This window comes from Halomonas sp. AOP25-F1-15, assembly GCF_052378675.1.
GTDB lineage: Bacteria > Pseudomonadota > Gammaproteobacteria > Pseudomonadales > Halomonadaceae > Vreelandella > Vreelandella casei.
Genome location: NZ_JBQSXV010000003.1, coordinates 403,217 through 460,887, shown reverse-complemented (window position 1 = coordinate 460,887; position 57,671 = coordinate 403,217). Strand labels below are relative to the sequence as shown.

General features: G+C 55.2%; 52 protein-coding genes (1 of these 52 cut by a window edge). 24 read left to right on the top strand and 28 right to left on the bottom strand.

Annotation, left to right across the window (positions count from 1 at the left end; translation table 11 throughout):
• Positions 1-63 precede the first annotated feature (63 nt).
• From araD1 to ACT3TF_RS08020, 3 genes are all read right to left on the bottom strand, one after another.
• Positions 64-1,059 carry an AraD1 family protein gene (gene araD1 / locus ACT3TF_RS08030; RefSeq protein WP_444671979.1) on the bottom strand — a complete coding sequence of 332 codons (996 nt, stop codon included), beginning with the start codon at positions 1,057-1,059 and terminating at the stop codon, positions 64-66.
• Between the two features lie 94 nt (positions 1,060-1,153).
• A complete protein-coding gene (locus tag ACT3TF_RS08025) occupies positions 1,154-2,911 on the bottom strand; it encodes an IlvD/Edd family dehydratase (RefSeq protein WP_096277841.1) in 1,758 nt (585 codons plus the stop codon).
• A gap of 96 nt (positions 2,912-3,007) precedes the next feature.
• Positions 3,008-4,405 (bottom strand): GntP family permease, encoded by a 1,398-nt coding sequence (locus ACT3TF_RS08020; RefSeq protein ID WP_441685407.1) that lies wholly within the window; start codon positions 4,403-4,405, stop codon positions 3,008-3,010.
• 157 nt (positions 4,406-4,562) lie between these two features.
• Between ACT3TF_RS08020 and ACT3TF_RS08015 the strand changes: the two genes are divergently transcribed.
• On the top strand, positions 4,563-5,549 hold the full coding sequence (locus tag ACT3TF_RS08015; protein ID WP_444671978.1) for a LysR substrate-binding domain-containing protein: 987 nt from the start codon (positions 4,563-4,565) through the stop codon (positions 5,547-5,549).
• Here the strand turns inward: ACT3TF_RS08015 and ACT3TF_RS08010 are convergent.
• From ACT3TF_RS08010 to ACT3TF_RS07995, 4 genes are all read right to left on the bottom strand, one after another.
• Positions 5,544-7,049 (bottom strand): tripartite tricarboxylate transporter permease, encoded by a 1,506-nt coding sequence (locus ACT3TF_RS08010; RefSeq protein ID WP_444671977.1) that lies wholly within the window; start codon positions 7,047-7,049, stop codon positions 5,544-5,546. The two genes, ACT3TF_RS08015 and ACT3TF_RS08010, sit on opposite strands and share 6 nt — an antisense overlap.
• Complete coding sequence (locus ACT3TF_RS08005) at positions 7,037-7,636, bottom strand: tripartite tricarboxylate transporter TctB family protein (RefSeq protein ID WP_444671976.1); 600 nt, start codon at positions 7,634-7,636, stop codon at positions 7,037-7,039. Before ACT3TF_RS08005 ends, ACT3TF_RS08010 begins: the two co-directional genes overlap by 13 nt.
• A gap of 9 nt (positions 7,637-7,645) precedes the next feature.
• The gene (locus ACT3TF_RS08000) at positions 7,646-8,632 is read right to left on the bottom strand and encodes a tripartite tricarboxylate transporter substrate binding protein (RefSeq protein WP_096277832.1); all 987 of its coding nucleotides are present in this window, start codon (positions 8,630-8,632) and stop codon (positions 7,646-7,648) included.
• Positions 8,633-8,764: 132 nt separating this feature from the next.
• A complete protein-coding gene (locus tag ACT3TF_RS07995; RefSeq protein WP_444671975.1) occupies positions 8,765-9,898 on the bottom strand; it encodes an iron-containing alcohol dehydrogenase in 1,134 nt (377 codons plus the stop codon).
• Positions 9,899-10,252: 354 nt separating this feature from the next.
• On the opposite strand from ACT3TF_RS07995, the gene ACT3TF_RS07990 reads away from it, so the two are divergent.
• From ACT3TF_RS07990 to ACT3TF_RS07970, 5 genes are all read left to right on the top strand, one after another.
• Entirely contained in the window at positions 10,253-11,782 is a 1,530-nt protein-coding gene (locus ACT3TF_RS07990; RefSeq protein WP_444671974.1) for a UxaA family hydrolase, read from the top strand.
• 28 nt (positions 11,783-11,810) lie between these two features.
• On the top strand, positions 11,811-12,779 hold the full coding sequence (locus tag ACT3TF_RS07985; protein WP_444671973.1) for a GntR family transcriptional regulator: 969 nt from the start codon (positions 11,811-11,813) through the stop codon (positions 12,777-12,779).
• 24 nt (positions 12,780-12,803) lie between these two features.
• Complete coding sequence (locus ACT3TF_RS07980) at positions 12,804-13,682, top strand: NAD(P)-dependent oxidoreductase (protein WP_444671972.1); 879 nt, start codon at positions 12,804-12,806, stop codon at positions 13,680-13,682.
• 127 nt (positions 13,683-13,809) lie between these two features.
• Positions 13,810-14,862: an Ldh family oxidoreductase gene (locus ACT3TF_RS07975; RefSeq protein ID WP_444671971.1), complete on the top strand. Its 1,053-nt coding sequence runs from the start codon at positions 13,810-13,812 to the stop codon at positions 14,860-14,862.
• A 111-nt stretch (positions 14,863-14,973) separates the two neighbouring features.
• Positions 14,974-15,873, top strand: coding sequence for an NAD(P)-dependent oxidoreductase (locus ACT3TF_RS07970; RefSeq protein WP_444671970.1), 900 nt, complete (start codon positions 14,974-14,976; stop codon positions 15,871-15,873).
• 8 nt (positions 15,874-15,881) lie between these two features.
• On the opposite strand, the gene ACT3TF_RS07965 is transcribed toward ACT3TF_RS07970, so the two are convergent.
• The 4 genes from ACT3TF_RS07965 to ACT3TF_RS07950 form a co-directional block, all read right to left on the bottom strand.
• Entirely contained in the window at positions 15,882-16,808 is a 927-nt protein-coding gene (locus ACT3TF_RS07965; protein ID WP_444671969.1) for a Gfo/Idh/MocA family protein, read from the bottom strand.
• A 55-nt stretch (positions 16,809-16,863) separates the two neighbouring features.
• Positions 16,864-17,634 carry a FadR/GntR family transcriptional regulator gene (locus tag ACT3TF_RS07960; RefSeq protein WP_096277815.1) on the bottom strand — a complete coding sequence of 257 codons (771 nt, stop codon included), beginning with the start codon at positions 17,632-17,634 and terminating at the stop codon, positions 16,864-16,866.
• 31 nt (positions 17,635-17,665) lie between these two features.
• The gene (locus tag ACT3TF_RS07955) at positions 17,666-18,610 is read right to left on the bottom strand and encodes a DMT family transporter (RefSeq protein WP_444671968.1); all 945 of its coding nucleotides are present in this window, start codon (positions 18,608-18,610) and stop codon (positions 17,666-17,668) included.
• A gap of 77 nt (positions 18,611-18,687) precedes the next feature.
• Positions 18,688-20,490, bottom strand: coding sequence for an IlvD/Edd family dehydratase (locus tag ACT3TF_RS07950; RefSeq protein WP_444671967.1), 1,803 nt, complete (start codon positions 20,488-20,490; stop codon positions 18,688-18,690).
• A gap of 335 nt (positions 20,491-20,825) precedes the next feature.
• Here ACT3TF_RS07950 and ACT3TF_RS07945 point away from each other — a divergent pair, with 335 nt between their 5' ends.
• The 4 genes from ACT3TF_RS07945 to ACT3TF_RS07930 all read left to right on the top strand — a co-directional run bounded on the left by ACT3TF_RS07945 (position 20,826) and on the right by ACT3TF_RS07930 (position 25,630).
• A complete protein-coding gene (locus tag ACT3TF_RS07945) occupies positions 20,826-21,917 on the top strand; it encodes a TRAP transporter substrate-binding protein (protein ID WP_096277809.1) in 1,092 nt (363 codons plus the stop codon).
• A 136-nt stretch (positions 21,918-22,053) separates the two neighbouring features.
• The gene (locus ACT3TF_RS07940; RefSeq protein ID WP_096277806.1) at positions 22,054-22,647 is read left to right on the top strand and encodes a TRAP transporter small permease; all 594 of its coding nucleotides are present in this window, start codon (positions 22,054-22,056) and stop codon (positions 22,645-22,647) included.
• Positions 22,648-22,649: 2 nt separating this feature from the next.
• Entirely contained in the window at positions 22,650-23,933 is a 1,284-nt protein-coding gene (locus tag ACT3TF_RS07935) for a TRAP transporter large permease (protein ID WP_441685425.1), read from the top strand.
• 119 nt (positions 23,934-24,052) lie between these two features.
• Positions 24,053-25,630 (top strand): aldehyde dehydrogenase (NADP(+)), encoded by a 1,578-nt coding sequence (locus tag ACT3TF_RS07930; protein WP_444671966.1) that lies wholly within the window; start codon positions 24,053-24,055, stop codon positions 25,628-25,630.
• On the opposite strand, the gene nanR is transcribed toward ACT3TF_RS07930, so the two are convergent.
• From nanR to ACT3TF_RS07890, 8 genes are all read right to left on the bottom strand, one after another.
• A complete protein-coding gene (gene nanR, locus ACT3TF_RS07925) occupies positions 25,627-26,349 on the bottom strand; it encodes a transcriptional regulator NanR (protein WP_096277800.1) in 723 nt (240 codons plus the stop codon). The genes ACT3TF_RS07930 and nanR overlap by 4 nt on opposite strands.
• A gap of 76 nt (positions 26,350-26,425) precedes the next feature.
• Positions 26,426-27,502 carry an Ldh family oxidoreductase gene (locus ACT3TF_RS07920; RefSeq protein ID WP_096277797.1) on the bottom strand — a complete coding sequence of 359 codons (1,077 nt, stop codon included), beginning with the start codon at positions 27,500-27,502 and terminating at the stop codon, positions 26,426-26,428.
• Between the two features lie 58 nt (positions 27,503-27,560).
• A complete protein-coding gene (locus ACT3TF_RS07915; protein WP_444671965.1) occupies positions 27,561-28,940 on the bottom strand; it encodes a TRAP transporter large permease in 1,380 nt (459 codons plus the stop codon).
• Between the two features lie 49 nt (positions 28,941-28,989).
• The gene (locus ACT3TF_RS07910; protein ID WP_444625025.1) at positions 28,990-29,526 is read right to left on the bottom strand and encodes a TRAP transporter small permease; all 537 of its coding nucleotides are present in this window, start codon (positions 29,524-29,526) and stop codon (positions 28,990-28,992) included.
• Positions 29,527-29,583: 57 nt separating this feature from the next.
• Complete coding sequence (locus ACT3TF_RS07905; protein WP_096277791.1) at positions 29,584-30,585, bottom strand: sialic acid TRAP transporter substrate-binding protein SiaP; 1,002 nt, start codon at positions 30,583-30,585, stop codon at positions 29,584-29,586.
• 172 nt (positions 30,586-30,757) lie between these two features.
• A complete protein-coding gene (locus tag ACT3TF_RS07900; RefSeq protein WP_444671964.1) occupies positions 30,758-31,945 on the bottom strand; it encodes a four-carbon acid sugar kinase family protein in 1,188 nt (395 codons plus the stop codon).
• Positions 31,942-32,961, bottom strand: coding sequence for a 4-hydroxythreonine-4-phosphate dehydrogenase PdxA (gene pdxA, locus ACT3TF_RS07895; protein ID WP_444671963.1), 1,020 nt, complete (start codon positions 32,959-32,961; stop codon positions 31,942-31,944). The genes ACT3TF_RS07900 and pdxA overlap by 4 nt, the downstream gene beginning before the upstream one ends.
• Entirely contained in the window at positions 32,958-33,722 is a 765-nt protein-coding gene (locus ACT3TF_RS07890) for an SDR family NAD(P)-dependent oxidoreductase (RefSeq protein ID WP_444671962.1), read from the bottom strand. Before ACT3TF_RS07890 ends, pdxA begins: the two co-directional genes overlap by 4 nt.
• Positions 33,723-33,953: 231 nt before the next feature.
• Between ACT3TF_RS07890 and ACT3TF_RS07885 the strand changes: the two genes are divergently transcribed.
• The 3 genes from ACT3TF_RS07885 to ACT3TF_RS07875 are packed head-to-tail and all read left to right on the top strand — an operon-like array spanning position 33,954 to position 37,880.
• Entirely contained in the window at positions 33,954-35,117 is a 1,164-nt protein-coding gene (locus ACT3TF_RS07885; protein WP_096277783.1) for a fumarylacetoacetate hydrolase family protein, read from the top strand.
• A gap of 37 nt (positions 35,118-35,154) precedes the next feature.
• Entirely contained in the window at positions 35,155-36,456 is a 1,302-nt protein-coding gene (locus ACT3TF_RS07880) for an L-fuconate dehydratase (protein WP_096277781.1), read from the top strand.
• Positions 36,456-37,880 (top strand): FAD-binding oxidoreductase, encoded by a 1,425-nt coding sequence (locus ACT3TF_RS07875; RefSeq protein ID WP_444671961.1) that lies wholly within the window; start codon positions 36,456-36,458, stop codon positions 37,878-37,880. The genes ACT3TF_RS07880 and ACT3TF_RS07875 overlap by 1 nt, the downstream gene beginning before the upstream one ends.
• A gap of 78 nt (positions 37,881-37,958) precedes the next feature.
• On the opposite strand, the gene hpaI is transcribed toward ACT3TF_RS07875, so the two are convergent.
• The 5 genes from hpaI to ACT3TF_RS07850 all read right to left on the bottom strand — a co-directional run bounded on the left by hpaI (position 37,959) and on the right by ACT3TF_RS07850 (position 42,914).
• Positions 37,959-38,726, bottom strand: a complete 768-nt coding sequence (gene hpaI, locus ACT3TF_RS07870) for a 4-hydroxy-2-oxoheptanedioate aldolase (RefSeq protein ID WP_096277777.1) — start codon at positions 38,724-38,726, stop codon at positions 37,959-37,961.
• Between the two features lie 49 nt (positions 38,727-38,775).
• Positions 38,776-40,071 (bottom strand): TRAP transporter large permease, encoded by a 1,296-nt coding sequence (locus ACT3TF_RS07865; RefSeq protein WP_096277775.1) that lies wholly within the window; start codon positions 40,069-40,071, stop codon positions 38,776-38,778.
• A complete protein-coding gene (locus tag ACT3TF_RS07860) occupies positions 40,068-40,622 on the bottom strand; it encodes a TRAP transporter small permease (protein ID WP_255249088.1) in 555 nt (184 codons plus the stop codon). Before ACT3TF_RS07860 ends, ACT3TF_RS07865 begins: the two co-directional genes overlap by 4 nt.
• A gap of 81 nt (positions 40,623-40,703) precedes the next feature.
• Entirely contained in the window at positions 40,704-41,684 is a 981-nt protein-coding gene (locus tag ACT3TF_RS07855) for a TRAP transporter substrate-binding protein (protein ID WP_096277771.1), read from the bottom strand.
• Between the two features lie 315 nt (positions 41,685-41,999).
• Positions 42,000-42,914, bottom strand: coding sequence for a LysR family transcriptional regulator (locus ACT3TF_RS07850; protein WP_096277768.1), 915 nt, complete (start codon positions 42,912-42,914; stop codon positions 42,000-42,002).
• Between the two features lie 147 nt (positions 42,915-43,061).
• Here ACT3TF_RS07850 and ACT3TF_RS07845 point away from each other — a divergent pair, with 147 nt between their 5' ends.
• The 7 genes from ACT3TF_RS07845 to recQ all read left to right on the top strand — a co-directional run bounded on the left by ACT3TF_RS07845 (position 43,062) and on the right by recQ (position 51,588).
• Complete coding sequence (locus tag ACT3TF_RS07845; protein ID WP_444671960.1) at positions 43,062-44,267, top strand: CaiB/BaiF CoA transferase family protein; 1,206 nt, start codon at positions 43,062-43,064, stop codon at positions 44,265-44,267.
• 37 nt (positions 44,268-44,304) lie between these two features.
• Positions 44,305-45,246: a hydroxymethylglutaryl-CoA lyase gene (locus tag ACT3TF_RS07840; RefSeq protein ID WP_444672027.1), complete on the top strand. Its 942-nt coding sequence runs from the start codon at positions 44,305-44,307 to the stop codon at positions 45,244-45,246.
• A gap of 212 nt (positions 45,247-45,458) precedes the next feature.
• Positions 45,459-46,565 carry an ABC transporter ATP-binding protein gene (locus ACT3TF_RS07835; RefSeq protein ID WP_444671959.1) on the top strand — a complete coding sequence of 369 codons (1,107 nt, stop codon included), beginning with the start codon at positions 45,459-45,461 and terminating at the stop codon, positions 46,563-46,565.
• A gap of 64 nt (positions 46,566-46,629) precedes the next feature.
• Positions 46,630-47,913, top strand: a complete 1,284-nt coding sequence (locus ACT3TF_RS07830; RefSeq protein WP_444671958.1) for an ABC transporter substrate-binding protein — start codon at positions 46,630-46,632, stop codon at positions 47,911-47,913.
• Between the two features lie 66 nt (positions 47,914-47,979).
• Positions 47,980-48,864: a carbohydrate ABC transporter permease gene (locus ACT3TF_RS07825; RefSeq protein WP_444671957.1), complete on the top strand. Its 885-nt coding sequence runs from the start codon at positions 47,980-47,982 to the stop codon at positions 48,862-48,864.
• The gene (locus ACT3TF_RS07820; RefSeq protein WP_444671956.1) at positions 48,861-49,715 is read left to right on the top strand and encodes a carbohydrate ABC transporter permease; all 855 of its coding nucleotides are present in this window, start codon (positions 48,861-48,863) and stop codon (positions 49,713-49,715) included. The genes ACT3TF_RS07825 and ACT3TF_RS07820 overlap by 4 nt, the downstream gene beginning before the upstream one ends.
• A 58-nt stretch (positions 49,716-49,773) precedes the next feature.
• Positions 49,774-51,588 (top strand): DNA helicase RecQ, encoded by a 1,815-nt coding sequence (gene recQ / locus ACT3TF_RS07815; protein WP_444671955.1) that lies wholly within the window; start codon positions 49,774-49,776, stop codon positions 51,586-51,588.
• A 19-nt stretch (positions 51,589-51,607) separates the two neighbouring features.
• Here the strand turns inward: recQ and mtnA are convergent, their stop codons facing one another.
• Entirely contained in the window at positions 51,608-52,624 is a 1,017-nt protein-coding gene (gene mtnA / locus ACT3TF_RS07810; protein WP_444671954.1) for an S-methyl-5-thioribose-1-phosphate isomerase, read from the bottom strand.
• 141 nt (positions 52,625-52,765) lie between these two features.
• On the opposite strand from mtnA, the gene mtnB reads away from it, so the two are divergent.
• From mtnB to ACT3TF_RS07795, 3 genes are read left to right on the top strand one after another with little or no spacing between them, the layout of a single operon-like run.
• Positions 52,766-53,353: a methylthioribulose 1-phosphate dehydratase gene (mtnB, locus tag ACT3TF_RS07805; RefSeq protein WP_444671953.1), complete on the top strand. Its 588-nt coding sequence runs from the start codon at positions 52,766-52,768 to the stop codon at positions 53,351-53,353.
• Positions 53,350-54,069 carry an acireductone synthase gene (gene mtnC, locus ACT3TF_RS07800; protein WP_444671952.1) on the top strand — a complete coding sequence of 240 codons (720 nt, stop codon included), beginning with the start codon at positions 53,350-53,352 and terminating at the stop codon, positions 54,067-54,069. Before mtnB ends, mtnC begins: the two co-directional genes overlap by 4 nt.
• Positions 54,070-54,104: 35 nt before the next feature.
• Entirely contained in the window at positions 54,105-54,653 is a 549-nt protein-coding gene (locus ACT3TF_RS07795) for a 1,2-dihydroxy-3-keto-5-methylthiopentene dioxygenase (protein WP_444671951.1), read from the top strand.
• Positions 54,654-54,754: 101 nt separating this feature from the next.
• Here the strand turns inward: ACT3TF_RS07795 and mtnK are convergent, their stop codons facing one another.
• From mtnK to ACT3TF_RS07780, 3 genes are all read right to left on the bottom strand, one after another.
• The gene (gene mtnK / locus ACT3TF_RS07790) at positions 54,755-56,017 is read right to left on the bottom strand and encodes an S-methyl-5-thioribose kinase (RefSeq protein ID WP_444671950.1); all 1,263 of its coding nucleotides are present in this window, start codon (positions 56,015-56,017) and stop codon (positions 54,755-54,757) included.
• 221 nt (positions 56,018-56,238) lie between these two features.
• Entirely contained in the window at positions 56,239-56,505 is a 267-nt protein-coding gene (locus tag ACT3TF_RS07785) for a DksA/TraR family C4-type zinc finger protein (RefSeq protein WP_444625010.1), read from the bottom strand.
• Positions 56,506-56,566: 61 nt separating this feature from the next.
• Positions 56,567-57,319 carry a DeoR/GlpR family DNA-binding transcription regulator gene (locus ACT3TF_RS07780; protein ID WP_444625009.1) on the bottom strand — a complete coding sequence of 251 codons (753 nt, stop codon included), beginning with the start codon at positions 57,317-57,319 and terminating at the stop codon, positions 56,567-56,569.
• A 135-nt stretch (positions 57,320-57,454) separates the two neighbouring features.
• Between ACT3TF_RS07780 and ACT3TF_RS07775 the strand changes: the two genes are divergently transcribed.
• Positions 57,455-57,671 carry the 5' portion of an ABC transporter substrate-binding protein gene (locus ACT3TF_RS07775; RefSeq protein WP_444671949.1) on the top strand. It continues 788 nt past the right edge of the window, so the window shows 217 of its 1,005 coding nt (coding positions 1-217); its start codon is at positions 57,455-57,457; the stop codon falls past the right edge of the window.

The window sequence follows — 57,671 nt, the reverse complement described above, 5'->3', positions numbered from 1 at the left end:
CTGGCGATAGTACTGGCGACAGTACTGGCGAGAGCACTGGCGGCCTCTCACATGACCAGAAATTTAGAGTGAACGCACCGTGACAATCGCTTCATCATCACTGCTAAAGCGCAGTGTGTTACGCAGCGGACGGCCAAACTCGGGCAGGTCGATCTCGAAACGGTCGCCTTGCTGGGTTTTCACGCTGTCGGCAAAGCTAAGCGTGGCCGTACCAAAGTAATGCACGTGCACATCGCCCGCTCTGCGGAAGTTAGCGTACTTGAAGTGGTGATGTTCAAGATTGGCCAGAGAATGCGCCATGTTCGCCTCGCCGGTCAGAAACGGCTTTTCCCACAGCGTTTTACCATCGCGCACAATACGGCTGGTGCCTTCAAGGTGCGCAGGCAGTTCGCCAACCAGCAGCTCAGGGCCAAAGCTGCAGGCACGCAGCTTTGAATGCGCCAGCCACAGATAATTAAAGCGCTCGGTCACGTGATCCGAAAACTCATTGCCGATCGCATAGCCAACCCGCCGGGGCTGCCCATCGCCATCAATTAAGTACAGCCCGGCCAGCTCTGGCTCTTCGCCTGCGTCTTGCGCAAACGCTGGCACCGGAAATTCGCCTTCTGGATTAACAATAATGCTGCCATCGCCTTTATAGAACCACTCTGGCTGCGCGCCGCACGCACCGCTCTCGGGCTTGCCGCCTTCCACGCCGAGCTTGAACATGCGCATCGAGTCAGTCAGCTCACTTTCTTTGGCCTGCGCCTTAGCATGCATGGCCGAGCGGGTATCGGCACTGCCCAGGTGAGTCAGCCCCGTTCCCGTCACAAGGCAGTTCGCTGGGCTTGAGTGAGTCAATGGTGGGAGTAGCTGCTTTGCTTCTATCAGCGCGGCATAATCTAGGCGTTCTTCGGTCAATGCCGCCTCAACAACCTCCGTTAACGGGCGCGACTCGGCGATAGCCTGCTGGGCCAAGCCATATACTCCTTGGCTACCGCTGATAAGCCGAACCTGTTGAGGGCTTTCGACCATGGCGGCTCTCAATTGGCCTTCGTGTAAACACTGAATCAGACGCATACCGTTCTCCTGTTTTTATAACCGGGTGTTATGACTTTGTTGTTAATACTGATGGTTACTGTTGACGGTTAATATTGATGATTAATGTTGACGGTTAATGCGAGTGACGCGGTACATCAGAGCCTCGGCAGCCGACCAAAAAGTCAAAATCACAGCCTTCGTCCGCTTGCAGCACATGTTCGATATAAAGCTGGCGATAGCCGCCCTGGCTGGCGATGACCGTTGACGCTGCGGTGGGGTCGCTCTCGGCCAGGCGCGAGGCAAGCTCGGCATCGCTAATATCCAGGTGCAGCCGCCCACCGTTGCAATCAAGCTCAATCATATCGCCGTTACGCACGGCCGCCAGCGGGCCACCTGCGGCCGCTTCTGGTGCCACATGTAACACCACGGTGCCATACGCCGTACCGCTCATACGCGCATCGGAAATACGTACCATGTCGGTAATACCCTGAGCCAGAATCTTCGGCGGCAGGCCCATGTTGCCCACTTCCGCCATGCCGTGATAGCCGCGTGGGCCGCAGTGTTTCATGACCAAAATATCGTCGGCTTCAACGTCCAGATCCGGGTCGTTGATGCGCGCTTTGTAATCGTCGTAATCCTCAAACACCACCGCACGACCGCGATGCTGCATCAGTTCTGCCGTTGCTGCCGAAGGCTTTAGCACCGCACCATTGGGAGATAGGTTGCCGCGCAGCACGCAGATGCCGCCGTCTACCGTCAAAGGATTATCCAGCGGGCGAATCACTTCGTCGTTATAAAGCGGGGCGTCCTGGACGTTTTCCCAGAGAGTTTTGCCGTTAACGGTTAATGCATCTTTGAAGGGCAGCCGGTCGGCTTCGCCCAGGCGTTTGAGTACCGCTGGCAAGCCACCCGCGTAGTAGAACTCTTCCATCAGGAAACGGCCCGACGGCTGCAGGTCAACCACCGTGGGCGTGCCGCGCCCTACCCGGCTCCAGTCGTCTAGCGTGAGATCCACACCGATCCGCCCGGCGATCGCTTTTAGGTGAATCACTGCGTTGGTGGAGCCTCCAATCGCCGCGTTGGTACGAATGGCGTTATCGAAGGCTTCCTTGGTGAGAATTTTGGAGAGACGCAGATCTTCATGGACCATCTCAACAATTCTGTTACCGGAAAGATGTGCCAGCACATAGCGGCGGGAATCTACCGCGGGAATTGCCGCATTATGGGGTAGCGAGGTACCTAATGCCTCCGCCATACAGGCCATTGTGGAAGCAGTGCCCATGGTGTTGCAGGTACCGGCCGAGCGTGACATACCGGCCTCGGCGGCCATAAAGTCGTGCAGCGATATTTCGCCCGCTTTAACCTGTTCAGAGAGTTTCCACACCACGGTGCCAGAACCAATATCCTTACCTTTGTGCTTGCCGTTGAGCATCGGCCCACCGCTGACCACGATAGTGGGAATATCGCAGCTCGCTGCGCCCATCAGCAGCGCCGGGGTGGTTTTATCACAGCCCACCAGCAGCACCACGGCATCCATCGGGTTGCCGCGAATGGCTTCTTCGACATCCATGCTGGCTAAATTACGCGTAAACATCGCGGTCGGGCGCAGGTTGGACTCGCCGTTAGAAAACACCGGAAACTCGACCGGGTAGCCGCCCGCTTCTAAAATGCCCTTCTTAACGTGCTCTGCCAATTTTCGAAAATGCGCGTTGCAAGGCGTCAGCTCTGACCAGGTATTGCAGATACCGATAATCGGTTTGCCCTGAAACTCATGGTCGGGGATGCCCTGATTTTTCATCCAACTGCGGTACATGAAACCGTTCTTATCAGCGGTACCAAACCACTCGGCAGAGCGCAGTTTTGGCTTATTAACATTTGATGAATCACTCATATTCTTCTCCTCGGTCTCGAACTGCCTGCAGCTCAATGTTTTTATTAGTGGTCAATCCATACAGGTTTGGTGACGCTATTAGTCACAACATCTTAGTTACACCAGTGAGAACACCAGCCACGCTAAACCAAACGCCATCAATGAAATTCCGATTGAAATGACGGTCCAGGTCTTCAGCATGGTTTTGGTATCCACACCTAAAAAACGACCTACCAGCCAGAATCCAGAGTCATTGACATGAGAATAACCAATGGCACCCGCGACGATGGCCACGGCAATGCAGGCTGCGGGCAAGCCTGAAAGCGATGGGTCTGCCAATACAACGGGCGCCATAATTCCGGCGGCCGTAGTGCCAGCAACCGTTGCCGAGCCTTGCGCAATACGGATCACTGAAGCGATCACGTAGCCTGCCAGGATGATCGGCAAGCCATAGCTTTGCAGGCTATCGGCCAACGCGTCACCGATACCACTGGCGGTCAGTACGCCGCCAAACATGCCGCCTGCGCCGGTGATTAAGATGATGCTACAAACAGGCGATAACGCTTGTTCAACCGTCTCATTAATAGAACCAATCGCTTCACGCTGTGGCGAACGAAGCACCAGTAGCCACATAGCAATACAGGTACTGATAAGCATCGCGATGGGCGTTTCACCGATCAAGATCAACCCTTGAATCAGCGGATTGTCTGCATCCACCATGCCGCTATGAGAAAGTGTCGAAAGGCCCGTATTGAGGAAAATAAGTACCAGCGGCAATAGCAGCACCAGTAGTACGGTACGAAACGCGGGGCGCTTGTCTGCCGGCACTTCTGCATTGCTTCCGCCCATAAGATTGGGCACCGCTTGAAACGGCATACGATTGGCCAGTATCAGTGACAGCCGGTACCCCATCAGATACCACGTCGGTAATCCAACAAGCAGGGCGATAAACAGCACTTGCCCAATATCCGCTTGAAGAAAAACGGCGGCGGCAACCGGCCCAGGATGCGGCGGCACCAGCGCATGCATCACCAAGAAGGCGCCTGCAGCCGGTAACCCATAGAGTAATAAAGACGCTTTTAGCTCTCTTGCCACGGAATAAATGACCGGAAGCATGACAACGAATGCGGCATCAAGAAAAATGGGAAAGCCAAATAACAGGCAGGCAATGGAAAGCCCTAACGGCGCCCGGCTATGGCCAAATAGCTTGATCAACGTATCGGCCAGCACCTGAGCGCCGCCGGATACAGCGACAATCCGCCCTAGTACCGCACCAAAGCCAATTAATAGCGCAACGTTGCCTAGCGTCTTACCAAACCCTCCTAAAAGCGTCGGCACCAAGTCTGCGCCGGAAATACCTGTCGCCAATGCAGTGCCAATACTGACGATAACAAGCGCAAAAAATGGATGAAGGCGTACTCTGATAATTAACAACAGCAAAATGATAATGGCAGCAGCTGCGATCAGCATAAGCGCTAACGTTGAAGCCCCTGCTGCTTGCGTCGTTTCTAGCATGGCGTTTTTTCCTAAAATTTTGTTGTTATTGGTGTTGCCGTTACTGGCAATCACCAAAGCAAGCCCACTATAGGCAGCCACGCAATAACCAACCAATGCCAAAAACTGCCAATATCGATATACTTTTAGTTATCACGCACACAACAAGGCTTATTCCATGGGCGTACTCGATGAAAACTGGTTTCTCCACGTGAGACTAAAGTTGCGTCACTTTCAGTTATTTTTGGCGCTTGATGAGCAGCGTAATCTGCATAGGGCAGCGGCTCAGCTCAACATGAGCCAGCCCGCGGCCTCAAAGCTACTCAGCGACCTAGAAACAAATCTGGGGATTCGTTTATTTGATCGACACGCCCGCGGGTTAACACCTAACTGGTACGGCGAAATAATGATTCGCCACGCCCACAGCATACTGTCGGCATTACGCCACACCGGCGAAGAGCTAAATGCATTACGTGACGGCAATGCCGGAACGGTTGCCGTCGGTACCGTGATGGCACCAGCGGTCACGCTGCTCACCAGCGCTATCGAGCGCGTGCATAGAGAACGGCCAGGGTTAAAAATTCGCGTTGATGTCGATGTCAGTAAAACACTCGTGCCGCGCCTGCTTGAGGGCGAGCTAGATTTTGCGATTACACGGATCCCGGCAGGCTTTGATATAGAGCGCTTCGTCTTTGAAGAAATTGGCGAAGAAGAACTCTGCTTTGTATGTCGTCAAGGCCACCCACTAACCGACAAAACGTCACTGAGCTTGACCGATATGGCGGACTACCCATGGACGCTACAGCCTGCTGGCGCCCTCATGCGCCAGCGTGTAGACAGCCTCTTTTTGCATCATCAGGTAGCGCCCCCTAGCCAGATAGTAGACACCGCCGATGTGCTGCTCTCGCTCGCGCTGGTTGATAAATCAGACACGATCACCGTCACCACCCGGGAAACCGCCAATCTGCTATGTGCACCGCAGCGCTTTCACCTATTGCCGTTTAGCGAGGCGCTCAGCGTTCAGCCATACGGGCTGGTAAGCTTACGCAATCAGCGCCTCTCACCCGGTGCCGCCGCGTTAATGAGCACACTGCGTGACATTATCGCGTTAGGATCCTCTCCTGCGGCACCACATCATGGCTGTGATGATGATCGTGCGTTATGAAGAGGCTCTCGCTGATCTAGATTTTTGGTAGCGATACGCCTTAACCAGAAGAGGCGAACACCACAACACAATCACAGCAATACCCAGCCCCGCGCTGATGGGGCGCGCGAAAAAGCTAGTTAAGTCGCCACCGGTGCGCAGCATTGCGCTCATAAAATTATTTTCGACCGTTGAGCCTAGCACTAGCCCCAGAATGGCTGGCGCCATTGGGAATCCATTGACGGCAAGCACATAAGCCACCAGCCCAATCACCAGCATTATCCAAACATCGACAATGCTGTTATTGATCGCAAACGCACCAACGATACAAAAGCATAAGATAATCGGCATTAAGACGCGGCTGGGGGTCAGGATAAAGAACTTCGATAACCTAATCGCCATATAGCCAATGGGAAGCATCATTAAGTTAGCGATGATAAACACGATAAATAAGGCGTAGATCAGTCCTGAGCCATCCATAAAAATGGTGGGACCAGGATTCATGCCTTTCATGTACAGCACGCCAATCACGATAGCAGTAATGGAATCACCCGGAATACCGAACACCAATGCCGGCACCCACGCCCCGCTCAGGCCGGAGTTATTCGCAGAGCTTGCATCAACAATGCCCTCTATATGCCCGGTGCCATACTTCGCTTTGTCTTTCGACCGGCTTTTGCCCACGGCATAGGCAATCCAGGCAGCAATGTCGGCCCCTGCGCCGGGCAACGCGCCAATCAATGTACCGATTGAGCTGCCGCGTAGCATATTCCGCCAATAGCGCTTCGTATGTCTCGGCACGTTATGAAACACGCTGTCCGTGGCAACAATATTGATGGTCTTTTTCTCAGACTTTGAGCTGTAGTAGTTCATCAGCTCATTCAGAGCAAACATACCAATCATCACCGGTATAAAGTTGACCCCCGCCATTAGGTCAGGCACGCCAAAGGTAAAGCGCGGAGCACCACTCATCATATCGAGACCGACGGTCGAAAGCAGAATACCAAAGAGCAATGAGAGAAAGGCTTTCGTTTTAGAGCCAATCGAAATAAATATCGAACAGCTTAAACCCAATACCGCAAGCCAAAAGTATTCAAACGCACTGAACTTTAACGCCACTTCCGCTAAAGACTGAGCCACCACAATTAAGATGACAGTACCAAAAATGCCGCCGAATACTGAGCAGATTAAGTTGATACCTAATACTTCTCGTGCCCTGCCTTTTTTCGCCAGCGAATACGACTCTGTCACGTAAGCCGCCGATGCCGGCGTTCCCGGTATATTTAAATAAGTACCTGGAATATCACCCGCAAAAATAGCCATTGCTGATGTCGATACAATAGCGGCGATAGCCGGCGTCGTATCCATATAGAAGGTCACCGGGACTAGCAGCGCCACGGCCATGGTCGCCGTTAGGCCAGGCACGGCGCCGACGAAGATGCCAAATAGCGAAGCCGCTATGATGACTAACATAGTGTCTAGCGTTAAAACTAACGCAAAGCCATTAATCAAAGCGTCCATGGCAAGCTACCCCCTAATAAAACGCCTTGAGGTAACGGCACTAAAAGATAGTGTGAAAAAATAAAATAAATAGCCAGTGAGACACCGACGGAGGCCGCCACGGCGACGTATAAGGCCGTTTTTCTTAGCATCATGAGTGAAAACATAATGATCATCATGGCAAACAGCGCGCCGATGTAAGGGCTTGCCAAGACGTAAAAAACAATCATTAGCGGCGGCAATACCATTACCCAGCTTTTTTTGCCTGTTGGGGGCTCAGCACCTTCTAACTCAGAGGCGTTTAGTGCTGATGTTTCAAAAGCGTTGTTTTCAAAAGCGCTAGTTTCAAAAGCGTTGGTTTCTAATTCTGTGGTTGCTAGTTCAGCGCCTTGTAATTCACCTTGCATCATTTGATCAGCCCCCCTGTGCCTTTGCCACATTCCGCTCAACATGAGAACGACGCCGCCGATACAAAATCCCCCTCCAACGATGGAGGGGAAAAGTGAGGGCCCGAACTGGAGACTAGGTAGGGTGGGAAACTGCTGAGCGATGAAAATGGTCACCACCCCAGCAATAACAAACCCTATTCCGATGAGGACATCCCGCATTTTCTTTCCTTAGTTAGCTAGGCCAACTTGCTCAACGATCTCGCCGAAAACGGTATCCATGTCTGCCATCAGCTGGCCAAAGTCTTCAGCATTGCGCCATTCAGTACCGAAGCCTTGCTGATGCATAAAGTCTTGATACGTATCGCTGTTGTAGGCGGATTCCAGCGCGGCCTCAAGCGTGGCGACAACCTCTGGGTCCATCCCTTTGGGGCCTGCAATGCCGCGCCACTCACCTACTTGATAGTTACTGTCAAGCAGTTCTTGGGTGGTAGGAATATCGGGAAAGCTATCAATACGCTCAGGGGACATAACGGCGAAACTTTTGACGCGCCCAGCTTCCATCATTGAGCGCGCTTCTGGCACTGAGCTGGGCACAATATCAATGCCGCCGGACACTAGCTCAATCATCGCTGGCGCAGCACCCTCACTCGGGATCCAGATCACTTGATCTGCAGGGACACCTTGATCCATCAAGAAGCCCGCAAAGGCCAAGTGCCAGACGCCGCCTTGACCCGTACCAGACGCGGTGAAGGTGCCTTTGGGCTCGTTCTTAATAGCATCAATCAGATCTTGAAGACTTTCATAGGGGGAATCGGCGGCGACCTGTATGCCCGGAAAGTCATAGTTGACCTGAGCAATCGGTGTAAAATCTTCATAGGTAAGGTCGGTTAAACCCTGCCAGTGCATCATATTGACTTCGCCTGTTGCTAAGCCAATCGTATAGCCATCTGGTGCGGCGTTAATCATCGCGGTATGGCCCACCACGCCACTGCCACCGGTGCGGTTTACCACGTTAACTTTTTGCCCGATTTCATCTTCAAGCGCGCGCGCAATCGTGCGCGCTGTCGCATCGGTACCGCCGCCGGCCGCCCAAGGTACAATCAGCGTGATAGGACGTTCAGGGTAATCGGCCAGAGCCGCACCTGATGCCACCATCACCGCCGCGGCAACACCTGAAACAAGCATAGATTTAAGAGAATTATTTATAGTTGTCATATTCACTTTCCTTTGGTCATTGGTTGCTTAGCGTCAATTATCTTTTTTGGAAACGTCACGGGTTAATGCTTTAGGGCTTTCTTTTCTAACAACGTCTGCTTTCTCAGTGAAATAGGTGGGGAGACCTATCGCTTAGAAAGCGTCTTTAAGCATGTTGTAAAAATCTTCTTTCGATGGCGCTCGGGGATTGGTCGCCGTGGAGTGATCTTCTAATGCCCACTGAGCCAGTTGATCCAGGTGCTCTTCCGTAACCCCCATTTCGCTTAAACTAGCGGGCATTCCCAATGTCACATTGAGCCTTTCAAACGCTTTTACTAAATCGTCATCAGGATTGAGGCCCATAGCGTCTTTGAGGCGAGCAAATTTCTCCTCACAGCCGGGCTGATTAAACTTAAGAACAGTAGGCATCAACACGGCATTTAGCGTGCCATGGTGAAGCTTTAACTCATGCAGACCTCCTAACGCATGAGACAAGGAGTGCACCGCACCCAGCCCCTTCTGAAAGGCCATCGCCCCCTCCAGGGCTGCCATCATCATTTCGTTTCGAGCGGTTAGGTTTTCGCCGTTTTCAACGGCTTCTACCAGATATTGGCTGGCACGCGTCAGCCCATCCAAAGCAATCGCTTCAGCGGGAGGATTTATCTTGGGACTTAAAAAGGTTTCCACGCAGTGAGCGATGGCGTCCATACCCGTAGCAGCGGTCAAGAAAGGCGGCAAACCGAGTGTTAGCCGAGGATCGCAGATAGCCACCGCAGGAATCAGATACGGGGAAAGAAAGCCGAGCTTACGATTATCTTTCATCGTAATTAAGGAGGCTCTGCCTACCTCACTGCCGGTGCCGGCCGTTGTCGGCACCGCTATTAAGGGCAGCACGTCTGCATTAATTTTTGCAACGCCGCCTTCAATCGCAGCGTATTGGCGCAGTGGCGCGGGATGATTAAAAAGTAACGCGACCGCTTTAGCCAAATCGATGCTGGAGCCCCCACCAACGGCCACAATGCCATCGCAGTCATTTTCCTTTAAAAACACCAAGGCGCTTTCTACGGCTATTTCCGTTGGGTTTGAAGGAGTGCCATCGAAAACACAGGCATCTGCTTCAAGGCATGCAGCCTCAATGACTTGCGCAAGAACGGGGGTAGCGCTGAGGCCTTTATCCGTCACAAACAGCGGCCTTTTCACCTTCAACAGGTGCAGCTCGTTGGCTAGCTCCGCAATGGCATGCTCACCAAATTGAATTTTAGTCAGGTAGTTGATGATATAAGGCATTGTAATTTCTCATTATTATTGGGTGCAAAACAAAACACCAATGCAGACTCAAAAGGTGTCATACAGTATGACTGCACAACAACAGTCTAGTAACGTATTTTGTGCCTGCCAAGCCCTTTACGAAAAAATACTCTTTACCAATAAGGCCCATGGCTAAAGCAGCTAATACCTGCCTTGCACTTAGTCGCTGAGAGCAATCTAGAACAAATGAACATTGCATTCAATGACCATTACATAGGACGATAGTCTAATCGACGTACGCGGCCTGCTTGGTAGAGTGCTCCCACAATGATCGCTTTTGAGCCTGTGCCTAGTCATCGCATCAAAAGCCCAACAATCAGTTTGAGGTAAACGATGGAACTCATTAATTCCCCGTCCGTTATTATTCATCTAAACCCAAGAGATAACGTAGGCGTTGCCTCAACAGCGGTACCGGTAGGTGTTCCCATTGATAAAAATGGCACCTTAGCCACAGAGAATATCGATGCGGGTCATAAAGTTGCGTTAACTAATATCAAAAAAGGTGAGGCCGTTTATAAGTATGGCCAACTGATAGGTCTAGCGTCGCAGGATGTACAGCCCGGCGAGCACGTGCATACTCACAATCTCGCTATGATCGAGCTAAATTCTTCATTAAAAGATTTCAAGCCCCACTCGAAAACCGAAACAGCGCCTTCTTCTCGCACGTTTCAAGGCTTTCAGCGTGCTGATGGCAGCGTAGGTACACGCAACTACATTGGTATTCTTTCCACCGTTAACTGCTCTGCTACGGTGGCTAAAGCCGCCGCCGATATCCTTAATCAATCAGATGACTTAAGCCAAATGGGCTTCGACGGCGTCGTGGCGATTACCCATGGTTCGGGTTGTGCTATGAACACTGACTCCGAGGGTTTTACCTTCCTTGAACGCGTGATCGCGGGCTACGCACAGCATGCTAATTTTGCCTTCGTGCTTATTATTGGCCTGGGCTGCGAGACAAATCAGGTTAAAACGCTCGTTAAGCGCCAAGGCTTAGAAGACTCCTCAAGACTTGCCTACTTCAATATTCAAGACGCGGGCGGCACGCGCACTAGTATCAAAACAGCCTGCGATCACGTCATGCAGATGGCGGCTCAGCACGGCAAAATACAGCGCACGCCGGCTTCCATAGAGCACCTGGTGGTGGCGTTACAATGCGGGGGCTCGGATGGATATTCAGGTATTACCGCTAATCCAGCGCTTGGCCATGCCGCCGATCTCATCGTGCAACAAGGCGGCAGCGTCATCCTAGCTGAAACCCCTGAGATTTATGGCGCGGAAAACCTGCTGATTGACCGTTCTATCGATGAAAGCGTCGCGCAAAAACTACTGGATCGGATTACTTGGTGGAAGCATTACACTGAGATTAACGGTGCCGAGTTAAACAATAACCCTTCGCCTGGCAATAAAGCGGGGGGGCTTTCAACGATTCTAGAAAAATCGCTGGGCGCCGTCGCAAAAGGCGGCAGTTCAAGCCTTAACGATGTACTGCAATATGCAGAAAAAATCACTGCGCGCGGCTTTAACTTTATGGATAGCCCAGGCTACGACCCAATTTCCGTGACCGGCCAAATTGCGTCCGGGTCAACGGTGGTGTGCTTTACCACCGGGCGGGGGTCGGTGTCAGGTTTCAAACCAGCGCCCTGCCTTAAGCTCGCCACCAATACGCCCATGTATGAGAAAATGCATGAAGATATGGATATCAACTGCGGTGTAATCGTCGATGGTACCGGCAGTGTAGAAAGCGTTGGGGAAGAAATTTTTGAACGCATTATCGCGATTGCTTCAGGTGACATGAGCGCAAGCGAATCATTGGGTTACGGTAATAATGAGTTCGTTCCTTGGCTGATAGGTGCCGTCACCTAAGCGTTGTTTCAAGAGCAATGGGCTAATCATGACACAAACGCTGCGCGACCAACTTTATACGGCTCTTAAGCAGAGCATTGTTGGCAATCGCCTTGAATCGGGCCTGGTACTGCTTGAGGGCAACATAGCGGCGCTATTTAGCATTAGCCGCTCCCCCGTTCGTCAAACCTTAAGCCGGTTACACGAAGAACAGTACATCTGCCGCTTCGAAGGGCGCGGTTATTTGGTGGGTGCATCACCTGGCGAGATCGTCCGGCGCCCTCTTAGCGAGCGGGATTTCAAGCAGCTGGGCTATGCCCCGAAAGTAGATCGTACCGTTTCCTGGCAGGCGCATATCGACGGCGTGGAACATGACATCGTTCTATGTTCGATTAAGGGCGCATTTGAGCTCAACGAGCTGCAGCTTTCAAAATCACTCAACGTCAGTCGCACGGTCACTCATCAGATTCTGCACCATTTACGGTCCATCGGGCTGGTCGAAAAGATTAAATACAATAGCTGGAGCGTTGTGCCTCTCGACAATGGGAGGCTACACAATCTTTATGAAGCACGCCGCCAACTAGAGCCTTATATGATTGTCCGCGCGGCGCGCCATATGCATGAAAGCACGCTCAACGGCTATATTGCCAAGCTTAAAGATGCCGCCGATAACTACCCTAATATTAAAGGTGAGCTACTCGATGCGTTAGAAAACGACCTCCACCATAGCGCCGTTAGCTTAGGCGGCAATCAGGAGGTAATGGATATGCTTAGGCGCACTCACCCTATTTTACTCATCAGTAAACACCTGCTTGGGCGCGTACTTAAACTCCCCGACCAAGATCCTTTTTTCGATGAGCATTTATGTATCTTCGAAAATATACGCCAACAGCGGCCAGAGCAGGCGGGTAAAGCACTGGTAACGCATTTAGAGCGCTCGGAATCTAAAGTGCTTGATCGTCTTATTCACTTTAGAGAATCGGGAGATATCGATATACCGCCTTATCTGCGGCAATAATTAAAATGGACAGAGGAACCAACAATGACAATGTCACAGACTATCGGCTTTATTGGCACAGGCATTATGGGCGCGCCTATGGCGGCACGCTTGGCTAAAGCGGGGCACAGAGTGCGTGTTTGGAATCGCACGAAAAACAAAGCCGAAAGCTTAGAATCAACGGGCGCCAGCATCGTCGAAACGCCTATAGACGCCGTGAGCGGCAGCGATGTGGTGATCGTCATGCTCAGCTCAGGGCCTGTTTGCGATGACATTTTGTTAGGTACCAATGGCCTGCTTCAATCCATGCGGCCGGGTGCGACCTTAATCGTCATGAGCTCCATTCCCGTCGATACTGCGCGTCGCCAAGCGGCAGAAGCCGCCACCTATCAGGTCCACTATTTAGACGCACCGGTGTCCGGGGGTGAGCAAGGCGCCATCGACGGCAGCCTGGCGATTATGGCAGGAGGTGACGCCGCCGCCTTTAAAGCTGTCGAACACATCCTCTTATCGCTCGGCCGGCCGGTACACGTGGGCCCCGCTGGCAGCGGTGAGCTGGTTAAGCTGGCGAATCAGATGATTGTGGCCAATACCATCGCTACGGTGGCAGAAGCCATATTACTTGCCGAACGCGGCGGCGCTGACCCGGCGCAAATGCTGGTGGCGCTCGAAGGCGGCTTTGCCGACTCAACGATTCTCAAGATCCACGGCAAGCGCATGGTACAAGAAAATTTTGCCCCGGGAGGCCCATCAAAGTGGCAGCTGAAAGATACCCAAACGGCCATGGCATTAGCCGAAGAGCTGCGACTTAAGCTGCCGGTATCGTCATTGGTCAATGGGCTTTATGAAGAGCTCGTCGCTCAAGGCGATGGCGAGCTGGATCATAGCGCCTTGATACGTCAACTCAGACGACACAATGAGTAACTGAACCTGCCAATAACAATTTTTTGAAGAGCCATCTTGTGAAGGACAATCTCGTGAAGAGCCATCTTGCGAAGAACTACATGTGAAGAACCTCATGTGAAGAACAATCGTATGGAGAACAATGACAATGAGTAAACAGTACGACGTACAGGCAATCATACAGTTCAGCACCCAGCTACTGACAGCCGCGGGCCTTGATGATGACAAAGCGCAGGCGGTAGCCGACATACTCGTGGAAGGCGACCTGATGGGCCATACCACCCATGGCCTGCAGCTGCTTTCACCTTACCTCGGCGAGATTCAGTCAAGCCGGATGCCGGTCTCCGGCGATTACGAGGTAATTTCCCAGCGTGCCGCCGTAGAGACCTGGGACGGGCGCTATTTGCCTGGCCCCTGGCTGATCATCAAGGCCATGGAAACCGCCGAAGCGATGGCTCGCTCATGCGGCACGGGAACGGTTGTGATTCGACGCTCAAACCATATCGCTTGTTTGGCGGCGTATCTCAAGCGCGCTACCGATCGAGACCTGGTGGTCGTCATCGAATCCTCCGACCCGGCGACAAAATCCGTGGCCCCTTATGGCGGTTTAGCCGCCACCCATACGCCCAACCCGATCGCCGTGGGCTACCCCACCGACTCAGGCCCCGTTTTGCTGGATGTCAGCACGTCTATTACCACCAACGGCATGGTGGGCCGTCTTCACAAGCAGAGCAGTCAGTTGCCTTATCCGTGGTTGAAAGACCACCAGGGGAACGCGACGGATCAGCCCGGCGTGCTGTTTGATGAACCCAAAGGCAGCATCATGCCTATCGGTGGGCTTGACCATGGCCACAAGGGATATGCCCTAGGCCTCATGGTAGAAGCCTTAACGTCTGGTTTAGCCGGGTTTGGGCGTGTGCAGGCGCCTACGCAATGGGGCGCCTCTGTCATGGTGCAAGTGCTGGACCCAGAAGCCTTTGCTGGATTAGCAGCCTTCAAGCGCGAAACAGGAGCGCTGGCCGATGCTTGTCGCAGCAACCCCGTTGCCGAGGGCAGCCCTCCGGTACGCATCCCCGGAGAACGCGGGCTCGCCCTGCATAAACGCTATTCACAAGAAGGCGTGCCATTACCAGAAGGCGTATTCGAAGCGCTGTCTGAATGGTCGGAGCGACTGGGTGTCGCTTTTCCTGACGCACAGTAATGGCTACCACCGATCTAACTCAAACGTACTGATTTAGCTCAAACGTACTGATCTAGTTCTGGTGCACTGACCTTATTACAGGCACGTTGAAGCAACTGCTTAGAGGCGATTATGAAACAGGAACGCATAGGTTTTATTGGGCTCGGCTTAATGGGCAAGGAAATGGCCGGAAACATCGTACGTAACGGCTACCCGCTGGGCGTTATGGCTAACCGCAACCGCGCCCCCTTAGAGGCACTCTGTGCTGAAGGCGCGGTAGACGTCAGCAGTGCTTCGGAGATGGCCAAAAACAGTGACATTGTGTTTATCTGCGTCAAAACATCCGAACAGGTGAACGAGATCGTGACCGGCCCCGATGGACTACTCGCGGGTAGTCATGAAGGATTAATTATTGTCGACTGCTCTACCGCACACCCTGAGTCGACGGAACGCCTTGCCGAAAAAGTCGCGCAGCAAGGGGTCATGTTAGTGGATGCGCCGCTCGCGCGAACGCCTCGCGAGGCGCGTGAAGGCCGGCTCAATGTCATGCTGGGGGGCGACGATGCCACGGTGGCGCGCCTCACTCCGGTGATTAAAAGCTTTGCCGAAAATATCTTCCACGTTGGCAAGGTGGGCTCTGCGCACAAGCTAAAGTTAATCAATAATTTCCTGTCGCTAGGTGCAGCGGCGCTGGTGAGCGAAGCCGCCACCATGGCCGCCGCCATGGATGTTCCCCAGCAAAAAATATTGGAAATCTGTTCTCAAGGCGGTGCTAACAGCGCCATGCTGGCGCCCGTAATGGAATGGGTACTGCAAAGAGAATGTACCAAACTGCAGTTCAGCCTCGGTAACGCTGATAAAGACATGCGCTATCTGGCTGAAACATTAACGTCTTATCAGCTAACGTCGAGTATGCTGCCGCCGCTTTGCGAGTTTCTTTCACAGGCGAAAAGCGACGTGGGGGAAGAAAGCTTCGTTCCTCAGGCTTACGACAGCTGCCTGCAGCGCAATGGCATCGCTGCAGGCAGCTGACGCTACACTCACTCAATAAATGCGTCGGTCGTCGCGCGATGGCCGTATAAAAAAGCATCAGCGACTTGGCGCAGCGGGGCTACATCCACCTCGCTACGCCCGTTTGCTACAAGATCTACAAAGTGCGCGTAAAGCCCGGGGTACTCACGTTCCTCGGCCTCAATAATCAGCTCATCATCAATTTCTAAACGACAGCCCCCCTGAGTGAGGCTCAAACGGCTGCCGTCGCTGTCGATATGAATATCCCAGATTTGCGGACCGGTTTGGCGAAAATCAAAATTCGCCTCAATTACCGCGCCGCGCGGGTCGGTGAAGGCTAACTCTGCAGCAATCGGAGTTTGAGCGTTACTGGGCACTAGCAGCTGCGCTTGGCGCAAGAAGAACGGCTGGGGCAGTAGTTCAGTGGCTATTGAAAGCGCGTTAATACCGGGGTCAAACACGCCCATCCCACCCGGCTGCCAGATCCACGCCTGGCCTGGGTGCCACACCCGCACATCCTCTTTCCATTCGATCATAACGCGTTGAACCTGGCGCTCTGCCAGCCACTGTTTAGCCTGCGCCACGCCGGGCGCAAACCGCGAGTGCCAGGCCGCAAAGAGACTAACGCCCTGTTCGCCAGCGAATGTAATCAAGTGCTCCACTTCACTTAGCGTCGCCCCTGGCGGTTTCTCAAGCAGCACGTGTTTACCGCGCAGCAGCGCCGCACGTGCCTGGGAGTAACGCAGATGGGCCGGCGTGCAGATCGCCACGGCAGAAATCTCAGGGTGCGCGTCCAGCATGGCATCCAGGTTCGCATAGGACGGTACATCGTCTAGCGCTGCATGGGGGTCAGCCACGGCCGCGAGCCGACAGTTTGGCGTCGCAGCAATGGCCGGCAGATGCTGATCACGGGCAATTTTACCCACGCCAACCAAGCCGATGGTAACGTCAGACATATGCAGGCCTTATTTTGATGACAGAAGCTTAATTGAAAAAAACGGGTAAAAGAGCTCAAGGAGCCGTATGAGGTAGCTCAACGCTGCGCCCTAAGGAGCTAGCGCTATGCTCAAGCCCAAGCGCCTCTGCGGTGCCTGCCAATACGGCCTGTGCTGCTAGAAAAGCGTCGCGCGGGCGGCGCAGGCGAATACTTTCCATCAGTTGGCGGTGACGTTCAAGACTGTCTTCAGGGTCAGAGGCGCTCTGGTTAGACATCGACACCAGCAGATAGATGGAGGGCCGTAAAATATGTGACAGCTGTGCCCAGACGATATTGTGTGTGGCTTTAAAGATAGCCTCATGAAACGCGATATCACACTCGCTGTGCAGCCGACGTTCTTCTTCGCAGGTCGCGTTGCGCAAATTCTGCCCAAGCCCCTCAAAGGCTTCTTCAATGGCAACAAGGTCGCGGGCGGTGGCACGTTTGGCGGCGGTCATAGCCACGTAGGGCTCTACATCAAGACGAAAAGCGAGAATCTCACGCTGAATATCAGGGTTGGGCGCCGCGTATCGGGTTAACCAGTCGGTTACCTGGGCATCAAGAATATGCCACTCTGAGTACTCACGCACTTTAGAGCCATGGCCAGAAATACGTTCGATAATTCCCGCATCCACCAGTTGGCGCAAGTCGCTACGCACCGCTGAGCGGTTGATAGCAAAACGTTCGCATAGATCTAGTTCACGCGGAACAAAGTCGCCAGGATGATAGTTACCGCCAAATATCTCTTCGGCGAGGTATTCAGCGATACTAGGGCGAGTCAGTGGCTTGCTAAGAGATAACGTCACTGCGATAGGTCCCTATTTCAATGGCTGCCAATCATAGCGTACTTGACCGGTCTGCCGTTATGGGCGAATCCAGCTGCAACGCCGCCCGCTGCCTCAGCTCTAACCGCCTTTCGTAAAGCCCCTTGGCCAGTAAAGTGCCGAGTACCAGGCCTCCCCCCAATAGCGCCACGGGGGCGGGCTGTTCTTTCAGAATCCACCAGGCCAACAGCGTGCCCAGCACCACTTCCAGCAACAGCAGCAGGCCCACTTCGGCCGAAGGAAGATACAGCGGCCCGCGCTGAAGCAGCGTTACACCGCAGGGCAAAATGACCAGGCACAGTAGAACCACCACCGAGAGCTGATTGACCGTGGGCAGCGTCGTTTCACTGCCCGCCAGCCAAAACAGCCCGGCAACGCTGCCGACAATAATACCGTTAAAGACCAGCATCGGACTCATGTCGACCCCTGGGCGCGTACGGCACAGGGTAAAGTTAATCGCCAGCGTCGACGCCGCCATTAGGGCAAACGCGTTGCCCACCCAGGAGCCAGCCCCCACGTCATCAAGCGCGATCATGGCAATACCGACCATGCACAGTGAAATGGCCAGCCATGTTCGTCCGGGCAAACGCTCTTTGAGGATGATCCAGGAGAGAACGGCGGCAATTAACGGCGCGCTGGCCAGTATCATCAATACGTTACCCGCCTTGGTATATTGATTGCCCAGCACGAAACCACAGCTCGTCAGACTAAACAGTAGCGCCACGGCAATACCGGTCCAGCCACAGCGCCGATAGGCCGCCAGCGTGCCGCGGCCGTAGCGCATTAACGCGATAAGCAGAAAGCCCAACGCCGAAAGAAAGCCGCGCCACATTAGGATCTCGGCATCGGGAAGATCAGCCACCTTAATCAGCAAAGCATCGGGCGCCATGATGATCGCACCGCCACCGGTCAACAGCAGACCCTGCTGACGATGCGATAAGTTATTAAACCGGCTCATCGAATACCTGTCCTTTTAGTGGCTCATCCTTTTAGTGGCTAATCCTTTAGTAGCTAGCCCTTAAAAACATCGCGCTTTTAATGATTGTCTCTAGGCGGATGCAGACGGGCAACATCGCGGTACTTGGTTGCGGGTTCCAGCGTCATGCCGCGGTCCAGCGGCTCAATCATGCTGCGCTGAATCTCTTGCCAAGGCGTTTGATGGCCTGGGTAGCGATAACCGCCCTGCTGGGCTAAACGCTCACGGCGTGCGTCCAGCTCAGCGGGCTCAATCAGCAGCTGCACCTCGCCACGTTTGAGATCAACCCGCATCCGGTCGCCACTTTCAAGCAGCGCTAAACCACCGCCGGTCGCGGCTTCAGGCGAGGCATTAAGAATGGAAGGTGAACCCGACGTGCCCGACTGGCGACCATCGCCCAAACACGGTAGTGATTCGATACCTTGTTTGATTAGCGCCTCCGGTGGCTGCATGTTGACCACTTCGGCACCGCCAGGATGGCCCACCGGGCCTGCGCCGCGCATGACCAGGATAGTACGGGCGTCGATGCCTAATGCCGGGTCATCAATGCGGGCGTGATAATCCTCAGAGCCATCAAACACCGCCACCTTCCCTTCAAAGGCTTCAGGGTCGTTGGGGTCGTTTAGGAAACGCTCGCGAAAGTCACGGGAGATTACGCTGGTTTTCATCAGCGCCGAGTCAAACAGATTGCCCTTAAGATTAAGGAACCCGGCATGCTCGACCAGCGGGTCGGCGTAGCGGCAGATCACGTTAAGATCCTGCGTTTCTCGACCTTGAAGATTCTCACCAATAGAGCGGCCATTCACTGTCAGCGCCCCGCCGTGCAGCTTGCCGGCCACATTAAGCTCGTGCAGAACGGCGGGCACCCCGCCTGCGCGATAAAATTCTTCGCAGAGAAATACGCCAGCGGGCATGACGTTCGCCAGCAGCGGAATTTCATACCCCAAACGCTGCCAGTCGTCATTATCTAGTTCAATGCCTGCATGGCGGGCAATGGCGTTAATGTGTACCGGCGCGTTGGACGAGCCGCCCAGTGCAGAACAGGCAACGATGGCGTTTTCGAACGCTTCGCGGGTCAGGATATCCAGTGGGCGCACGTCCTCCCAGACCATATCGACAATGCGCGTGCCGGTATCGTAGGACACCATTGCGCGCTCTTTATACGGCGCGGGAATTACCGCCGAGCCGGGCAGACTCATGCCCAGCACCTCAGCCATAGAGTTCATGGTGGACGCAGTGCCCATCGTATTGCAGTGGCCAATCGAAGGCGCTGAATCACTGGCGCGGGAAAGAAATTCCGCGTAGTCGATATCGCCTGCCGCCAGGCGTTTGCGCAGCTCCCAAATAATCGTTCCCGAGCCTACGCGCTCAGCCCCGCGCCAACCGTTAAGCATTGGCCCACCGGAAAGCACAATCGCGGGGATATTCACCGTCGCTGCCGCCATGAGCGCCGCGGGAGTCGTTTTATCGCAGCCGGTGGTTAATACCACACCGTCTAACGGGTAGCCGTGCAGAATCTCGACTAATCCCAGATAGGCAAGGTTGCGGTCTAGCGCGGCAGTAGGCCTGCGTACGTTTTCGTGAATGGGATGCATGGGGAATTCAAAAGGCACCCCGCCTGCCGCACGAATACCGTCTTTAACGCGCTTCACCAAATCAATGTGATGACGGTTGCAGGGGGTTAAATCAGAGCCCGATTGGCTGATGCCAATAATCGGCTTACCGCTGGTTAACTCATCCAGCGTGATGCCGTAATTAAGATAGCGTTCAATACAGAGCGCTGTGGTGCCCGGATGATCGGGATTATCAAACCAGTAGCGTGAACGCAACTGTTCAGACGTAATACGATGAGAACTGGCCATGGTGTCACTCCACGCCTAAAGTGAAGAAATAAGAAAATAATGCCGTGACGTTACGCGTTCTCACCTCCAGCGTCGATACATACAAAAGTCTATGTTGAACATATGTGAAAAAAGTTCCACATTAACCTCCAGTGTTTGCGGTAGCGATGCGCTCTTAAGGGCTATTTATTTAGGGCTATTTCTTTTAGGGCTAGGCTCTAGGTGACGGCATTCTGGAGAATATGTCTGCCTGACGCGTATGGCCGCTTACGTAAAACAACAACAGTTATCGCTTTGCCGGTTTCTTGAAATACGCCGCGCACAGCCATCAGCACCTCGCCAGGAGAACTAATACAATGCAACATTTCTGGAAGCGCACCCTGTTAGTGACCGGTGCCACCCTGCTCAGCTCAAGTATCGCTTACGCCCAAACGCCTGATTTGTCAGATCCGCCTGAAATTGAAGGCGCGGTGGTGGGTGACCACGGCAAGGTGACGATACGCATGGGGCTGGGGCTGGCAGAGACCTCGCCTCAATACATTTCTAGCCGTTATTTTGCAGACATTCTCGACCAGCGCAGCGAAGGGCGCATCAGCGTTAACCTGTTCCCTAACAGCCAGCTCGGCGATGACGTGCAGATGATGGAAATGCTGCAAACCGGCACGCTGGACATGACGTATCCTTCGTCTTCCCCCGCGACCGGCTACGTAGCAGAACTGGCCGTTTTCGATTTGCCTTTCTTGCTTCCGACGCGCGAAGCGGCCGTTGAAGCCATGCGCAGCGATGCTGCTCAAGAGATGCTCGATGCGTTTGATGGCACTGGCATTAAAGCCCTGGCCTTCGCTGAAAACGGCTTCCGTCAGCTCTCTAACAGCGCGCGGGAAGTCTCCTCGCCTGAAGACGTCGCTGGCTTAGACGTACGTGGTCTGTCGGTGCGTACCATGGAAAATCCGGTGCACCTGGCCATTTGGCAAGCGCTGGGCGCCAACCCTACCCCCATGGCTTTCGGTGAGCTTTTCTCTGCGATGGAACAGGGCGTCGTTGATGGCCAAGAAAACCCATGGAGCACCATTCTGACCTCCAACTTCTATGAGGTGCAGGATTACGGCTCGGAAACTCGTCACGTCTACACGCCGTTCATCCAGATGATGTCTCAGCGTACCTGGGATCGGCTCGACCCCGAGTATCAAGAGCTAGTACAGGAAGCCGCACTGCAGGCAGCCGATTATGAAATTCTGCTTTCTAGCGAATACGACGACTGGGCGCGCGACCAGCTTGAAGAGCGCGGCATGCAAGTCACGCGTCTTGATGACGAGCAGATTGCTGCTTTCCAAGAAGCCGTACAGCCGGTCTACGCCGAATGGGCACCGCGCATTGGTGAAGATTTAGTGGCTGAGTTCCAGCGTCTTGCTGAATCCTCTATGGCCGAATCGTCTACAGAAAAGTAAGCGTCCTTGACGGTAAGACCGACGTTAATGTTCGGTCTGCTATTGCAGGACCTCCTCTCAATAGACGTTCTATTGAGAGGTTAGGCAAGAGGCATAGGCCTCTTGCCTTTTCGTTACTCGCCACTTCGGAAAGCTCATGGACACACCCAATACTCCAATTCCTGATACCGCGGCATATTTTGATGATCCCCAACGCCAACCGCTGGAAATTGAACCCGAGCAGCGTCGCGGCCCGGCGATATTTCGCTGGCTGACTCAGGCGATGGAACATGTGATTGCCACCTTGCTGGTCGCCTTGATCATTTCCGTATCAGCGAATGTCGTCGGCCGCGCGGTGTTCAACCGATCGCTGCCCTGGGCCGATGAGCTGGCGCGAATGCTGTTTATCTGGCTGATATTTATCGGTGCCGCCGCGGCCTTTGCCCGCTACGAACATATTGCAGTTGATATTTTGGTCCGCAAACTAAAACCGCGGGCCGCCCATATGCTGTATTTATTCCAGCACGTGGTTATCACCGCGCTGATGGGCGTCATCATTTGGGGTGGATGCTTGGTGATAGCTCGCGCTTCAAGCCGCACCGCGATTCTCAATGTGCCCTGGAATATCATTAACGTTTCGCTAGTCCTTTGCGCCGTGTTTATTGCCGCCGTGTCTATCTGGCGCGCCTGGCAGAGCGTGCAACAAATTCGCTCGCCTAGCGTTACTATCACGCCTGCTGGAGATCACTAATCATGCTATGGATCTTTTTAGGCATTCTTTTCGCCTCCCTGGCACTTGGCCTGCCCATCGCATTTGGCCTAGGCATTGCCGCCGTCATTATGGCGCTACTGTCTGACATTCCGCTCTCGATCATGATTGAGCAGTCTATCCGGGGCGTTAACAGCTTCCCACTACTGGCTATTCCGTTCTTTATTCTGGTCGGTGAAGTAATGAGTAACGGCGGCATAGCCCGCCGCTTAATGGACCTAGCCGGTGCCTTAGTCGGCTTCGTACGCGGCGGTTTAGGCCAGGTCGCTATTACCGGATCCATGTTCTTTGGCGGCATTAGCGGTTCAGCCGTGGCAGACACGGCAGCCACCGGCGCGATGATGATTCCGTCGATGACCAAACAGGGATATACCGCGCCTCAAGCAACCGCAATCAATACCGTTTCATCGGTTATCGGCATCATTATTCCGCCCTCTATCCCGCTGATTTTGTTTGGCATTGTCACAGAGACGTCAATTAGCCGCCTGTTTATTGCTGGCATTGTACCCGGCATATTGATTGCGGCCGGCCTGATGGCGACAACCTTCATCATGGCGACCATTGGCCATGCTGGCCAAACCCGTAAGTTCCGTCTTGATGTGCTCTGGGAAGCTTTTAAAGCAGCATGGCTGGCGCTGGTGCTACCCGTGATTGTGATTGGCGGCATTATCGGCGGCGTATTCACCGCCACCGAAGCGGCCGTTGCGGCGCTGCTTTACTCACTGTTTATCTCGCTGATCGTGTATCGCGAATTCAAGATAACTGAGCTGTGGGGAATGCTCATCCGTACCGCCCGTTTGACCGGTATGGTGCTGCTGTTACTGGCGTTTGCCACCGTTATTGCCTGGTTTTTAACCATTAATATGGTGCCGCAAACACTGGTCACTCAGGTACAGGCGATCACACAAGATCCTTTCCTACTGCTGCTGATAGTGGCGGGCCTACTGCTGCTGGTGGGGTTTGTAATGGATCTAACGCCAGCAATGGTCATCATGGCGCCCATGCTAACGCCCATCGTTACCTCGGTAGGCGTTGATCCGGTGTATTTCGGCGTGCTGATGTCGTTCATTTTAGGCATTGGTCTTTTGACACCGCCGGTGGGCACTTGCCTTTATGTCGGCTGCGGCGTCGGTAAGGTTTCCATGGAACAACTTGTCAAAGCGATGCTGCCCTACTACGCCGCGCTGCTTGTAGTACTGGTTATCCTGATCGCCTTCCCCGGCATCGTGACGTGGCTGCCTGACCTGACTGCCGTGCGCGGTAACTAAGTATTTACGCCCAGTATTTGCGCCCAATAAAATCAATAGCGACAAGGTGATCAGCACACCGATCACCTCACTACGTATTACGCTAGATCGACAATAATGCCCTTTAATAGGAGACCAGCATGACACTGCAAGGCACACTGCTTATCGGTCAACAGACCGTGACAGGCACACAGGATGAGATCCACGCTATCAATCCCGCTACCGGTGACGTACTTGAGCCAGGCTATCGTGGCGGCAGCCGTTCCGACGTGGAACAGGCCTGCAAACTTGCTGATGCGGCGTTTGATCAGTATCGCGAGACGTCACTTGAGACACGCGCACACTTCTTAGAAACCATTGCTGATGAAATTGAAGCCATTGGCGCCGACTTAACTGAGCGTGGTGTCGCCGAATCGGGCCTTCCTAAGGCTCGTCTTGAAGGCGAGCGTGGCCGTACCTGTGGCCAGCTACGGCTTTTCGCTGCTGTTGTACGCGCGGGAGAATGGCTGGATGTACGCCACGACCCTGCACTGCCAGAGCGCCAGCCGATGCCCCGCGCTGACCTGCGTCAGCGTCACATCCCGCTAGGCCCAGTGGCTGTTTTTGGCGCCAGCAACTTCCCCCTCGCGTTCAGCGTCGCGGGTGGCGATACCGCGTCTGCGCTAGCTGCAGGCTGCCCGGTGGTTGTTAAAGGCCATTCGGCACACCCTGGCACGTCCGAATTAGTGGGTCGCGCCATTCAGCGTGCGGTTGCTAAGTGCGAGTTGCCGGAAGGCGTCTTTTCGCTGCTGTTCGGTTCAGGCAAAGAGATTGGCCAGGCGCTAGTGGCCGACCCGCGCATCAAAGCCGTTGGGTTCACCGGTTCACGTAGCGGTGGCACTGCATTAATGGCCACCGCACAAGCACGCCCCGAGCCGATTCCTGTTTATGCTGAAATGAGCAGCATCAATCCCGTGTTCCTAATGCCAGAGGCATTGAAAGCTCGCGGCACTGCGATTGCAGAGAGTTTTGTGGCATCGCTAAACATGGGAGCAGGCCAGTTCTGTACGAACCCTGGCCTAGTCGTTGGCCTTAAAGGCGCTGACCTTGACGCCTTCGTAGCAACAGCGGGTGACGCGGTAAAAGCCAGCGCAGCCCAAACGATGCTGACACCCGGCATTCATGAGGCTTATCGAAGCGGTGTGAATGAGCTTTCGGGCAACGCTTGCGTTAACGAAGTCGCGCGTGGACAAACCAACGACGGCCCGCATAGCTGCCAAACTGCTTTATTTACCGCTAGCGCCCACGACTTCTTAACTCAAGAAGCGCTGCAGAGCGAAATCTTCGGATCTGCATCACTGGTGATTGAGTGCCGTGACAGCGATGAAATGCAGCGCGTGGCCGAACAATTGGAAGGCCAATTGACCGCGACACTGCAGCTAGACGATAGCGACTTAGATGCCGCTAAACGCCTAATGCCCGCACTGGAACGTCGCGTGGGCCGTATTATGGCCAATGGCTGGCCGACCGGCGTGGAAGTGGGTCATGCGATGGTACATGGCGGCCCCTACCCGGCCACGTCTGACAGCCGGACGACGTCGGTGGGCAGTGCTGCGATTTATCGCTTCCTGCGCCCTGTCTGCTACCAAGACTTGCCAGCAGGCCTGCTGCCCGAAGCGCTGCGCGATAGCAATCCGTTTAACGTTTCCCGCTTAATCGACGGCAAGCGTGAAAGCTAAGGGGTATCAGACAAGCGTCTTTTAAGCTGCATGTACGTGCCGTAGTGACGGTCGAGGTGGCGCCGCATGGCTGCCTCGGCCGCATCAGGGTCGCGTGATTCAATGGCATCAATGATCTCAGTGTGCGCAGCGGTCGCAGCCTTGTCTTCATCCTTTTGCTGCAACACATGAGCACGCCGATCATCTAGCCACTCGGAAAGCGCCACATGGATAGCATCAAAAATAGGGTTACGTCCGATACTCGCCAATACACCATGAAAGTCGTTATCAGAGCGCTTGAAGCGCGCTTCGTCACCAATAGCATCACGGTTGGCTTGTAAGGCTTCACGCAGCCGCGTCAGATCCTCATCGCTGGCGTGACGAGCGGCGTAGCGGGCTAGCGATATTTCAAACGTAGCCCGAGCTTCCTGGAAGTATTGCTGTCCAGCCGGCTTCGAAAGCAGCTGCCGTGTCACCCCCGAAAGCCTCGCCATCACCGCATCGGCCGTAGGGCGAATGACTCTGGCACGCGTGCCGCTGTTGATCGCAATCAATCCCAGCTGCTGCAAATGGAACAACGCTTCGCGCACCGCGGGTCTACCAACGCCAAACTGCTCCATCAGCTCTCTTTCTGAGGGCAACTGATCATTCTCGCTCAGCCGCCCCTCAAGAATCTCCGCCTCAAGCTGTTCAGCGACCTGTTCGGAAAGCGTTTTGCGCTCAATCCGGTATCTGCTCATAGGCAGTCGCTCCTCGTTAACCTGGAATTGGCCGCCATTTTACTGCATTTTTCGCCATTGTCTTTTCATTGAGCCTTTAATCAAGCCGAGATAGTGGCGTAATCCGGTGCCGCTCAGCCAGTTCGGCATAGGCTAATTGGTTGGCAACATCGAGTGGAACTCCCTGAGCATCGCGCTGCGCCTGGCAGCGCCATTCACGATCACCGGGTGCTAGTACTCTGGCATTTTTTGAGGCTGGCTGGGCGCGAAGGTCTTTCAAATACGCGGCCAGCCCTTGAGCAAAGGTGCCTTCATCAACAAAGGCATCGGGCTTTATGGCTAGAAAGAAATGCCCGACACCGCGCGGCGTTGCCATATCCGGCCCGCCCATCGGCAATAACCTAAAGCCATGCTGCATGCCCGACAGCATCGAACTCAGCACTTCGACCATGCCGCCTAGACCGGCACCTTTAAAGCCGAAATCACTGCCGCCCAGCGGCAACAAGGCAGCGATATCAGCAGGTACGCGACTCACCTGACCGGCCGCATCTGCCGCGACTTGATCGGGCAGCTGGCGGCCAATAGCACCAAATTGCTGCACTCGGTTCCAGGGGATCGAACTCGTGGCCATGTCCAATAGATACGGCGACTCACCCGCTACCGGCGCTGCAAAAGCGATGGGGTTGGTACCGTGAAAGGGCTTGGCACCATCGTGCAGAAGTACAAAGGGGTCTGAATTACAGAACGCCATACCAAGATAGCCGCGTTCAGCCGCGGCTAACGCATAGCACCCTGCCGCGCCGAAGTGCGATGAGTGCCCCACAGCGACAGCGCCTATTCCGACCTCATCAGCCATCGCCGTGGCGTGTTCCATCGCGGTATAACCCGCCAGATGACCAAGCCCGTCGTCAGCGTTTAAGCAGCCTGTGGCCGCTAAGCGGCGCTGAAACACCATGTTAGGCGCCCCTTTAATGCGCCCGCCTTGAAGCGCCTGCACATAGTGAGGCAATAGACGCAAACCGTGGCTATCGGTCCCCATGCGCGATGCGGTGACCAGCGCGCGGCTCACCGCCTGCGCCGAGGCTTGATTGGCGCCAACAGCGGCGAGTGTCGCCTGTATAAAACGAGCAAGATCCTCGTGGGTAACGCGAAAATCTAATGAGGTATCAGTCATTAATAAAATACTCCGGGTCTTAATAGCGGAGCTGGCATTCCGCCAGCTCCAGCGGTGCTTAGCGATATATCAGCGTGGGTAGCCACATAGAAATAGCCGGGATGAACGTCACCAATAGAAGGCAGATCACCAGGGGTATTAGGAACGGAATGGTGCCTCGCATGCAGCGCTCAAAGCTCACGTTAGAGACCCTGGAAAGCACGTAGAGCACCATGCCCACTGGTGGCGTTAATAGTCCGATCATCAGGTTAAGCACCATGATGACCCCGAAGTGGACAGGGTCTACCCCCACCGCAACGGCCATGGGCAACAGCACCGGGACTAAGATGGTGATCGCAGCGATCGTTTCCATAAAGCAGCCCACGATAATCAGCACGATATTGGCCATTACCAGAACGGCGAGCTTGCTATCGGCAAAGGGGCCCATTAAGGCGATCACATTCTGAGTCACCTGATTGCTGGTCAGTATCCAGGCGAAGATCGATGCCGAAGACACAATGAACAGAATAACCGCGGTGGTCTCGATGGTTTCCATGCTGACTTTAAGCAGTTTACGCCACGTCAACGTACGGTAAACCACGCCACCCAGGAGCAAGGCATAAAACACCGCGGCCACCGCGGCTTCAGTCGGCGTGAAGGCACCGGTGATAATACCGCCCACAATAATGACAGGTGTCAGCAACGATAAAAACGCCCGTTTGAAGGTATGGCCAAGAACCCCCATGGAGAAAATGGCATCGCGCTGATAGCCACGCCGCCTTGAGATGATGAAGATCATCAACATCAGCATGATGCCCATCAACAGGCCAGGGATCAGCCCTGCTGCGAACAGCTGGCCTACCGAGGCGGACGCCATAACCCCGTAAATCACCATCGGCAAGCTAGGCGGAATGATAGGCCCGATGGTCGAGGACGCCGCCGTAATTCCCACGGCGAACTCTTCATCGTATCCCGCATCCTTCATGGCTTTGACTTCAATCATGCCCAGGCCGCCTGCATCCGCTACGGCCGCGCCCGACATGCCCGAGAACACAATGCTAGCCCCCACATTGACATGGCCAAGGCCACCCCGCATCCAGCCCATCAGCGCCTTAGCGAAATTGAAAATACGCTCGGTAATGCCACCATTGTTCATTAGGCTGCCGGCAAAAATAAAAAACGGAATCGCCAGCAGCGGAAAGCTGTCAATGCCGTTAATCATGCGGTGTGCTATGACAATGCTGGGCACCTGGCCGGTGATTAAGACAAACATTAAGCAGGCGCCTGCCAAGCTAACCGCGATAGGCACGCCCAGCACCAGCATGGTAAACAGCGCAAAGAACAAAAAGCCAAGATCGTAGCCCATTAGCGGTAGAATCACGCAGCCCAGAATAGCCAGTGCCGCCAGCAGCGGAGACACTATCGGCTTTTGCCAACGCATCACAGAAAATCGGGACATGGGAGGCCTCTTGATAAAGATGATGTCGCGGGTAGCCACAGCTCAAGCGTCATAGGGAACGCCCCAGATACTTCAAGTAAAGCCGCTGAACGGTGCGCAGCGCCATCAATGTAAACGCCGCACAGACGGTGAAATAGATGATGCTCTTAGGCAGATCCACCGACACCATTAGGCTATTGGTGCGTGATGCCAGCTGATAGGCGATCCATGCCATCGCTATATAAAAACTAAGGCTTATCAGGTTGACCAAATGCTCTAGCAAACGCGCCTGCCAGCCCGGCATGTAGTGGTAGAAGAATTCCACCATGATGTGGCTACCGTTACGGGCTGCCATGATGCTGCCAAAAAAGCCCACGCCAATCAGTAAGTAACGGGCAATTTCTTCGGTCCAGCCAATAGAACTACCCAGCACATAGCGACTAAAAAACTGGGCGAACACCACTAAAATCAATGCCCAAAAAAGCGTTAAGGTGACAAAGTCTTCGAGGCGATAATCACTTAGTTTGAACGGTGCATCCTCGAAAGCAGATTCAAAATCAACCATCGGGTCGCCGATAGGCGGGGAATTCTCGCGCGAATCATTCATGGCACAGGACTCCAAACACTCCGCTCAGTAAAGAGCGGAGTGTTATCAGGGGTTGGATTACTGGCCGATAGCCTGTAGGCGATCGTAGGTTTCCTGATCCCATGTCGCGGCATCGCCGTTATGGGCGGGTAAAACGGCCTCACGGAAGAGTTCACGGTCCACTTCATTGATGGTGTTACCCTGCTCTTCAAACCAGGCAACCAGCTCCCCTTCGGCCTTCAGAATATCTTTGGTGTTGTTTTCAGCCGCCTCCTGGAAAACCTCGCGGAATATTTCGCGGTCTTCTTCAGAGAGCTGATTCCAGCGCGGCCCGCCAACAATCGTAATAAGCGAATCGGTAATGTGGCCGGTCAGATTGATGTAGTCCTGTACTTCATGGAAAGCCTTAGCACGAATAGTCGGCAGCGGATTTTCCTGCGCGTCTACAACGCCTTGCTGCAGAGCCAGATATACCTCATCAAACGAAATGGGCGTTGGGTTAGCACCCACCGCCTGAGGCATCATCATGTACATCGGTGCGTTGGGCACCCGAATTTTCAGCCCTTCCATGTCTGCGGGTTCATTAATGGGGATATTGGACGTGACGTGGCGTTCGCCATAATAGTTGAGCGCCAGCGGAACATTGCCGGTTTGATCCTGATAGCCCTGAGCAATCTCTTGGAATAGATCGCTATCGGCAAACGCCTGCCAGTGATCGAAATCACGGAACATATACGCAGCCCCGGCAATGCCGATGGGGCCATAAGCGCGGCCAGCGAACTGGGTGCCGGTATAAATGATATCGACCGTGCCTAACCCAAGCCCTTCGTTGATGTCTTCCTCTTTACCTAACGAGGCAGCGGGGTATACCTCCATGGTATAGCGCCCATCGGTGCGCTCTTCAATCTCGTCAGCGGCCCATAATGCCCACTTATGGAAAGGCTCGGAGGTTTCATAAACATGGGCGAAACGCAGGTTCTCGACGGCCTGTACCGCACCGGCTACGCTGATACCAGCGGCAATAAGCGTAGCGGTTAGCAAACGGGACATCGTTAGGCGGTGTTGGCTTTTGTAGCTCATCTTGTATTCCTCACAACCATTAGATTTATTGTTGGTTATTGTGCGAGCGGCAACAGTCGATGAAACCGATCATCTTACTGTATACGTATCATACCACCAGATTGAAACCTAGCTGCTGACCCTCAATTACGCAACTACGCGGCTAGCATTTTGCTGTGGTTATTTTGTGTACTTAGTTCGACTCACCGCTCAGGTTAAGCTGCTGATGCAAACGAACGAGTAGTGATGAGTCGCCGAAGCCGCCCGCCTTAGTCATTACTCTGCGGTGGGCATCACCATCCAAACACCCTAATGCCACACCCGGTGACCACTCAGTCTCAACGGTGATATAACGAGCGCCTTGCTGGGAGAGCACTGCCATAGCAATATCGCCACCGGTAAGAAATTGCAGGTGCTCATCTTCGTCATGCCAGGCTGAGATAATGCCAGCCACCTGGGCCGCCATTGCATCGGCCACTTCAATCGCTGTGCGCACTGTTCCATCTTCACTAGGCACGATGACACATGCCTCGACGCCAAGGTGATCAAGCGACGTAGCACACGCCTCAATAATCGCTACGTTGGGTAACTGCTGACACAGCGACTCAAACTGCTCCGCGGCACGAGGAGCCCGGGAGCCAACGGCATACAGCACCGATTTTATCCCGCACAGTGACCTAGCCTGAGCACAGGGAGTCCCGAAGCGACGTTGAGCAATGGCCATAGCCAATCCCGCTGCGCCGGCCATGACACGTGAGCTTTTGAGCTTCAGCACGCCATCGTAAAGCGCGGCGAGTTCCGCGTCGCTGCTGGCATCGACAATGCAGCTCTCGTCAGGAAGCGTGTTTCCCTTCTCAAGGCGATAGCGCTGTAACGCCAGCCCCCCTGCGGCAAACGCATCATCAATAGGACCCAATAGAGGCGATGATCGCGCATCCTGCTGATATGCCGTATTGGCCAAGCTTACGCCATCAACCCAGACTTCAGCGTTGCGCACAATGCGCCCTTGAGCCGGTACCGCTGGCGCCAATAGCAGTGGATATCCAATGGCCTCTTGCAATGCTCGACACTCGGCAACTACCTGGCCGCGCAAGGTTGAATCCACCTTTTTAAACCATTGCTGCGGGCGTACTTGTGTCAATAGACGAACCGCCTTAGAAACCCGCAACGCTGCTTCATCGGCCCGCAAATGGCGTGACTCGGTATTGACGGCGATGACCGCTGGCCACGTCCCTTGCCCTTGCCACACATCAAGCGTCGCTGTTAATGCTTCTAGACTGACAATCACTCGGGCATCGGCTCCCCGTGCAGCAAAGGGCGCTGATGCATCCAGCGCACCCGACAAATCGTCGGCAATAATGGCTAGCTGGCAGGGGCTCACGAATGCCCGCCACTGGCGAGACGTCGCGCATAGGCAATCGCGGACCCCATATTGGTAGCATCTGCTTTACCTTGCCAGGCGATATCGAACGCGGTGCCGTGATCCACTGAGGTACGCTGTAACGGCAGGCCTAGGCTGACATTCACTGTGGTATCGAATGCAATGAGTTTGACCGGAATATGGCCCTGGTCATGATACTGAGCAACGACTAAATCGAACTCGCCTTTAGAGGCTCGGTAGAACACCGTGTCAGCAGAAATAGGACCACTTACATCAAAGCCACGCTGACGCAGCTGATCCACTGCGGGCGCAATACAGCGGCTGTCCTCATCACCAAAGATCCCCCCTTCACCGCAATGCGGATTGAGTCCGGCAACGGCGATACGTGGCGCACTTAGTCCCAGCGCAACCAAGTGAGCATTGCCGGCTTCGACGGTGGCAACAATACGTTCAGGCGTCACTCGATCGATCGCTTCTCGCAGTGATACATGCGTTGAAACATGCAGCGTCGAAAGCGTCTCCGAGGCCAATAGCATGAACGATGAGGGCGCGCCGGTCAGCGCTGCCAGCATGCCGGTGTGGCCATCGTAATGGTGCCCTGCTTCATGCAGCGCCGCCTTGTTGAGCGGCGCAGTAACAATCACCTGCGTCCGACCTGACTGCACTAAGTTCACCGCCGCCTGAACGCAACGAAAAGCCATATCACCTGCGCCCGCACTGATTTGGCCATCCGGGATATCTGCACCCACCGGCACGTCCACTACGCTGATAGCGACACAGTGATCACCGCTGGATGGTTGGTCGAGCGGCACAAACATCAGCTCAGCATCGACACTGGCCGCTGCTCGACGATAAATAGCGGGATCTCCCACCACGATGGCACTGGCTCGTTCGGCGCTAGACATAGCCTTTAACGCGCGACAAATAATTTCCGGGCCAATACCCGCAGGGTCGCCCATGGTGATCGCAATCTCATAACACTTAGCGCCTGGGTCACTACGCAATGACATACTCATGGCATTAGCTGCCCACCGTTGACCTCAATGATTTGACCCGTGACATAGCCGCTCAGTGCGTCTGTTCCAAGAAATACATAAGCCCCTACGCACTCTTCGGACGTGCCTAATCGCCCCATAGGGATCGATGCACGTGCCGCGGCTAAATGCGCCTCGCTGGAGTGGCGCTCGTGAAAATCGGTCGCAATCGTACCGGGGGCGACGGCATTGACGCGGATATTCTCGCCGGCCAGCTCTTTCGCCATATTGCGCGTCACCGTGCTCACAAAGCCTTTCGCTGATGCATATAACCCTGCACCGCCACCACCGCCATTGCGTGCGGCAATAGACGTGGTATGGATAATATTGCCGCTTCCTGCGCGCCTAAAATGCGCTAGCGCGGCGCGGCTGGCCATGATCACCGAGCGCACGTTGAGATCCATCACTCGGTCGTACTGGTCATCATCCATCGCGTCTAAGCCTACCCGGCCCAGCATGTCACCAGCGTTATTGATTAACAGATCCAACCCGCCCAGGCGTTTGGCCGCTTCATCGACAAGCCGTTGCGTTTCACTGGAATGGCTGACGTCCGCCTTAAGGGTAAAGGCTTCCCCCCCTGCATCGCGGATAGCCTTGGCCACCGCTTCGGCGGGCGCTTCGCTGCTGTGATAGTGCACTGCCACATGGGCACCCAGCGTACCTAGCTGCTTAGCCACCGCCGCGCCGATGCCACGGCTAGCGCCGGTGATGAGGACTCGCTTGCCTTTCCACTCGTCTAACATGACCTTCTCCTTAGGATTTTTACTTTTATTTTTGCACGCAGCGTTAAGCGAAACCGATCTCAATTAGGCAGATTTAACTATCGACCCGAAACCGGACGGTGCGCTAAAGTGAGCCATGAACTGGCATACCTGTCATACAACACAATATCCATAACATGATAGGTGATGGCGCACCAACCACTCGTTGCTCATCACTAGTACATCTTTAGTCCAACTTTTCTGGAGGCGCACATGAACCCACTGTCCCTGACTGACTCTCTTCCCCATGATTTGGATAAAGCGCTGCTCGTTGGCCGCGTTTGGCTGGATGGCACGCACCCCGGCCCCGCACTGGTAACCGTGCACGCTGGCCAGGTCATCGATATCACCGCGTTTGGCCCCACCATGGCTGATTTGCTGGAACGCGATGATGTGCTGTCCGTCGTGCAACGCGCAGATGGGCCGTCAATCGGTAGCGTCGAGTCGCTGCTCGCCAACTCCCAGATGCCTTCGCCAACCGCGCCCTACTTGCTGGCCCCTTGCGATGTACAGGCCGTTAAAGCCTGTGGCGTCACCTTTGCCGTTAGCCTGTTAGAGCGGGTAATCGAAGAGCAAGCGGGCGGTGATCCGGCTAGGGCCGTCGCGCTGCGCGACGATTTGCAGGCGCTGATTGGCACCGATCTCTCCAAGATTACCCCAGGGTCTGCCGAAGCGATGGCGCTCAAAGAAGCGCTGCAAGCCCGCGGTGGCTGGTCGCAATATATGGAAGTAGGCATTGGCCCCGATGCCGAGGTGTTTACTAAAGCGCAGCCGCTGTCTTCGGTAGGCTTTGGCACCCCGGTGGGTTTGCATGAGTCCTCTCAGTGGAATAACCCAGAGCCGGAAATTGTCCTGGCGGTAGACAGCCGTGGCCAGGTGCGCGGCGCCACGCTAGGCAATGACGTCAACTTGCGCGACGTTGAGGGCCGCAGCGCCCTGCTGCTCGGCAAGGCAAAAGATAACAACGCCTCCTGCTCGCTGGGGCCGTTCATCCGGCTATTTGACGATCACTTCGATATGGATAGCGTACGCAATTGCCAGGTATCGCTGCGTATTGAAGGAGAAGACGATGATTTCTTGCTCCAGGGCGAGAGCGATATGCGCGAAATCAGCCGCGATCCGCTGGACCTAGTAGGCCAAACTATCGGCGAGCACCACCAGTACCCTGACGGCTTCATGCTGTTCCTCGGCACCATGTTCTCACCGATTCAGGACCGCGACGGCGAAGGCCAGGGATTCACCCATCATCTAGGCGATCGCGTCACCATCGCTACACCGTCCCTTGGCGCCTTAGTCAATACGGTAGGCAGAAGCGATCAGCTGCCGCCCTGGACTTACGGTATTCGCGAACTGATGCGCCACCTAGCGCGCCGCTAAGTATTACGCCACCCATAGCACTGATTAGGAGAGCACAATGACAACCATAACACGCGTCGAAATTCAGGATATCCGCTTCCCCACATCGCGCACGCTGGACGGCTCGGATGCCATGAATGCGGCGCCCGACTATTCGGCCACTTACGTCATTCTGCATACTGATGATGGCAGCCCCGAAGGGCACGGCTTAACGTTTACCATCGGCCGCGGCAACGAGATAGTGGTTACCGCCGTGCAATCACTAGCGCCGTTAATTGAAGGACGCTCGCTGGCATCCATCACCGACAATATGGGCAGTTTCTGGCGAGAAATCACCGGTGACAGCCAGCTACGCTGGATCGGCCCCGATAAAGGCGCGATTCACCTAGCCACGGCGGCCATCGTCAACGCCGTGTGGGATATGTGGGCAAAGCACGAAGGCAAACCGGTATGGAAGCTGCTGGTGGATATGACCCCAGAGCAGCTGGTGCGCTGTCTCGACTTTCGCTTCGTTACCGATGCGCTCACGCCGGAAGAAGCAATCTGCTTGTTACGCCGCCAGTCATCCGGCAAAGCAGAACGTGAAGACGAAATGCGCCGCGACGGCTACCCAGGCTACACCACTTCATCGGGTTGGCTGGGCTACAGCGACGAGAAAGTGCGCCGATTGGCCAGAGAAGCGCTGGCGGAAGGCTGGACGCACTTTAAACAAAAAATTGGTGGCGATATCGAAGAAGATGCCCGCCGCGCAGCGCTGCTGCGCGATGAGATTGGCTGGGACAACGTGCTGATGATGGATGCCAACCAGGTATGGGACGTCGATGAAACGATCACTAAAATGCGCCGCTTAGCGGAATTTGACCCGCTGTGGATCGAAGAACCCACCAGCCCTGACGACATTCTAGGCCACGCTGAAATTCGCCACCGCGTTGCGCCTATTGGCGTTGCTACCGGCGAGCACTGCCATAACAAAGTGATGTTTAAGCAGTTCTTCCAGGCAGATGCCATCGACTATTGTCAGCTTGATGCGGCACGCCTGGGCGGGCTCAACGAAGTCATCCTGGTGGTACTAATGGCCGCCAAGTTCGGCGTGCCAATTTGCCCTCACGGCGGTGGCGTGGGGCTATGCGAATACACCCAGCACATCTCACTCTTCGATTACATTGCGGTATCCGGTAGCCTTGAGGGTCGCGTTCTGGAGTATGTGGATCATCTTCACGAACACTTTATTGACCCGGTCGTCATTCGCGGCGGGCGTTATCAGGTGCCCGAAGCGCCGGGCTACAGCATTGCCATGCACGCGCAGTCGCAAGCGCAGCACTCCTTCCCCGACGGCGCTGCCTGGCAGGAAGAGGTCTAATGACAGCGATCACACTCTTTTTAAACGAGCTCGCCAGCCTGCTTGGCGAGCGCGGTTTAATACGCCAACCAGACGCAATGGCGCGCTACGTTAGCGACTGGGCTGGCGACACGCTAGGCATGCCGCTGGCCGTAGCCCGCCCGGCGAATACCGCTGACGTTGCTGAGATTGTCAGGCGCTGTTATCAGCAAGGGGTCGCAATGACGCCCCAAGGTGGCCATAGCGGCCTGGTGGCGGGCGCATTGCCCGCCGCAAACGGTCAGGAACTGGTGATCAGCCTAGAGCGTTTGAATAACGTACGGGCCATTGATCCGGTTAACTTCACCATCACGGTGGACGCTGGCTGCATCCTTGAGAACGTCAAGCTAGCCGCTGCCGAGCATGACTGCGATTTTCCGCTTTCGCTCGGCGCTCAGGGCAGTTGCCAGATTGGTGGCAACATTGCTACCAATGCAGGCGGCCTTAACGTGCTGCGCTACGGCATGATGCGCGAGCTGGTGCTGGGGCTAGAAGTGGTACTTCCCGATGGGCGCGTGTTGGAGGGCCTAAACGCCCTGCACAAAGACAACCGCGGCTACGATCTTCAGCAGCTGTTTTTAGGCAGCGAAGGCACCCTGGGCATCGTGACCGGCGCAGTGTTAAAACTCTCACCACGCCCGACTCAAAACCGCACCGCGCTGCTGGGACTGCCCTCCGTTCAAGCGGTTATCGACCTATATGGCTTAGCACGCCGCGACTGCTGCGATTTGCTGACGGCTTTTGAGCTGATTCCGCGCCGCTGCATTGAGCTGGCCATAGAAGCAACCCCGGAGCTTCGCGACCCATTGGAAAGCGCCTACCCGTGGTACGTGCTCATGGAAGTCGCCGCCACCGGACCGATAGATTTAGCGACGATGCTGGAACAGCTGCTGGAAACAGGCATGGAGCGTGAGCTGGTGCTTGACGGCGCACTCGCCGCCAGCGACACCCAGTCGGCCCAGCTATGGCAATTCCGCGAGAGTATGCTGGAAGGCCAACGTCGGCGCGGCGAGCACTTACGTACTGATATCGCCGTGCCTATTTCAGCGATTCCAGCCTTTGTCACGCAGGCGAGTGAGGTCATCATGGCCGCCTCTCCCGAGTGCGAAATCATTGCCTATGGGCACGTCGGCGACGGCAACCTGCACTTTAACATTCTGCCGCCCAGCGCCATGGCTGACGCAGACAAAAAAGCCCACCTGCATGACCTGGAAGAACGGCTTTTTGAAGTGCTCGATGATTTCAACGGCAGTATCAGCGCTGAGCACGGTATTGGCCGCACCAAGCAAGCGCCCTATTTGGCTCGGCTATCACCCATCGAACGTGAACTCATCAGCGGCGTTAAAGCCCTGTTTGATCCTAAAGGGCTGATGAACCCCGGAAGGATTTTGCCAACTGAAGGTTAACGACCCAGCCAGGCAAGCGCAGAAGGCATATCCACATTAAAGCGCTTGCCTGGCCTTCGCTCAGCGTTCATACAAACCCTAGCGTTTGAAACGCTCTGCCAAGCCGCGCAAGGCATTGGCATACAGCAGAGCATCGATCCCTACGCCAACGAATGTACAGCCTGCAGCTAGGTAACCGCGGGCTGCCTGTTCGTCCACCGTGACAATCCCTGCCGCCTTACCCGCTGCGCGAATTTTGTGAATAGCGTCACTAATCGCCGCTTCCACGTCGGGGTGGCCAGCATTGCCAAGATGCCCCATCGAAGCAGATAAATCGGCGGGGCCAATAAATACACCGTCGACCCCTTCTACTGCGGCGATAGCTTCCAAATTATCCAGCGCCTGCTGGCTCTCTACCTGCAGCATCAGACAAATCTCGTCATCTGCGCGGGCCAGATAGTCCTTCACCTGCCCCCAGCGCGAGGCACGTGCCAACACATGCCCAACGCCACGTTCACCGTGGGGTGGGTAGCGGGTTGCAGCAACCAGCTCAGCGGCTTGCTCGGCCGTTTCCACCATGGGGATCAGTAAGTTCTGTACGCCAATATCCAAATAGCGCTTGATCAGCACGGCATCGCCCGTGGGCGGGCGCACTACTGGGTGGCTTTTATAGGGCGCCAGCGCCTGCAGTTGAGCAAGCAGGCTGCCCAGGTCATTAGGAACGTGCTCGGCATCTAGCAACAGCCAGTCAAAGCCAGCCGTGGCGGCAATTTCCGCTGAGTATGCGCTCGCTAGCCCGAGCCAAATCCCCGTTTGGGGCTGGCCCGCTAACAGCTGCTGTTTAAACTCATTTTGAGGCATGTTCATATTGGCTCCTTTTTATTTTGACGGCGGTTAAAACGCTCGCCTTAAGCTCTTAATAACCCATGAGATCTGGCAGCCACGTGGCCAAGCCCGGCACGGCGATTAGCAATAAAATAGTGGCGATAATCGGCAGTAAGAAAGGCAGTATCGCGGTCACCACCTGGCCATAGCGCAGTCGCGTAATGCCCACCATTAAAAACAGCACCGTGCCAAACGGAGGAGTAATGACCCCGACGGACAGTGTAATCACCATCACAATGCCGAAATGCACCGGATCTAACCCGGCGCTAAGCGCCGCTGGTACCACAATCGGTGTGAAGATCAGAATACTTTCAATCACTGACATAAAGCAGCCAATGAGCAGGAAGAACAGCGCGAAGCAGAGCAATAGCGCCACCGTGGGCATATCGACGCTGGCGACCTGCCCTGCCAGTGCCTGTGGAATGCCCATGCGCACTAGTATCCAGCCGTAGAAGCTGGAAACCGCAATAATCAGCAGAATAACCGCACTGAACATTAAGGTTCTGCGGAAAGCATTAAAAAGATCCCGCCCGTTCAAATCACGGTAAATCACACCGCCTAGAATAATGGCGTACAGCGAGGCAATCGCGCCCGCTTCCGTCGGCGTGAAGAAGCCGCCCCAAATGCCACCCACGATAATGGCCGGCATCATTAGCGGTAATATCGCACGCTTGCCAGTGCGAGCAACTTCGCAGGCATCAAACGGCTTAGGTTTAGGCATCACGACCTTGCCGGTCGCGCCAAGCAGTACGGTCATGCCCATCAGCAGCAGTGCCATCAAAATGCCCGGCAAAAGCCCCGCCATAAATAGACCACCAATGCTGACATTGGCAAGCCAGCCATACACGACTAGCGCAATGCTGGGTGGCAAGATTGGCCCAATAACGCTTGAGGCCGCGGTAATGCCCGTGGAGTAATCCAGCGCATAGCCACGCTCTTTCATGGCCTTAATTTCAATACTGCCAAGCCCCGCAGCGTCCGCTACGGCGGTGCCTGACATGGTCGCGAAGATAGAGCTCGCCACCACGTTAGCGTGGCCAAGCCCACCTTTAGTGAAGCCGACAAGCGCGGTCGCAAAGTCGAAAATGCGCGTCGTTGTCGAGCCGATATTCATAATATTGGCGGCTAGAATAAACAGTGGAATCGCTAGCAGCGTAAAGTTGTTGAGCGTTTGCACCATTCGCAGCGGCAATAACTCAACGGGCAGCCCACCGGTACCGGTTGCCACTAGCGCGATAAACGACGTCACGCCAATAGCCACCACCACGGGCAAGCCAATAGCCATAAGTATCAATAGCCCGCCGACAAAAATCAGTAATTCCATCATGGCTGAGCTAACTCCTCTTGATGCTCTTCTTCATCATGCACTTCCAACCACGCGACCGGGCCGCGCAGGGTTTGCCACACTGCTATCAGCGCCATACCCGCAAAACTAAAGAAAATACCGTAGTAGAGATAGCTGAAACTGATACTCAGCGAGACCGTTTTATTGTTGGCGCTCATATCCGACATGATCCATGCGCCCCAAGCGGCAAGGGCAAAAAAACCACATGAAATCAGTGCTGTGGCTCGATACTGGAGACTTTTTCCTAACCCAGAAAGCTTATGGCTAAACAAATCGACTACCAGATGCTCGCTGCGCACCCAGGCCGATAGCGATCCAAAGCCAATCGCGTAGATAGCCATCATAGACGCGACCTCTTCGGTCCAAGGCATACCAAGCCCCAGCAGGTCCCGCGCAATAACCGCCGCCACAATAAGCAGCAGGATAGCGGCCATTAACGCCACGCCCGCCCCATCGCAAAGGCGGGTTACCCAGCGCAACGTATAGAAAGCTATTCGATCGAACCCGTTACTGGGCGGAACCACGTGATTCACAGGAAAACTCCCCGACATTTATCAACATACAAAAATAAAACGACGGCCCGATGGGCCGCCGCTGTTTGCTTCAGGTGCGTATTAGTTACTTTCGCTACCCAGCGCATCTTCGCGAACGCCGTCGGCCATCTCAGAAAGAACGCGATCAATGGCGGGCATCGCCGCTTCACGGAAGGCATCAATATCAGGCTCGATAACCGTCATTCCTTCTTCTTTAAGGGCTTCTAGATAATATTTATCCAGTTCAAGCTCTTGCTCTGAGCCATACTCGCGGGCCACATCGATCGCCTCCGCAATCAGCGCCTGGTCTTCCGCTTCAAGACCATCCCACCAGCGCGAACTGGCTACCCAGCTCCAGGGAAACTGTACGTGGCTGGTCAAAATCAAATAGTCCTGTACTTCCCACAGCCGGCGCGTATAGGGCGATGAAAGCGAATTCTCGTGACCGTCGACCTGGCCGGTTTGCATGGCCAGATAAATTTCCGGTGCCGGTACGTTGACGACCTGAGCACCAATCTCTTCCCACACTTCTAGCCAAATGGGCAGCGAAGGCAGGCGAAGACGGAATCCGGCAAGATCTGCGGGCGTATTAATTTCTTTATTGGCCGTCATATGACGCGGGCCACGATGCTGAGTACCAAAGAATTTAAGACCGCCTTGGCTCTCTGCCTTTTCAATCAACGCCTGCCCAGAAGGAGTCTCTATATAAGCGTCCACTTCGTCCCAGGTGGTAAACAAAAAGGGCACGGTGATGGCATCATATTCAGGCGCATATTGCTGGCGCCAGTTGCCGCCGGTCAGGGAGATCTGTGTCTGGCCAAGATTCAGCAATTCCAAAATAGCGTTTTCACCGCCCAGCGATCCCGCCAAAAAAGGACGCACCTCAAAGCGGCCCGGCGCCTGCTCTTCTAAATATTCAGCGAAACGTTCCACCGCAGCACTTTCCGAGCCGCCTTCACTCATCGTGTTGTTGACTTGAATTTCGATGGGATTAGCGAGAGCGAAGGGAGCCGCCGTTAACATTCCAAGGGTAGCCAGCGTGGCAAATAATTGTTTCCGCATGCGATGACTCTCTACGGTTGTCGTTATGGGGTGTCATTGTTGTAATCGTTCTTATAGCCATTTCTAGTGGCGCTACTTCAATCTTGAAACAAGCCGTCAATGGGCTCAAATCGACGTTCAAGAAGGCTGCCTTCGTATAATACGATGGCTAGAAACGCCCCTATAGCGCGTTATTTCGTCCCATCACTCACAGGCATACGACCAAAGATGGATAGCGCCGCTGGCCGGAAGCTCATTAACAGGCGCGTTGCAGGCTATTGAATGCTTAATCATTCAGCGCCAGCATTCTCGAAATACGAAGCCGCTAAAGCGTACCTAATCCTCGATAAGCGCCGAATGGGCGCTGTCTCCCGCTAAGTGGTCAACCAAATGCCGGGCCGTGACGGGCAGCGTTGCATAGCGACGTATGCCAATCACCAGTTCGTGCTGAGCCCACGAGTCGCTAAGCGGGATACTTTTCAGCTGTAGATCACCCAGGTCGCGGTAAATGGCTTGCTCGGGCAGCACGCCAACGCCCATGCCGTGATGAATCATGCGACAAATAGCGTCAAAGCTACGCACCTGAATGCGCATTCTGAGCGCTTTACCCGTCATATTGGCCTGCTCATTCAACAGCGATTGCACGGATGCGTCTTGCTGCAAGCCAACAAAATCAAACTCAAGCGCTTCACTAAAAGCGATGCTTTCACGCTCTGCCAGAGGATGACCCTTGGGCGTCATCAGCACGAGTCGGTCTCGCCGGTACGAAAGCCGCTGAAGATCAGGTGCCGCCACGTGGCCAGCAAAAATACCGATGTCGGTCAGCCCGTCACGCACGGCGGCAACGATTTCGCTGCTGACGCGCTCCTGCAGGTCGATTTTAATTTCGGGATAGTGCCGCGAGAAGGCGCTGAGATCCTGGGGAAGAAACGCAATGATTGCTGAGGTATTGGAGTGAATACGCACGTGGCCACGCACGCCTTCGCCGTACTCGCTCAGCTCTGCATGCAGGCGCTCAATGTTATCCAGAATGCGACGAGCATGGTGCAAAAAAGCTTGACCAGCAGGCGTTAGCTCAACGCCTCTGGGGCGACGGTACAGCAGCTTGGCACCGACCAACACTTCCAGATCACTAATCCGCTTGCTCACGGCGGCAAGCGCCAAGTGTTCGCGCTCTGCAGCCGCTGTCAGGCGCCCCTCATCCGCCACGGAGATAAAGAGCTTAAGAGTGACAAAATCAAAGCGGCGCATAAGAATCTCCGGGCAAGGCAACGGCCTTATGCTATCGCAGACCTTCGTCGTCTACGAAACCTTTGTTACCCATTGTCTAATTGTCCGCCGCAAACCGCTCGCGCATGCTGACAATCTGTAATGAATCCAATCACAAGAGAAAGCCCCATGAATGCTCCCACTGCACGCCAGCTACCGCTACAGGGCCTGAAGGTTCTTGAGCTTGGTCAACTCATTGCAGGCCCTTTCGCCACTAAATTGCTGGGTGAGTTCGGCGCAGATGTGATTAAAATCGAGCCGCCGGGTACCGGCGACCCACTTCGCAAATGGCGAATGATTGAAGACGGCACGTCGCTGTGGTGGCACGTACAAACCCGTAACAAGCGCTCGGTAGCACTGGATTTACGCAGCCAAGAAGGCCAAGCGCTGGTGCGCCAACTTATCGCCGAAGCTGACGTCGTGGTGGAAAACTTCCGCCCCGGCACCTTAGACAGCTGGGGGCTAGGCTGGGAAGCGCTCTCCAAACTCAACCCGCGGCTGATCATGGTGCATATTTCCGGCTATGGGCAAACGGGGCCTTACCGCGACAAGCCCGGCTTTGGCGTGATTGGCGAAGCCATGGGCGGGCTGCGCTACCTTACCGGCCAACAGGGAGAGCCTTCCGTGCGCGTAGGCGTGAGCATTGGAGACTCACTTTCCGCACTTTATGCCGTGATTGGTACGCTGCTGGCGCTTCAGGAACGCAGTCGCAGCGGCCTGGGCCAAGAAATTGACGTCGCACTGTATGAGTCGGTGTTTGCAATGATGGAAAGCCTGCTGCCAGAGTTCGATGCCAGCGGCCAGGTTCGTCAGCCCAGCGGCAGTGCCCTGCCCGGCATTACCCCTTCGAACGCTTACCGCTGCCAGGGCGGCGACTACGTACTCATCGCTGGTAACGGCGACAGTATCTTCAAACGTTTAATGAGCGTCATTGGCCGCGATGATCTTGGCAACGACCCGGCGCTAGCCCATAACGACGGGCGCAGCCAGCAAGCCGACATGATTGATGCAGCCATTCAAGCGTGGACTGAAGAACGTCCGCGGGATGCTATTTTGCACGCCCTGGATGATGCCCGCGTGCCCGCAGGCTACCCCTACACCGCCGAAGATATTGCCTTTGACCCGCATTATTTGGCGCGGGAAATGATTCAAACTTTTAACCGCCCCAACGGCAAAGCGCTAAAAGTACCGGGTGTTCTGCCCAAGCTGAGCGCAACCCCTGGGCGACTCGGCAACGGTGGCCCCGCGCTGGGTCAACATACTGACGACGTTTTGGATGAGCTGGGCATTGATCACGACACCCGCGCCAAACTTCGCCAAGCGGGCATTATCTAACGCACGTACGATTAAGGAGAATACGATGCAAAGCACAATGAGCCCGCCAACGCCCTGCTCTGCGAAGGTAGAAATCAACGAAGTCGCCCCGCGGGATGGCCTGCAAATTGAAGCGCGTTATGTACCGACGGAAGAGAAAATTCGTTGGATCGATGCGCTCTCCACCACCGGCCTGCGGCGAATCGAGGCAACCTCGTTCACCTCACCCAAAGCCATTCCCAACCTGCGCGACGCGGCCGACGTAGTGACCGGCATTCAGCGCAGAGAAGGCGTCGATATCACCGTGCTGGTGCCTAATGTTAAAGGTGCCGAGCGGGCATTAGCCTGCCAAGTGGATGAGATTAATCTTGTAATGTCCGCCAGCAATAGCCACGGGCTGGCAAATCTGCGCATGACGCCAGAGCAATCTCTTGAGCAATTCGCGGCTATTTTGGAAGCAACTCAAGGCAGCGGCGTGTTTATCAATGCCTCACTCTCCACCACGTTTGGCTGCCCGTTTGAAGGCGGTGTATCCCAAACCCGCGTGCTGGAGCTGGTTGAAAAACTGCTCGCACTGGGTATTCAGGGCATCACACTCTGCGACACCACCGGCATGGCCAACCCCGCCCAGGTCAACCTGCTGTGCGAGGCCGTCCTTGAGCGCTGGCCAGCAACGCCGTTTACGCTGCATTTCCACAACACTCGCGGCATGGGGCTAGCGAATGCACTGGCGGCCTGGCAGGCGGGCATCACTCGCTTTGACTCAGCGCTCGGCGGGCTGGGCGGCTGCCCCTTTGCTCCCGGCGCCACCGGCAATGTATGTACCGAGGACCTAGTGCATATGTTTGAGGCCATGGGTGTCGATACCGGTGTCGACCTGGATGCACTGCTTGAGGTCGCAGCCACCCTTCCCGATCTGATCGGCCACGATGTGCCGGGGCAGGTGGTGAAAGCCGGGAAATCGACGCGGCGCTATCCTGTGCCTAAGGCTCATGCCTGAGCGTTACACATAGTAAATCGCTTCGCCTATGGGCTGATCTTTTTATCAATCCAACGTAGCGCGAAGGCTCACGCGCTACGAGTTCAAAACCACTAAGCAAAGTATTCCCTTGACACCGTCAACGTAATAAACCATCCATATAAGTGTCATGTAATGGCAACACCTTCAACGCAAGCTGAACCAATAACAACCAACAGCTGGTGATGAGAGTTATGAGCCAATCGCGTATCCGCCTGGAACGCGTCGCCAAGTGTTGGGGCGCGGCCAAGGCGGTCGATGATATTTCTTTCGATGTTACTCCCGGGCAATTTGTCATTTTGCTAGGGCCTTCCGGCTGCGGCAAATCCACCACGCTGCGGATGATCGCAGGCCTGGAAGAAGCCAGCAGCGGACGCATTACGATTGGTGATCGCGATGTCACGCGCTTGCCACCCGGTGATCGTGGGCTAAGCATGGTGTTTCAGTCCTACGCGCTGTTTCCGCACTTAAGCGTTGCCGACAATATCGTTTTTGGCCTGCGCAGCCGCAAAGTGCCCAAAGCGGAGCAGCGCGAACGGCTGGCAAACGTTGCTGAACTGGTTGATTTAACCGACTACCTGAGCCGTAAACCTGCTCAGCTTTCCGGCGGCCAGCGTCAGCGCGTGGCGCTGGCGCGCTCGATTATCTCTGAACATCCTATCTGTTTGATGGACGAGCCGCTCTCCAACCTGGATGCGCGGCTGCGTAGCGATATGCGTCGGGAAATCAAAGCGCTGCAAAGCCGCCTGAACATGACCGTCATTTACGTGACTCACGATCAGGTAGAGGCGATGAGCATGGGTGATCGAGTGATTCTGATGGAAAACGGCAGAATCGTGCAGGACGGCACGCCCGACGAGCTCTATAACCGCCCCGCCAGCGCCTTTGCCGCAAGTTTTATCGGCAGCCCCGCGATGAACCTGCTGCCGTTGGTGGCCGGAGAGAATGGCGCCATCATTGAAGGCGAACCCAGCACACCGGTAGCGCCTCTGGAAGCCGTCGGTGGGCACCTGGGTATCCGCCCAGAAGATATTGAACTGCGCCCCGTCTCTGAGCCCGGCGTTCCCGCCAGAGTCGTAAGCGAAGAGTACCTGGGGGCGGATACCATTGCTTATGTTGCGGTGGGCTCGCACACCCTGCGCGTTAGGCTCAGCGGCAAGCCGGTATTAAGCGGCCAGCCGTGCAGCCTCTACTGGACGCCCAAGCACACACACCTTTTCGATGCTAACGGCCTACGGCGCGATGATGTGCCACTAAGCGACTTCGCTCCGCTAACCCGAAGTATTCCCCGTCCACCTTAGGTTGGCTCTTTTCAACACTGATCGGTTTTACCCTGATTCAGTCCTGACACTTGTGGAGTTTCTTATGCGTTTGCTTACCCCTTTTACGATGACGGCCCTGGCCGCGAGCCTGTTAAGCGCCGCTCATGTAAACGCTGCGGATAGCGTCGATCTGACCATGTACTACCCGGTCTCAGTGGGCGGTGCACTCACCGAGGTGGTTGATAACTTGGTCGCGGAGTTTGAAGCCGAATATCCCGATATCAACGTTGAAGCAATCTACGCCGGTAACTATGACGATACCCGCGTTCGCGCCATGTCAGCGATGGAAGCTGGCGACACGCCTCAGCTGTCGGTCATGTTCTCGATCGATCTATACGAGCTGCTTGAGCAGAATGCCATCGTGGCTTTTGACGACCTTGTCGAAACCGAAGAAGAGCAGGAGTGGCTGGATAGCTTCTACCCTGGCTTGATGGAAAATGGCCAGCTAGAGGGTAAAACCTACGGCATCCCCTTCCAGCGCTCCACCATCGTGCTGTTCTGGAATAAAGACGCCTTTGAAGCTGCCGGGCTAGACCCCGAAACGCCTCCGGAAAACTGGGCAGAGATGGCCGAAATGGCGGCTACCGTTCGAGAAGCCTCCAATGGCGAGCAGTGGGGCGTGATGGTGCCCTCGACCGGCTACCCCTATTGGATGTTCCAAGCATTCGCCTACCAAAACGGCCACCGGCTGATGAGCGAAGACGGCACCGAGGTGTATTTTGACGACCCCGCCGCCGTTGAAGCATTGGAGTACTGGGTGTCATTGGCCAGCGAGCATAACGCCATGCCTGACGGCACCATCGAATGGGGCACGCTTCGCCAGAACTTTATCGAGCAGTCTACGGCGATGATGTGGCACACCACGGGTAACCTCACAGCGGTACGTAGCGAAGCTGATTTTGACTTTGGCGTCGCGATGCTGCCCATGAATACCCAGCGCGGCAGCCCTACCGGTGGTGGCAACTTCTACATTTTTGAAGACGCTAGCAAAGAAGAACAGCGCGCCGCGATGACGTTTGTTCGTTGGATGACGGCCCCTGAGCGCGCCGCTGCGTGGTCGATTGAAACCGGTTATATGGGCGTCAGCCCCGCCGCTTACGAGACCGATGCGCTGCAACGCTATGTTGAAGAGTTCCCACCTGCGGCGGTCGCTCGCGATCAGTTGGAACATGGCACGGCCGAGCTTTCCAGCTACCAAGGTGGTCGTATTCGCCGCGCGCTGGATAACGCTGTGCAGGCCGCGTTAACGGGTCAAATGACACCGCAAGAAGCGCTCAGCCAAGCGCAACAAGAAGCCGACGGCGTGCTACGTCGCTACGCTCGCTGATCTTTATATACCACCGAATTTGCCGGGGGAAACACCCCGGCTTTTTCTAACGCGCGGTACTTATCTATGACCTTGACCGCTCACCGCAAAATGCAGCTTTATGGCGCGCTACTGCTGTTGCCTGCCGCAATACTGCTGACTGCCTTTGCCTACCTGCCCACGGTGACCACCGTCATCAACAGCCTATTCTTGCCTGGCTTTCGCGGCGCGCCCACTGAGTTTGTGGGCATTGAGAACTATCAGGTGCTGTTCAACGACCCAACGTTTTGGAAGGTAGCCCGCAACAACTTAGTTTACGCGGTGGGTACGATTCCCACATCGATCGCGCTGGCATTAGCAATGGCGCTATTCGTCAATGGAAAGCTGCGCGGGCGCGGCTTTGTGCGCATGGCATATTTTACGCCCACCATACTGCCGATGATTGCCGCGGCCAACATCTGGATGTTCTTCTACGCCCCGCAAATTGGCCTATTCAATAAGCTTTTAGGCGCGCTGGGTTTTTCTGGCGTTAACTGGTTAGGCGATCCCAGCGTGGCACTCGGGTCGGTGATTGTCATGTCGGTATGGAAAGAAGCCGGCTTTTTCATGATTTTCTACCTGGCGGCACTGCAGGGCATACCGCCAGAGCTAAAAGAGGCAGCAGACCTTGAAGGGACTAGGCGCTGGAGCTTTTTTTGGCGAGTTACTTTCCCGCTACTGATGCCCACAACATTATTTGTGCTGATTAACGCGCTGATTAACGCCGTTCGGGTGGTCGATCATCTGTTTATTTTGACCAAAGGCGGCCCCAATAACGCCACCAATCTGCTGCTGTATTACGTCTACGAAAATGCGTTTTCATTCTTTGACCGCACTACGGCTGCAACGATTACCGTCGTTATTTTGCTGGTACTTGGCGTGGTGGCGACGCTGAAGTTCACGATTCTTGACCGCAGGACGCACTACCAATGAACGCAACCTTATCGCATTCAAAAACGGTCACGCCCCGCGCTCGCTACGCCACCATTCCAGCACTGGAAACGATAGCCGCATGGCTGCTGGCGATTATTTGGGTATTTCCGCTGCTGTATGCCTTTTGGGCCGCGTTTCATCCCAGCGAATTTATGGTGCGCTTTGAGCTCTTCGCCCCGCTTACGCTGGACAACTTTGTTAATGCTTGGTCACAGGCGCCCTTTACTCGCTACTACTTAAATACCTTCGCGCTGGTGACGGGGGTCGTCATTGGCCAGTTTGTGGTCTGTACCCTAGCGGCGTTTGCCTTTGCGCGCTTTCCGATTCCCGGTAAGAACGTGCTGTTTATGCTAGTACTGATACAGCTGTTTGTATTTCCCGAAGTGCTGATCGTCGAGAACTATCGCATCGCCAGTGAACTGGGGCTGATCAATACCATCACGGGTATTGGCTTGCCCTACGTGGCCAGCGCTTTAGGTATTTTCCTGCTCCGCCAAACCTTTAAAACGATTCCTCGCGAGTTGGAGGACGCCGCCCGTATCGAAGGCTGCAATTGGCTGGAAATTTTGTGGAAGGTGTACGTTCCGCTAGCCAAACCCACCTACCTTGCTTACGGACTGGTATCGATCAGCCACCACTGGAACAACTTTATCTGGCCCCTGGTGGTCACCAATTCGGTGGAAAGCCGGCCACTAACGGTGGGCTTAGGGATTTTTTCCGCACCGGAAACCGGCGTTAACTGGGCCACCGTAAGTGCAGCCACGCTGCTAAGCATTGCGCCGCTATTGATCGCTTTTCTGCTCTTTCAGCGCCAGTTTGTGCAGTCGTTCCTACGCGCCGGGATTCGCTAGGCAAACGCGCCAGGAGCTTTCGTGCGACAATCCCCGCTCGGAAATAAGGAGAGCGAGGATGCACGGCGAACCCAACCCGGCGGCCCTCAAGGTGCTGCAGGACGTCTTTGGCTACGACAGCTTTCGCGGCCCGCAGCAGGCGATTATTGAGCATGTGATCGCGGGTGGCGATGCGCTGGTACTGATGCCCACCGGCGGTGGCAAATCGCTGTGCTATCAGATCCCTGCGCTGTTGCGCGAAGGCACCGCGATCGTGGTGTCTCCCTTGATTGCGCTAATGCAGGATCAGGTGGCGGCACTCGTTCAGAACGGCGTCCGGGCGGCCTACCTGAATTCCAGTTTGGACTATCACGAAGCGGTCGAAGTGGAAAATCGCCTCAGAGCGGGCGAGCTTGATCTTTTATACGTCGCGCCAGAGCGGCTCGCCATGCCACGCATGCAGTCGCTTTTGGAACAGACGCAAGTTGCGCTGTTTGCCATCGATGAGGCGCACTGCGTCTCCCAGTGGGGCCACGACTTTCGCCCGGAGTACCGACAGCTTTCCCAACTCCACCAGCGCTTTCCTAATGTGCCGCGCATTGCGCTGACCGCCACCGCCGATGTGCCCACGCGCGGCGATATCATCGAACATCTGCAGCTTGGGGAGGCGGCGCTTTACAACAGCGGCTTCGACCGGCCCAACATCCGTTATCACATCGCTGAAAATCAGGGCAACACCCGTGAACAGCTGCTGCGCTTTATCCGCGAGAACCATAGCGGCGAAGCCGGCATCGTCTACTGCCTCTCCCGGCGCAAGGTGGACGACACCGCTGCTTGGCTTGAACGTCAGGGGCTCACCGCACTGCCCTACCATGCGGGGCTTCCCCCCGAGCAGCGCCAGCACCACCAGACCCGTTTTCTGCGTGAAGACGGCGTAATTGTGGTGGCCACTATCGCCTTTGGCATGGGCATCGACAAACCCGACGTACGCTTTGTGGCGCACCTCAATCTGCCCAAAAGCATTGAAGCCTACTACCAGGAAACCGGCCGCGCCGGGCGCGATGGTCTGCCCGCCGATGCCTGGATGGCCTATGGGCTTCAAGATGTGATCACGCTGCGTCAGATGCAGCAGGACTCCAGCGCTCATGACCATCAAAAGCGCATCGAGCAGCAAAAGCTGGATGCCATGCTGGGGCTTTGCGAGATCATCAGCTGCCGTCGTCAGGCGCTGTTGCATTACTTTGGCGATTCGCTAGACGAGCCCTGCGGCAACTGCGACAACTGTCTGATCCCGCCCGAGACCTGGAACGCCACCGTGGCGGCGCAGAAGGCGCTGTCGTGTGTTTACCGCACCGAGCAGCGCTTCGGCGTCACCTATCTAGTGGACGTACTGCTGGGTAAGACCAACGAGCGCATCACCCGTTTTGGTCACGATAAGATCAGCACCTTTGGCATCGGCGGTGATCTTTCGGCCAATGAATGGAAGGCGCTGTTTCGCCAGTTGATTGCGAGCGGTTTTCTCAGCGTCGATATGGAAGGTCATGGCGGGATTCGCTTAACGGAAAACGCCAAGCCGGTGCTGCGCGGCGAGCAGCCGCTGACGCTGCGCAAGCCAAGCAAGGCCAAGACCGCCCGGCGCGGCAGTAAAGGTGCTTCGGCAACGCAGGGCCACGGTCCTTTGTGGGAAGCCCTGCGCCAGCACCGAAAGGCGCTTGCCGAGGCTCAGGGCGTGCCTGCCTACGTTATCTTCCACGACGCCACGCTTGCCGAAATGACCGAACAGAAACCGCAAAATTTGCAGGCACTCGGCGCTATTTCCGGCGTTGGCGCTCGCAAGCTTGAAGATTACGGTGAAGGCTTTCTGACGGTGATTCTAACTAACGGCGATGCCTAGCCGTTAAATGCTGAGACCATTACCGGCAGTGCTCACCGCGGGCGATAGCGGCAACATCAAACACGCCGGTATCCAGCACCCAGCCGGTCACCAGTGACGCCGGCGTCACATCAAAAGAAGGATTCCACACCGGCGCATTTTCTGGCGCCCAAACGACATCCCCAAAAGCACCGGAGGCGCCACGTATTTCGGCGGCGTCGCGCTGTTCAATCGGAATGTCAGCGCCGGTGGCGCAGGCCTTGTCTACCGTGGTGTAGGGCGCCACTACGTAGAACGGTACCTTATGGTAGTTGGCGACTACTGCCAGCATGTAAGTGCCCACTTTATTGGCAAAGTCGCCATTGGCACAGATACGGTCGGCGCCCACCATCACTTTATCCACTTTACCGGCGGCCATTAGGCTTGCGGCCATGCTGTCCGCAATCAGCTGATAGGGAATATCCAGGTCGGCCATTTCCCAGGCGGTTAATCGGCCACCCTGAAGCAGCGGACGGGTTTCATTCACGTACACATGCAGCGTTACCCCACGCTTTTTAGCCACCGCCAGCGCGCCAATGGCCGTACCGACACCCGCCGTCGCCAGCGCACCGGTATTGCAGTGAGTCAGCACTCGCTCGCCCTCTGCCAACAAATCCGCACCGCGCTCGGCCATACGCAAACACAGCTCGCGGTCTTCTTTAAACAGCGCGGCGGCGCGCTCAGAAAGCGCACCCGGCCCTTGGGCAAAGCAGGCCTCCATGGCGTCCAGGCAGTACATCAAATTAACCGCCGTGGGGCGCGTTGCGCGTAAGCGGTCACTTACCCACTGCCACTCGCTCTCCTGCCCGGGATGTTGCACGGCATACTGCGCCAGCACAAAGGCAGCACTCAGGCCTATTAACGGCGCGCCGCGAATCGCCAGACTTTTCACCGCCACCTGCCAATCCTCTGGACTTGCACAGCGTACCCACGTTTCGGCCTGCGGTAGGCGTGTTTGATCCAGATACTCAAGCGAGTCGGCATACACCCGCAAACTGCGTGATTGAAGATGAGGCATCAGGGGCTCCTTGAGTACTGATCGCAAGAACGGGTGAGGAAGAACGAGTGATAAAAAACGGGTGCGGCACATGGCTTATCAGCCGCGAAGCTTATCATATAGAATGAAGGCCTTTAGAAGCGAAGCGGCGCTGATTCTACGATGAGCATACAAGACGAACTGTTAGCAGCGATTTCCTGGGCGGCCCAGCGTGGCTGGGCGCCGGCTACCGGCGGCAACTTTTCTTCACGTACCGACAAAGGCTATCTAGTGACGGCCTCCGGCGTTGATAAAACCTGCGTGACGGCCAGCGACCTGCTGCTTTGCAACCTGGACGGTGGCGTGCTTGAAGGTGATGGTAAGCCAAGCGCCGAAAGCGACCTTCACGCTGCGCTCTACCGCTTGGACTCAACGATTAGCTGCGTGCTGCACACCCATACGGTTGCCAGCACCGTCCTGTCGCGTCGCTTTCCAGAGGGTATTGAGCTAAGCGGCTTTGAAATGCAAAAGGCCCTACAGGGCAACTCTACCCATGCAGCCACTATTCGCTTACCGGTTGTGCCCAATTCTCAGGATATGAACGAGCTGGCCGATCATGTGCGTGCTGGCTGGCCGATGCCCTGGGGCTTTCTAGTCGTGGGCCACGGTATTTATGCGGTGGGCAGCACCATTGCCGAGTGTCGTCGCCATCTGGAAGCCATTGAGTTTTTACTTGCCTGTACCCTTGAAGAGAGTCGGTGGTCTAAATGAACAAACACCCAGGTCTTGATAGCGTAGATATGAATACCCCAAACATTCGCGCCGTGATCACCGATATCGAAGGCACCACCACGGATATCAGCTTCGTGCATAAAGTGTTGTTTCCTTACGCCCATGAGCAGTTGCCCGAATTCGTTCACAGCCATTCAGCCCAGCCTGATGTGGCCGAGCAGATAGCCGCCGTGCGCGCTGAGCTCAAGGCACCGGATGCCTCGCTGGATAAAGTGATCGAAACGCTGCTCTACTGGATTGAGACCGATCAAAAAGTCACCCCGCTCAAAGCACTACAGGGCATGATATGGGCCGATGGCTATCAGCGCGGTGCATTCAAAGGGCATCTTTATAGCGATGTTGCCCCGCACCTTCGTCAGTGGGCAGAAGCAGGCAAGCAACTTTATGTCTACTCGTCAGGCTCGATTCAGGCGCAAAAGCTGCTGTTTGGTTACAGCACAGAGGGCGATTTAACACCGCTATTCAGCGGTTATTTCGACACCCATATTGGCCACAAGCGAGAAGCCCTGGCGTATCAGCATATTGTCAGCAAGCTACAACTCCCCGCCGATGAAATCCTGTTTCTATCCGATGTGGTAGAAGAGCTGGACGCCGCCAAGCAGGCGGGCATGCAAACATTACAGCTAGTGCGGGAAGGCACTCAGGCGGGTACGCAGCACGCTTGCGTCACAAGCTTCGACGAAATTACTCTGTAGCTTTTAGGCCCGTCACTTTTAAAGGAGCGCTTTTGATGTCGCAACTCAAAGTATTTGCCGATCAGAATCCTAACGATGCGTTAGTGGATACCTGCGACGGCGAGCAAATCAAGGCCGAGCTAAATCGTGTGAACGTGCTGTTTGAGCGCTGGGCAACGCCAGGCGAAATCGCAAACGATGCTACCCAGGACGACATACTGGCGCTTTACCAGGATGACATTGAGCGGCTAAAAGCCCAGGGCGGCTACCAGACGGTTGATGTGCTGCATATGGTACCGACGCATCCCGAAAAAGAGGCCATGCGCCAAAAATTCCTAAATGAGCACCGCCATCACGAAGACGAAGTGCGCTTTTTCGTCAAAGGTCAGGGGCTGTTCTGCCTGCATATTGAAGACAAGGTGTATCAGGTGCTGTGCACCCGCAACGACCTAATCAGCGTGCCTGCCAACACCCCCCACTGGTTCGATATGGGCCCTGCCCCTGAATTCACCGCGCTACGCTTTTTCGATAACGTAGAAGGCTGGGTGCCCCACTGGACCGAAAGCGATATCGCTGGCAAATTTGATCGGATTGATCAGCTTTAAGTGGTGAGTCGTTAATAGTGATTAATGAGTAGTAAGTTGCAAATCGAGGAAGGCAGCTTTAGCGCGCGAACGGCTCATAGCTGCCATCTCATAACACGTTGTTACAGCACTTCTCGTTGGCTGTAAGCCTTAGCTAATTCCATTAGCGCAGAAAGGTCGCCGTAAGCCTCCGGCTCCATAATTAAGGCATGGCCCATCAACACGTTGCGTGCTTCAAGCTTGGCGCGAAGAGCGGGGTCTTCAATCTCTTCGAAATCAGCGTTGTGGGCAAGTGAAAGTACCCGGCGGTGCATTTCGATACCGCAGTAAGCCAGCGCGTCCAGTCGAATTTCATCCAGCAGCGCATCGCAGGCGTCGTCTGCACTGTTGCCCTGTTCCTCAAACAGCGCTCTGGGAAACAGAATGCCGGTGCGCTCGGTTTGCCATAGGTGGCGGAACTCGGCATCAAAGCTTGTGAAGCACGCTTCAATCACTTCGAGAATCCATGCCTGGTAAGCGGCCAGCTCGTCATCCTGGCGGTGTGCAGGCTGGCTAAAGTAGGCCATTAGGAAGTTAGCCACCGCCATCCCCAGATCAAACGCCATCGGCCCGTACTGGGAGAACTCAGGGTCGATCACGCGCACGTCGGTATCAGTCGCCATGATCGAGCCCGAGTGCAAATCACCGTGGAGCATGGTCTCGGTGTTGGCGGTGAATTTCATCAACAGCCGCTGCACCTTGGCTTTTAGGCGCGCGTTGCGGCGCAGCTCATCCACCACCGGTGAAAGCTCCGGCGTGTGGTGATTCATTTCAGCGGCGTAATAGGGGTCGGTAAACACCAGCGATTCGGTAATAGCGGGAATCGCCACGTTGCCAGAAAACAGCCCCACATCCTGCTTTTTCTCAGGGCTGCTGAGCGAAAGCTCTGAGCCACGAAACGCCGTGCGCGCGCAGAATTGGCCGATAGTTTCGCCAAGCTGGGCTACTCGCTCGCCAGCCATTAGCTTGCGGCGCAGAATCGTGTGCGGGTGGAGGTACTCCATTACAAACAGCGCCTGAGGCTTATCGAAGTAGTAAACCTCTGGGGCAATACCGGGTGCGCGCTTGGCCTGACGCACCAGCGCGTAATATTCAAAGTGAGCGCGATACGTCGGTAGCGGCCAGCTCTCACCGACCATGCGCACATAGGGCAGTGCCTGCTTGACCACGACACTGCCGAGGCTTCCGGAGACAATAAACACTAGATTGAGATTGCCGTCGCCTACCTCACGAATATCCCAAGCGGCGGATTCGCCGCCGACTCGACTGGCTATCGCGTCAATACTGCCGAGTCTTGTTGAAAGCGTTTCGACGCTAAGGGCGCGGTAATCTTGATCAATCTCCACTGCTCGATCCTCACGAAACTTTTGCGTATATTCCCGCCCGAAGGCGACACTCAAACACGTTAGTTTTGAAAGGGTAACGCTTAAAGGCGGATAAGGGCACTGTTGCCGTCGCTATTAATTAGTGATTCCAATCTTGCCCGCGGCTCAAGGGCAGCGTTGCTCTGACAAGATTTCGGTCCGGATAGTCAATCAACCAAGCTAGCTATTCAGATTCAGTGGCATTAACGCAACTGACTGTCTTTACTGCCGCGGCGGTTATAACCACTAACATTCGACTGTTTTTTGTCTAGCTCGCTCTGACATGCTACACAGAGCCGAACGCCAGGCATCGCCTTACGGCGAGCCTCGGGAATGGGGTCCCCACACTCTTCACAAACCTCAAGACTTTCGCCCTGGGGCAGTTGGCTACGCGCACGCTGTACCGCATCGTCAAGCGTACTCTCCATTTGCTCCTGTTCGGCACCATCCTTCGCCCAACCACCTGCCATGATTGCGATCCTCGCGTCAGTAATAGGCTTTAAGCATAGCAGTCACGAGGGCCGTACACCGCTACCCCAAAAACATTATGCCCTGAGCCGCCAGCGGGCTTCTTAACTTATCGGGCAACGGCACATCGGTCACTACCGCGTCGTAATCACCTAGTTGACCTGCTGTACAGCGAAGAGGGAGATCAAACTTGGTTTTATCTAACACCAGCACACGGTAACTGGAGTGGGCTAACAGCGCTTCACGGGCCATGGCTTCATCATCGTTATAATCATAAAGCTGACCATGGCTATCCATTCCGCCCACCGACACAATGCCTACATCGGCACGGTAGCGTTGAAAAAAGCGCCAGGCATCGCCGCCAATGACGTCCTGATCGCGACGGCGCACGCGACCACCGGCCACGACTAATTCGCACTTCAACTGACATAGTTTAATCAGCGCATGCAGATTATTAGTCATGATATGCAAGCCTTGCTTGTCGTTAAGCGCATCCGCCAGTTGCTCAACCGTCGTACCGGTGCCTAGAAACAGTGCCTGATGATCTTGCACCAGGTTTGCCGCGCGAGCTGCAATTTGTCTTTTACCCGCCACATTAACAATCTGGCGCTGGTCATAGCCGATATTCTCCTGCTTGGGAAACGGCAGTACTTCGCCCTGGCGACGCAGCACTAAGCCTTTATCGGCTAAGTAGCGAATATCACCCCGCAAGGTCTGCACCGAAACGTTAAAGAGATGTGCCAATGCGTCCAACGATTGGCGGCCCTCTAAGTGAATACGCTGCAACAACAGCTGGCGGCGTTCGAACTGATGCATGTAGACCTCACGACGAAACGAAAGCAAATAGAGCAGAGAACGAAAGATAAAAAGTTTCAAACGAAAGCGTACTGTCACTTTGTTGTAAGCAGATGACAGTAGCTTAGGTGGGGTTCACTCACTTGAGGTTTTCCCATGTTGAAGCGTCCTTTGTTATCTATCCCGGTTTCTGCCCTTGTTACTGCCGTCGCGGTAGCCAGTCTTGCTGTTTCTTTTCAGGCCGTTGCTAACGATAAGCTCGTGCTCTACACCAGCCAGCCCAACAGCGATGCCCAACAAACGGTGGATGCCTTTCAAGCGGCCTATCCAGACATTGAGGTGGAGTGGGTACGCGATGGCACCACGCGGCTAA

Coding starts and splice junctions, on each gene's coding strand:
- ACT3TF_RS07850 (WP_096277768.1), bottom strand. CDS start 42,914: ATGCGCCGCTTTGATTTTGTCACTCTTAAGCTCTTTATCTCCGTGGCG.
- hpaI (WP_096277777.1), bottom strand. CDS start 38,726: ATGAACATGCCTCAAAATGAGTTTAAACAGCAGCTGTTAGCGGGCCAG.
- ACT3TF_RS07845 (WP_444671960.1), top strand. CDS start 43,062: ATGAATGCTCCCACTGCACGCCAGCTACCGCTACAGGGCCTGAAGGTT.
- ACT3TF_RS07795 (WP_444671951.1), top strand. CDS start 54,105: ATGTCGCAACTCAAAGTATTTGCCGATCAGAATCCTAACGATGCGTTA.
- ACT3TF_RS07885 (WP_096277783.1), top strand. CDS start 33,954: ATGAACCCACTGTCCCTGACTGACTCTCTTCCCCATGATTTGGATAAA.
- ACT3TF_RS07920 (WP_096277797.1), bottom strand. CDS start 27,502: ATGACTGATACCTCATTAGATTTTCGCGTTACCCACGAGGATCTTGCT.
- ACT3TF_RS07995 (WP_444671975.1), bottom strand. CDS start 9,898: ATGCCTTATATCATCAACTACCTGACTAAAATTCAATTTGGTGAGCAT.
- ACT3TF_RS07905 (WP_096277791.1), bottom strand. CDS start 30,585: ATGAGCTACAAAAGCCAACACCGCCTAACGATGTCCCGTTTGCTAACC.
- mtnA (WP_444671954.1), bottom strand. CDS start 52,624: ATGCCTCATCTTCAATCACGCAGTTTGCGGGTGTATGCCGACTCGCTT.
- ACT3TF_RS07915 (WP_444671965.1), bottom strand. CDS start 28,940: ATGTCCCGATTTTCTGTGATGCGTTGGCAAAAGCCGATAGTGTCTCCG.
- ACT3TF_RS07875 (WP_444671961.1), top strand. CDS start 36,456: ATGACAGCGATCACACTCTTTTTAAACGAGCTCGCCAGCCTGCTTGGC.
- ACT3TF_RS07910 (WP_444625025.1), bottom strand. CDS start 29,526: ATGAATGATTCGCGCGAGAATTCCCCGCCTATCGGCGACCCGATGGTT.
- ACT3TF_RS08010 (WP_444671977.1), bottom strand. CDS start 7,049: ATGGACGCTTTGATTAATGGCTTTGCGTTAGTTTTAACGCTAGACACT.
- ACT3TF_RS07955 (WP_444671968.1), bottom strand. CDS start 18,610: ATGAGCCGGTTTAATAACTTATCGCATCGTCAGCAGGGTCTGCTGTTG.
- ACT3TF_RS07935 (WP_441685425.1), top strand. CDS start 22,650: ATGCTATGGATCTTTTTAGGCATTCTTTTCGCCTCCCTGGCACTTGGC.
- ACT3TF_RS08005 (WP_444671976.1), bottom strand. CDS start 7,636: ATGCGGGATGTCCTCATCGGAATAGGGTTTGTTATTGCTGGGGTGGTG.
- recQ (WP_444671955.1), top strand. CDS start 49,774: ATGCACGGCGAACCCAACCCGGCGGCCCTCAAGGTGCTGCAGGACGTC.
- ACT3TF_RS08000 (WP_096277832.1), bottom strand. CDS start 8,632: ATGACAACTATAAATAATTCTCTTAAATCTATGCTTGTTTCAGGTGTT.
- ACT3TF_RS07785 (WP_444625010.1), bottom strand. CDS start 56,505: ATGGCAGGTGGTTGGGCGAAGGATGGTGCCGAACAGGAGCAAATGGAG.
- mtnB (WP_444671953.1), top strand. CDS start 52,766: ATGAGCATACAAGACGAACTGTTAGCAGCGATTTCCTGGGCGGCCCAG.
- ACT3TF_RS07825 (WP_444671957.1), top strand. CDS start 47,980: ATGACCTTGACCGCTCACCGCAAAATGCAGCTTTATGGCGCGCTACTG.
- ACT3TF_RS07975 (WP_444671971.1), top strand. CDS start 13,810: ATGAGTAAACAGTACGACGTACAGGCAATCATACAGTTCAGCACCCAG.
- ACT3TF_RS07950 (WP_444671967.1), bottom strand. CDS start 20,490: ATGGCCAGTTCTCATCGTATTACGTCTGAACAGTTGCGTTCACGCTAC.
- ACT3TF_RS08015 (WP_444671978.1), top strand. CDS start 4,563: ATGGGCGTACTCGATGAAAACTGGTTTCTCCACGTGAGACTAAAGTTG.
- ACT3TF_RS08020 (WP_441685407.1), bottom strand. CDS start 4,405: ATGCTAGAAACGACGCAAGCAGCAGGGGCTTCAACGTTAGCGCTTATG.
- ACT3TF_RS07930 (WP_444671966.1), top strand. CDS start 24,053: ATGACACTGCAAGGCACACTGCTTATCGGTCAACAGACCGTGACAGGC.
- ACT3TF_RS07855 (WP_096277771.1), bottom strand. CDS start 41,684: ATGCGGAAACAATTATTTGCCACGCTGGCTACCCTTGGAATGTTAACG.
- araD1 (WP_444671979.1), bottom strand. CDS start 1,059: ATGCGTCTGATTCAGTGTTTACACGAAGGCCAATTGAGAGCCGCCATG.
- ACT3TF_RS08025 (WP_096277841.1), bottom strand. CDS start 2,911: ATGAGTGATTCATCAAATGTTAATAAGCCAAAACTGCGCTCTGCCGAG.
- ACT3TF_RS07820 (WP_444671956.1), top strand. CDS start 48,861: ATGAACGCAACCTTATCGCATTCAAAAACGGTCACGCCCCGCGCTCGC.
- ACT3TF_RS07980 (WP_444671972.1), top strand. CDS start 12,804: ATGACAATGTCACAGACTATCGGCTTTATTGGCACAGGCATTATGGGC.
- ACT3TF_RS07985 (WP_444671973.1), top strand. CDS start 11,811: ATGACACAAACGCTGCGCGACCAACTTTATACGGCTCTTAAGCAGAGC.
- ACT3TF_RS07945 (WP_096277809.1), top strand. CDS start 20,826: ATGCAACATTTCTGGAAGCGCACCCTGTTAGTGACCGGTGCCACCCTG.
- ACT3TF_RS07840 (WP_444672027.1), top strand. CDS start 44,305: ATGAGCCCGCCAACGCCCTGCTCTGCGAAGGTAGAAATCAACGAAGTC.
- ACT3TF_RS07835 (WP_444671959.1), top strand. CDS start 45,459: ATGAGCCAATCGCGTATCCGCCTGGAACGCGTCGCCAAGTGTTGGGGC.
- ACT3TF_RS07890 (WP_444671962.1), bottom strand. CDS start 33,722: ATGTTAGACGAGTGGAAAGGCAAGCGAGTCCTCATCACCGGCGCTAGC.
- mtnC (WP_444671952.1), top strand. CDS start 53,350: ATGAACAAACACCCAGGTCTTGATAGCGTAGATATGAATACCCCAAAC.
- ACT3TF_RS07865 (WP_096277775.1), bottom strand. CDS start 40,071: ATGATGGAATTACTGATTTTTGTCGGCGGGCTATTGATACTTATGGCT.
- ACT3TF_RS07880 (WP_096277781.1), top strand. CDS start 35,155: ATGACAACCATAACACGCGTCGAAATTCAGGATATCCGCTTCCCCACA.
- ACT3TF_RS07940 (WP_096277806.1), top strand. CDS start 22,054: ATGGACACACCCAATACTCCAATTCCTGATACCGCGGCATATTTTGAT.
- ACT3TF_RS07965 (WP_444671969.1), bottom strand. CDS start 16,808: ATGTCTGACGTTACCATCGGCTTGGTTGGCGTGGGTAAAATTGCCCGT.
- ACT3TF_RS07990 (WP_444671974.1), top strand. CDS start 10,253: ATGGAACTCATTAATTCCCCGTCCGTTATTATTCATCTAAACCCAAGA.
- ACT3TF_RS07830 (WP_444671958.1), top strand. CDS start 46,630: ATGCGTTTGCTTACCCCTTTTACGATGACGGCCCTGGCCGCGAGCCTG.
- nanR (WP_096277800.1), bottom strand. CDS start 26,349: ATGAGCAGATACCGGATTGAGCGCAAAACGCTTTCCGAACAGGTCGCT.
- pdxA (WP_444671963.1), bottom strand. CDS start 32,961: ATGAGTATGTCATTGCGTAGTGACCCAGGCGCTAAGTGTTATGAGATT.
- ACT3TF_RS07780 (WP_444625009.1), bottom strand. CDS start 57,319: ATGCATCAGTTCGAACGCCGCCAGCTGTTGTTGCAGCGTATTCACTTA.
- ACT3TF_RS07970 (WP_444671970.1), top strand. CDS start 14,974: ATGAAACAGGAACGCATAGGTTTTATTGGGCTCGGCTTAATGGGCAAG.